The organism is Caballeronia sp. BR00000012568055 (genome assembly GCF_029439455.1).
Taxonomy (GTDB): domain Bacteria; phylum Pseudomonadota; class Gammaproteobacteria; order Burkholderiales; family Burkholderiaceae; genus Caballeronia.
The window spans coordinates 55686-113356 of record NZ_JAQFVG010000357.1; the positions used below are offsets into that span (position 1 = coordinate 55686).

The 57671-nt window shown below is 60.7% G+C and carries 54 protein-coding genes (2 of these 54 cut by a window edge); 23 read left to right on the top strand and 31 right to left on the bottom strand.

The annotated features are described in order from the left end of the window. Both P7F28_RS31180 and P7F28_RS31185 read left to right on the top strand, forming a co-directional pair. On the top strand, positions 1–117 hold the final stretch of the coding sequence (locus tag P7F28_RS31180) for an SDR family NAD(P)-dependent oxidoreductase (RefSeq protein ID WP_277189093.1). It extends 600 nt beyond the left edge of the window; the window shows 117 of its 717 coding nt (coding positions 601–717); its start codon lies off the left edge, out of view; the stop codon is at positions 115–117. An 8-nt stretch (positions 118–125) separates the two neighbouring features. Further along, on the top strand, positions 126–917 hold the full coding sequence (locus tag P7F28_RS31185; protein ID WP_277189095.1) for an IclR family transcriptional regulator: 792 nt from the start codon (positions 126–128) through the stop codon (positions 915–917). 1 nt (position 918) lies between these two features. On the opposite strand, the gene P7F28_RS31190 is transcribed toward P7F28_RS31185, so the two are convergent. Next, positions 919–2349 (bottom strand): AarF/UbiB family protein, encoded by a 1431-nt coding sequence (locus tag P7F28_RS31190; protein ID WP_277189097.1) that lies wholly within the window; start codon positions 2347–2349, stop codon positions 919–921. 218 nt (positions 2350–2567) lie between these two features. Between P7F28_RS31190 and P7F28_RS31195 the strand changes: the two genes are divergently transcribed. The 3 genes from P7F28_RS31195 (at position 2568) to P7F28_RS31205 (ending at position 3959) form a co-directional block, all read left to right on the top strand. Further along, complete coding sequence (locus tag P7F28_RS31195) at positions 2568–2924, top strand: hypothetical protein (protein WP_277189099.1); 357 nt, start codon at positions 2568–2570, stop codon at positions 2922–2924. A gap of 167 nt (positions 2925–3091) precedes the next feature. Beyond that, positions 3092–3502: a hypothetical protein gene (locus tag P7F28_RS31200; RefSeq protein ID WP_277189101.1), complete on the top strand. Its 411-nt coding sequence runs from the start codon at positions 3092–3094 to the stop codon at positions 3500–3502. 58 nt (positions 3503–3560) lie between these two features. Next, positions 3561–3959, top strand: a complete 399-nt coding sequence (locus tag P7F28_RS31205; protein WP_277189103.1) for a hypothetical protein — start codon at positions 3561–3563, stop codon at positions 3957–3959. Between the two features lies 1 nt (position 3960). On the opposite strand, the gene P7F28_RS31210 is transcribed toward P7F28_RS31205, so the two are convergent. Then, positions 3961–4410, bottom strand: a complete 450-nt coding sequence (locus tag P7F28_RS31210) for a response regulator (protein WP_277189105.1) — start codon at positions 4408–4410, stop codon at positions 3961–3963. Positions 4411–4614: 204 nt separating this feature from the next. On the opposite strand from P7F28_RS31210, the gene P7F28_RS31215 reads away from it, so the two are divergent. After that, positions 4615–4842, top strand: coding sequence for a hypothetical protein (locus P7F28_RS31215; protein ID WP_277189107.1), 228 nt, complete (start codon positions 4615–4617; stop codon positions 4840–4842). Here the strand turns inward: P7F28_RS31215 and P7F28_RS31220 are convergent. From P7F28_RS31220 to P7F28_RS31240, 5 genes are all read right to left on the bottom strand, one after another. Then, the gene (locus P7F28_RS31220) at positions 4839–6392 is read right to left on the bottom strand and encodes an efflux transporter outer membrane subunit (RefSeq protein ID WP_277189109.1); all 1554 of its coding nucleotides are present in this window, start codon (positions 6390–6392) and stop codon (positions 4839–4841) included. The two genes, P7F28_RS31215 and P7F28_RS31220, sit on opposite strands and share 4 nt — an antisense overlap. Before the next feature lies 1 nt (position 6393). Next, a complete protein-coding gene (locus tag P7F28_RS31225; protein ID WP_277189111.1) occupies positions 6394–7980 on the bottom strand; it encodes a DHA2 family efflux MFS transporter permease subunit in 1587 nt (528 codons plus the stop codon). 4 nt (positions 7981–7984) lie between these two features. Continuing rightward, complete coding sequence (locus P7F28_RS31230) at positions 7985–9160, bottom strand: HlyD family secretion protein (RefSeq protein WP_277189113.1); 1176 nt, start codon at positions 9158–9160, stop codon at positions 7985–7987. Between the two features lie 233 nt (positions 9161–9393). Then, positions 9394–10152: a glycosyltransferase gene (locus P7F28_RS31235; protein ID WP_277189115.1), complete on the bottom strand. Its 759-nt coding sequence runs from the start codon at positions 10150–10152 to the stop codon at positions 9394–9396. A 99-nt stretch (positions 10153–10251) separates the two neighbouring features. Continuing rightward, positions 10252–11004 (bottom strand): IclR family transcriptional regulator, encoded by a 753-nt coding sequence (locus tag P7F28_RS31240; RefSeq protein ID WP_277189117.1) that lies wholly within the window; start codon positions 11002–11004, stop codon positions 10252–10254. A 104-nt stretch (positions 11005–11108) separates the two neighbouring features. On the opposite strand from P7F28_RS31240, the gene P7F28_RS31245 reads away from it, so the two are divergent. Then, on the top strand, positions 11109–12278 hold the full coding sequence (locus P7F28_RS31245) for a fumarylacetoacetate hydrolase family protein (RefSeq protein ID WP_277189119.1): 1170 nt from the start codon (positions 11109–11111) through the stop codon (positions 12276–12278). 4 nt (positions 12279–12282) lie between these two features. Here P7F28_RS31245 and P7F28_RS31250 read toward each other — a convergent pair whose 3' ends face one another. The 5 genes from P7F28_RS31250 to P7F28_RS31270 all read right to left on the bottom strand — a co-directional run bounded on the left by P7F28_RS31250 (position 12283) and on the right by P7F28_RS31270 (position 15118). Next, entirely contained in the window at positions 12283–12603 is a 321-nt protein-coding gene (locus P7F28_RS31250; protein ID WP_277189121.1) for a helix-turn-helix transcriptional regulator, read from the bottom strand. Beyond that, complete coding sequence (locus P7F28_RS31255; RefSeq protein WP_277189123.1) at positions 12600–12971, bottom strand: type II toxin-antitoxin system RelE/ParE family toxin; 372 nt, start codon at positions 12969–12971, stop codon at positions 12600–12602. Before P7F28_RS31255 ends, P7F28_RS31250 begins: the two co-directional genes overlap by 4 nt. A 169-nt stretch (positions 12972–13140) precedes the next feature. After that, positions 13141–14127 carry a substrate-binding domain-containing protein gene (locus P7F28_RS31260; protein ID WP_277189126.1) on the bottom strand — a complete coding sequence of 329 codons (987 nt, stop codon included), beginning with the start codon at positions 14125–14127 and terminating at the stop codon, positions 13141–13143. A gap of 102 nt (positions 14128–14229) precedes the next feature. After that, the gene (locus P7F28_RS31265; RefSeq protein WP_277189128.1) at positions 14230–14619 is read right to left on the bottom strand and encodes a DUF302 domain-containing protein; all 390 of its coding nucleotides are present in this window, start codon (positions 14617–14619) and stop codon (positions 14230–14232) included. Positions 14620–14623: 4 nt separating this feature from the next. Continuing rightward, on the bottom strand, positions 14624–15118 hold the full coding sequence (locus P7F28_RS31270; protein WP_277189129.1) for a GAF domain-containing protein: 495 nt from the start codon (positions 15116–15118) through the stop codon (positions 14624–14626). A gap of 300 nt (positions 15119–15418) precedes the next feature. On the opposite strand from P7F28_RS31270, the gene P7F28_RS31275 reads away from it, so the two are divergent. The 4 genes from P7F28_RS31275 (at position 15419) to P7F28_RS31290 (ending at position 20279) form a co-directional block, all read left to right on the top strand. Beyond that, entirely contained in the window at positions 15419–16663 is a 1245-nt protein-coding gene (locus P7F28_RS31275) for an ROK family transcriptional regulator (protein ID WP_277189131.1), read from the top strand. Continuing rightward, the gene (locus P7F28_RS31280; RefSeq protein WP_277189133.1) at positions 16653–18218 is read left to right on the top strand and encodes a sugar ABC transporter ATP-binding protein; all 1566 of its coding nucleotides are present in this window, start codon (positions 16653–16655) and stop codon (positions 18216–18218) included. Before P7F28_RS31275 ends, P7F28_RS31280 begins: the two co-directional genes overlap by 11 nt. A 27-nt stretch (positions 18219–18245) precedes the next feature. After that, complete coding sequence (locus P7F28_RS31285) at positions 18246–19268, top strand: ribose ABC transporter permease (RefSeq protein WP_277189135.1); 1023 nt, start codon at positions 18246–18248, stop codon at positions 19266–19268. A 63-nt stretch (positions 19269–19331) separates the two neighbouring features. Then, positions 19332–20279: an ABC transporter substrate-binding protein gene (locus P7F28_RS31290; RefSeq protein ID WP_277189137.1), complete on the top strand. Its 948-nt coding sequence runs from the start codon at positions 19332–19334 to the stop codon at positions 20277–20279. Positions 20280–20288: 9 nt separating this feature from the next. On the opposite strand, the gene P7F28_RS31295 is transcribed toward P7F28_RS31290, so the two are convergent. After that, positions 20289–21209 carry a hypothetical protein gene (locus tag P7F28_RS31295; protein WP_277189139.1) on the bottom strand — a complete coding sequence of 307 codons (921 nt, stop codon included), beginning with the start codon at positions 21207–21209 and terminating at the stop codon, positions 20289–20291. Positions 21210–21318: 109 nt separating this feature from the next. Between P7F28_RS31295 and P7F28_RS31300 the strand changes: the two genes are divergently transcribed. The 3 genes from P7F28_RS31300 to P7F28_RS31310 are packed head-to-tail and all read left to right on the top strand — an operon-like array spanning position 21319 to position 22751. Further along, on the top strand, positions 21319–21810 hold the full coding sequence (locus P7F28_RS31300) for a molybdopterin-dependent oxidoreductase (protein WP_277189141.1): 492 nt from the start codon (positions 21319–21321) through the stop codon (positions 21808–21810). Next, positions 21807–22340: a nitrogen fixation protein NifQ gene (locus P7F28_RS31305; protein ID WP_277189143.1), complete on the top strand. Its 534-nt coding sequence runs from the start codon at positions 21807–21809 to the stop codon at positions 22338–22340. The genes P7F28_RS31300 and P7F28_RS31305 overlap by 4 nt, the downstream gene beginning before the upstream one ends. A gap of 27 nt (positions 22341–22367) precedes the next feature. Further along, positions 22368–22751, top strand: a complete 384-nt coding sequence (locus tag P7F28_RS31310; protein WP_277189252.1) for a winged helix-turn-helix domain-containing protein — start codon at positions 22368–22370, stop codon at positions 22749–22751. Here the strand turns inward: P7F28_RS31310 and P7F28_RS31315 are convergent. Beyond that, complete coding sequence (locus tag P7F28_RS31315; protein ID WP_277189145.1) at positions 22748–24055, bottom strand: DUF2325 domain-containing protein; 1308 nt, start codon at positions 24053–24055, stop codon at positions 22748–22750. The genes P7F28_RS31310 and P7F28_RS31315 overlap by 4 nt on opposite strands. A 228-nt stretch (positions 24056–24283) precedes the next feature. Here P7F28_RS31315 and lpdA point away from each other — a divergent pair, with 228 nt between their 5' ends. Beyond that, positions 24284–26032: a dihydrolipoyl dehydrogenase gene (gene lpdA / locus P7F28_RS31320; protein WP_277189147.1), complete on the top strand. Its 1749-nt coding sequence runs from the start codon at positions 24284–24286 to the stop codon at positions 26030–26032. Between the two features lie 7 nt (positions 26033–26039). On the opposite strand, the gene P7F28_RS31325 is transcribed toward lpdA, so the two are convergent. Further along, entirely contained in the window at positions 26040–29474 is a 3435-nt protein-coding gene (locus P7F28_RS31325; protein WP_277189149.1) for a response regulator, read from the bottom strand. A 365-nt stretch (positions 29475–29839) separates the two neighbouring features. Between P7F28_RS31325 and P7F28_RS31330 the strand changes: the two genes are divergently transcribed. After that, complete coding sequence (locus tag P7F28_RS31330) at positions 29840–30145, top strand: DUF4148 domain-containing protein (RefSeq protein WP_277189152.1); 306 nt, start codon at positions 29840–29842, stop codon at positions 30143–30145. Between the two features lie 48 nt (positions 30146–30193). Here the strand turns inward: P7F28_RS31330 and P7F28_RS31335 are convergent, their stop codons facing one another. The 6 genes from P7F28_RS31335 to P7F28_RS31360 form a co-directional block, all read right to left on the bottom strand. Continuing rightward, on the bottom strand, positions 30194–30490 hold the full coding sequence (locus P7F28_RS31335) for a hypothetical protein (RefSeq protein ID WP_277189154.1): 297 nt from the start codon (positions 30488–30490) through the stop codon (positions 30194–30196). Between the two features lie 120 nt (positions 30491–30610). After that, positions 30611–30829, bottom strand: coding sequence for a hypothetical protein (locus P7F28_RS31340; protein WP_277189156.1), 219 nt, complete (start codon positions 30827–30829; stop codon positions 30611–30613). Between the two features lie 74 nt (positions 30830–30903). Continuing rightward, positions 30904–31647, bottom strand: a complete 744-nt coding sequence (gene phbB / locus P7F28_RS31345; protein ID WP_277189158.1) for an acetoacetyl-CoA reductase — start codon at positions 31645–31647, stop codon at positions 30904–30906. 100 nt (positions 31648–31747) lie between these two features. Then, on the bottom strand, positions 31748–32929 hold the full coding sequence (locus P7F28_RS31350) for an acetyl-CoA C-acetyltransferase (protein WP_277189159.1): 1182 nt from the start codon (positions 32927–32929) through the stop codon (positions 31748–31750). A gap of 700 nt (positions 32930–33629) precedes the next feature. After that, complete coding sequence (locus tag P7F28_RS31355) at positions 33630–35906, bottom strand: cytochrome P450/oxidoreductase (RefSeq protein ID WP_277189160.1); 2277 nt, start codon at positions 35904–35906, stop codon at positions 33630–33632. A gap of 75 nt (positions 35907–35981) precedes the next feature. Beyond that, positions 35982–37325: an Nramp family divalent metal transporter gene (locus P7F28_RS31360; RefSeq protein WP_277189162.1), complete on the bottom strand. Its 1344-nt coding sequence runs from the start codon at positions 37323–37325 to the stop codon at positions 35982–35984. A gap of 188 nt (positions 37326–37513) precedes the next feature. Between P7F28_RS31360 and P7F28_RS31365 the strand changes: the two genes are divergently transcribed. The 5 genes from P7F28_RS31365 (at position 37514) to rpoD (ending at position 45600) form a co-directional block, all read left to right on the top strand. Further along, the gene (locus tag P7F28_RS31365; RefSeq protein WP_277189163.1) at positions 37514–39436 is read left to right on the top strand and encodes a phage integrase family protein; all 1923 of its coding nucleotides are present in this window, start codon (positions 37514–37516) and stop codon (positions 39434–39436) included. A 178-nt stretch (positions 39437–39614) separates the two neighbouring features. Next, positions 39615–40793: an AAA family ATPase gene (locus P7F28_RS31370; protein ID WP_306806098.1), complete on the top strand. Its 1179-nt coding sequence runs from the start codon at positions 39615–39617 to the stop codon at positions 40791–40793. Then, positions 40794–41765: a ParB/RepB/Spo0J family partition protein gene (locus P7F28_RS31375; RefSeq protein WP_277189165.1), complete on the top strand. Its 972-nt coding sequence runs from the start codon at positions 40794–40796 to the stop codon at positions 41763–41765. A gap of 288 nt (positions 41766–42053) precedes the next feature. Next, complete coding sequence (locus P7F28_RS31380) at positions 42054–43406, top strand: replication protein O (protein ID WP_277189166.1); 1353 nt, start codon at positions 42054–42056, stop codon at positions 43404–43406. 184 nt (positions 43407–43590) lie between these two features. Next, a complete protein-coding gene (gene rpoD, locus P7F28_RS31385; protein WP_277189167.1) occupies positions 43591–45600 on the top strand; it encodes an RNA polymerase sigma factor RpoD in 2010 nt (669 codons plus the stop codon). A 61-nt stretch (positions 45601–45661) separates the two neighbouring features. Here the strand turns inward: rpoD and P7F28_RS31390 are convergent, their stop codons facing one another. Next, a complete protein-coding gene (locus P7F28_RS31390) occupies positions 45662–45985 on the bottom strand; it encodes a hypothetical protein (RefSeq protein ID WP_277189168.1) in 324 nt (107 codons plus the stop codon). A 261-nt stretch (positions 45986–46246) separates the two neighbouring features. Next, a complete protein-coding gene (locus P7F28_RS31395; protein WP_277189170.1) occupies positions 46247–47128 on the bottom strand; it encodes an NAD(P)H-binding protein in 882 nt (293 codons plus the stop codon). Positions 47129–47314: 186 nt separating this feature from the next. Here P7F28_RS31395 and P7F28_RS31400 point away from each other — a divergent pair, with 186 nt between their 5' ends. Then, on the top strand, positions 47315–47887 hold the full coding sequence (locus tag P7F28_RS31400; RefSeq protein WP_277189171.1) for a TetR/AcrR family transcriptional regulator: 573 nt from the start codon (positions 47315–47317) through the stop codon (positions 47885–47887). A gap of 6 nt (positions 47888–47893) precedes the next feature. Here P7F28_RS31400 and P7F28_RS31405 read toward each other — a convergent pair whose 3' ends face one another. The 7 genes from P7F28_RS31405 to P7F28_RS31435 form a co-directional block, all read right to left on the bottom strand. Further along, complete coding sequence (locus P7F28_RS31405) at positions 47894–48886, bottom strand: helix-turn-helix domain-containing protein (RefSeq protein ID WP_277189172.1); 993 nt, start codon at positions 48884–48886, stop codon at positions 47894–47896. 80 nt (positions 48887–48966) lie between these two features. Further along, positions 48967–49749 (bottom strand): SDR family NAD(P)-dependent oxidoreductase, encoded by a 783-nt coding sequence (locus P7F28_RS31410; protein ID WP_277189173.1) that lies wholly within the window; start codon positions 49747–49749, stop codon positions 48967–48969. Positions 49750–49792: 43 nt separating this feature from the next. Next, the gene (locus P7F28_RS31415; protein ID WP_277189174.1) at positions 49793–51313 is read right to left on the bottom strand and encodes an amino acid permease; all 1521 of its coding nucleotides are present in this window, start codon (positions 51311–51313) and stop codon (positions 49793–49795) included. 95 nt (positions 51314–51408) lie between these two features. After that, positions 51409–52521, bottom strand: a complete 1113-nt coding sequence (locus P7F28_RS31420) for an amidohydrolase (protein WP_277189253.1) — start codon at positions 52519–52521, stop codon at positions 51409–51411. Further along, complete coding sequence (locus P7F28_RS31425; protein ID WP_277189175.1) at positions 52521–53831, bottom strand: MFS transporter; 1311 nt, start codon at positions 53829–53831, stop codon at positions 52521–52523. The genes P7F28_RS31420 and P7F28_RS31425 overlap by 1 nt, the downstream gene beginning before the upstream one ends. A gap of 34 nt (positions 53832–53865) precedes the next feature. Beyond that, the gene (locus tag P7F28_RS31430; RefSeq protein ID WP_277189176.1) at positions 53866–55098 is read right to left on the bottom strand and encodes a CaiB/BaiF CoA-transferase family protein; all 1233 of its coding nucleotides are present in this window, start codon (positions 55096–55098) and stop codon (positions 53866–53868) included. After that, complete coding sequence (locus tag P7F28_RS31435; protein WP_277189177.1) at positions 55095–56081, bottom strand: hydroxymethylglutaryl-CoA lyase; 987 nt, start codon at positions 56079–56081, stop codon at positions 55095–55097. The genes P7F28_RS31430 and P7F28_RS31435 overlap by 4 nt, the downstream gene beginning before the upstream one ends. Positions 56082–56262: 181 nt before the next feature. Here P7F28_RS31435 and P7F28_RS31440 point away from each other — a divergent pair, with 181 nt between their 5' ends. Then, a complete protein-coding gene (locus P7F28_RS31440; protein ID WP_277189178.1) occupies positions 56263–57045 on the top strand; it encodes an IclR family transcriptional regulator in 783 nt (260 codons plus the stop codon). A gap of 3 nt (positions 57046–57048) precedes the next feature. Here the strand turns inward: P7F28_RS31440 and P7F28_RS31445 are convergent, their stop codons facing one another. Beyond that, positions 57049–57671, bottom strand: partial view of a glutathione S-transferase N-terminal domain-containing protein gene (locus P7F28_RS31445; protein ID WP_277189179.1) — the 3' portion only. Its footprint extends 82 nt past the window's final position; the window shows 623 of its 705 coding nt (coding positions 83–705); its start codon lies off the right edge, out of view — the gene reads right to left on this strand; it ends in the stop codon at positions 57049–57051.

Genomic DNA, 57671 nt, shown 5'->3' on the forward strand with positions numbered 1-57671 from the left:
AACCGCTGGGGCTTGCCCGAAGACGTCGCGCGCGTGACGGCGTTTCTGGCGTCGCCGGCGGCGTCGTTCATGACGGGCGCGATCGTGCCCGTCGATGGCGGCTATCTCGTCGCATGAACGTGAGCATGAGCATGAACACGCCCGACAGCAGCAAAGCCACCGGCACCGCCGCGTTCTCGAAATTCATGGCGGTGATGCAGTTGATCGCCGATGCCGATGAACCGCCGACCATCGCGCAACTCGCGCAGTTGTCGAGCTATCCGCGTCCGACGGTGTATCGGATTGTCGGGGCGTTGATGGCGGAAGGGCTGGCGATCGAGCACGCGCGCGGCGGATGTTACGCACTCGGTCCGCGTCTGATGTCGCTGGCGAGCCGCAGTTGGGAGCGCTCGGACCTGCGCATCGCCGCGACCGACGCGTTGCAGACATTGCGCGACGCCACGCAGGAAACCGTGCATCTGGCGGTGCGCAGCGGCGCGGAGATGGTGTATATCGAAAAGCTCGAAAGTCCGCATGCGGTGCGGATGGCGTCGCGGATCGGTACGCGCGTGACGCTGTATTCGAGTTCGGTCGGCAAGGCGTTTTTATCGACACTGCCGCCCGCCGAACGCGATGCCCTGTTGCACGGTCTGACGTTCGAGCGCTTCACGCCGAATACGATCATCGAACGAAGCGCGCTCGATGCCGAACTCGATGCCACGCGCGAACGCGGCTACGCCGAAGACCGCGAGGAAAACGAGGCGCAGATTTTCTGCTACGGCAGCGCGATCATCGGCGCGAACGGCGCAACGCTCGGTTGCGTGAGCGTCAGCATTCCGCTGTTCAGAAAATGCGAAACGCCGATGCAAACCTACGTCGAGCCTTTGAAAGCCGCCTGCCTTGCAATAGCGGAATGCATGAGTCCGGGCACGCGCTAGGTCAGCGCTTGTGTGACGCCGCATCCGCACGACGCGCAATCAGCGAAGGCAAACGCGGTAGCGTATGCGGCCAGTGCGCCGCTTCGTTGACAAGCCGTGCCGCGAAGCCGCGCAAACTGAACTGATCGCGCGCCAGCCGCGCGATGACCTTGCGCGCGATCTTCCATACGTCGATATCCGGCGCGACTTCATGCACCATCCGTTCGATCGATTCCACCGATCGCGACAGCATCACCGCCCGCGACGCAATGCGTCCGTGCTGCGCGCTGAACATATGCTCGACCGGCGCGCGGCCGATGGCATCGAAAAGATGGGAAACGCGGGCGTGCTGCCGCGAACCGTGCGACGCGAAACGCTCCGCCTCGCGCCGGTATGTCGATTCGACGCGCACTTCATGATGCGTGGCGTTGCTCTCCGGCCGGCCGTGTTCGAGATGCGTGCGCGCGGCGGCTTTGTGATCGCCGTCGAGCAGCGCATCGGAGACGCCGACGATGAAATCGCGTTCATGCGCCGCGAAAAACATCGTCGGGTTATCGGCTTCGAGCACGAGTTGGCCGTACGTATCCGGATCGATACTGACGCGCGCGCCCGCCGCATCCAATCCCGCGTGATAAAGCCCCACGCCCAGCGCCATTTCGAAGAACGCCTCGATCAACGTCGCGATGAGATCGGCCTGATCGAGACCGTTAAGCGCGAGCGCCTGCGAATCCGACAACGGCACGGTGCGGATCGCGCGCGTGGTCAGCACGGCGGCGTTGCTGAAGTCCCAGAGCACTTCGGGCACCGCAAGCCGATTGTCCTCGCGCAGCCGGAAACGCAGATAGCTTTGATCGGCGGCGCGCTGGCGCAGGTCGATCATTGCATCGACATTTTCTTTGGTGCGGGCGATCCATTGCGCCGCGTGCATGCCGCGCGCCTTCGCCGAATGACGCTCGGCAAAGCGCGCCGCCGCGAGCGCGAGATCGAGGTCGTCGGAGAGTTCGTCGCGCGCGTCGGGGCGCAACAGCGTAATGCGCACGGGCATCGGTCCGATTCGCGCCGTGTGCGTTTGTTCGGCGATGCCGGAGCGCAACGGCGTCGCGCTTACTTCGGTGACTTCGGTGACTTCGCCAGGCGTCGCGGACAGCGCGGCCGTGCAGACCGCGCGAAAGCGTTCGGCATCGTAAGGTTCGAACAGGCCGTCCATTTCCGTCAATGCGACGCGCACAGCCGTTTCCGCGAGCGCCGGATGACGCGCGAGCGCGTCCGACGCCGACATCAGCACGCGCGGCAATTGCTTGAGCACCGGCACACCCGATGTCAGCGGCGCGGCGCGTGCGCCGTGCGTGGCGAAGAAGCGCGCCACACGCTGCATCGACGCGCCGTCGTCGGTGAGATGGCTCTCGCGCGCAAATGCACGGCCAAGACGCCAGAGAGTCGCGAGTCGTCGCAAGGGATTTGGAAGTGTGTTCGAAAGGTGTGCAACACCGTAGAAAACATGTGTAACACGATTCGTTCCAGCGCGCATCCCGAGTTACGCGAAGGCGCGCACGCGTCGAACCTTGCGACAAACCGTTACCGCGCTGTCGTACGACTCCGATATTTCTTAAGGTATTGCGTAACGCGCTCAGGTTAAATATTGCCCGGACCATCAATTGGATAGGAGTCGATATGAACAAGCTTCAAGTCTCGGTCGATGCACAGGGCAACACCGTCATCGCTCACAACACGCCGATCGTCGAACACTGCCGCAGCCGCGCGCGCTTGCTGAATTCGCTGGTGAATATGGTGTCCGCACCCGGCGCAACCGATAACTTCAACGACACGATGAAGCGCGACATGCTGAATCTTCTGCAATCGGTTGCCGAAGAACAGCTTCCGCTGATCGATGCCCTCGAACATCACACCGCCCATTCGTTTTACGACAAGGGCATGCATGCGGCGCTCGAACATCGCCAGCAGCAAGAACAGATTGCCATCGAGCAGGCACATCAGCATGTGGATTACGCGCAGCAACACGGTCACTGAATCATTCAGGTCGATACAGCAATAAAGGCCTCTGCACAGGTTGCAGGGGCTTTTTTCGTTGCCGCGAACGTAGCATTTTGTCGAAACGCAGTTGGAGATGTTTTCGATACGGTATCTTAATAAAACGAAGTAACAACATATCAATATTGAGAAGAACGAGAGGCGCAATGCTGCAAAGAGACAACCATTCCTTCGCCCGGTCGATGTATCTGCTTGGCCAGATCGGCGCCATCGTGTGCCATGAGCGCGGCCCGAAAGCCGATACATCGATCCTCACGCATATGGCGTCGCATCCCGCCGAGGGTTTCTGGCTCGCCATGTCGGACATCAACGGCGCGCGCACGCCGACACGCGGCGGCGCGCGCGCGTTGTTGCAATGGAAGCGCAAGGAAATCGCGCGGCTGGCGCGCATGCTGCCGCATCCGCTGCCCGAAAGCGCTTCGGCTCAAACGCAAATGCCATTCTGGGCGGGCTATTGCCAGTATTGGGACGATGTCCTCAAGGCGCATGTCGATACCGAACCCGGCCGGTCGGCACGCCAAACCGGCGATCAGCAACCACGCCACGTCAATGCATGACTGACGGCACGCTCCTGTTTGATCGACTTGCAGGACGCGGCTTTACTAAGGATGACCAATGAATGAACTGAAAATCACCATCGGCGATGACGGCCAGACTGTCACCGTCCACTCGGCTTCGATAGAAACGCTCTGCGCCGGCAAAGCGCGCTCCATCCACGCGCTCGCCGATGTGCTGACTGCCGCCGACGGACTGAAGTATCTGGCGAGCTGTTCGGCGCAGAGTCAGGGAGAAGTGTTCAGGCTGTTGCGTTCGCTCACGCAAGAGCAAATGGCGCTGACCGCTGCGCTTGAAGCAAACGCCAATCCGGCCGCGCGCGACGAATCATTCCGCCGCGCCTTCCGCACCGGATACAGCGCGGGCCTGCAGCGCACGTCATCAACGCGCGGGGAAATCGATATGAACGAAGCGGCAATCCGCACGGCCGCGTTTCAGCCAAGTACGATGGAACACTGAATCATCCGCCGCGCGGCTCGCTTTCCGCAAAAAAGTATTGGCGCATCAGGCCGATCATGCTTTCCAGTTCGGTCGGCTTCGTGAAATAGCCGTTGAAGCCCGTGCGTTGCGCGCGCGTCAGGTCTTCCGGATCGGTGCGGCTGGTGTGCGCGAGCAGCAGCATATCGACATCGATCGCGCGAATGGCTTCGGCGGCTTCCCAACCATCGCCGAGCGGCATCATCAGATCGAGCAGCACGACGCCGGGGCGCCATTTGCGTGCAAGCCGCACCGCATCGAGTCCGGTATGCACCGCGCGTACGGTGAAATCGGCGTCTTCGAGCGCGAGGCAGATGGCGCGTGTCGCTTCGTGGTCGTCATCGGCAATAAGCACGCGCGGCTCATCGTGGCGCGTGGCGGGTGCGGGGGTCTGCCAGACGGCCTGATCGGGTAGACGGTGGTGTCGTAGCATCTCGGCTCCGGGGTGAGCGGTTCATCAAGCAACGTTCGTTCCGCTGCGCATACGCTCAGCCTTCGTCAAGGCTGCATGCGGCTCGTCCGCTTTACACTTCGGGAATACCCGCGCCGCGTTGATTCTGCGCCGTGTGCAGCTTTTGCACGGCACCGAGAAACGCGTGCGGACCGAACCAAGCTATCGTCGAAAAAAGGCACAACGATGTTCGTGGTCTACTGGCTGGAAGCGCAGAGAAACGCTCGCTTCGAACGTTTCGAAGCCGATGCGCTCGCTCAGGCGCTGAGTTTCGCGGAGGCGTTGAGAAAGCGTCAGGCCGATGGCGAAGACATCGGCTTTATCACGCTGTGCAGTGAAAATCCGCAGTCGGTTGGCCGCGCGGGCGTCGCCGATCCGCCCGCCGATTACGACTGGAAAAAACGCCGCCCTTAGTTTTTTGCCGTGGCCTGTGTGTTGTCGTCCGGCTGCCATCCGCCGCCGAGCGACTTGTACACGGCGATCAGATTCGTCGTCACATTGACGGTCGATTGCGCCAGTTGCTCGCGCGTCTGTGCAAGCTGACGTTCGGCATCGAGCACGGTCACAAAGGCCGTTATTCCCTTGCGATACGCATCCGTCGCCAATTGCAAGCTAATGCGATTGGCCTCTACCGTGCGCACCAGCGCCGCGCGCCGATCCTGCTCGGTGCGATAGTTCACCAACGCGTTATCGACATCCTGCAAGGCCGTCAGCACCGTCTGCCGATACTGCAACGCCGCCTGCCCCGCTTCCGATTTCGCCACCCGCACATTCGCGCGCAATTGGCCGCCTTCGAAGATCGGCAGCGAAATGCTCGGGCCGACCGACCAGAACAAACTCGACCAGCGCGCCAGATAATCCGCCTTCGATGCGCGCATGCCGACCTGTCCCGTCAGCGAGATATCCGGATACAACTGCGCGACCGCGACGCCTACCTCAGCCGTTGCCGCATGCAGCTGCGCTTCCGCGCGCCGAATGTCCGGCCGACGCCGCGCCAAGGTCGATGGCAAACCAACCGGCACGGTCGGCGGAACGGGCGGCACGACGGCCGTCCCGTTTTGGTCGATGAGTTCGGCATCGAGCGTGCCGGGCGGGCTGCCGGTCAGCACGGAAAGTCCGTTCATGGCCTGCGCGATCTGCGCATCGAGCGAGGGCAACTGCGCCTGCAAGGTGCCGACCTGCGCGCTCGCGCTCTGCACGTCCTGCTGGCTCGTCAGGCCGACGCGCGCCTGTTCGCGCGTGAGATCGAGAATCTGCTGCTCGGCATCGATTTCGGCGAGCGTGATCTGCTTGATCGCCTGCGCGCCGCGCAACTGTGCATACGTTCGTGCGACTTCGGATTCGAGCGATACCAACGCATCGTTGCGGCTTTCCTCCTGCGCCTGAGCCTGCGCATTCGCCGATTCCACCGATCGCCGCACGCGCCCGAACAAATCCAGTTCCCACGATGCGTCGAAGCCGTATTGATAGACCGTGACCGGACCGGTCGCGGAATCAAGAGCCTGGCGGATCTGCCCTACGTTGTTGCCCGCATTGTTTAGTTGGTCATACACGCCTTGCGATTCCAGCAATCCCTTGAGACCGAGCTGCTCACGCGTGACCTTCGCGTTCGCGTTGATCTGCGGCAAACCCGCCGCGCCCGCCGCGATCGATTGCTGGCGCGCTTCTTCGATACGCAGCACGGCAGCCTGCAAATCCAGATTCCCCGCCACCGCGCGATCGATCAGCGAATCGAGCGTGGAATCGTTGAACTGCTTCCACCAACGCGGATCGGGATCGGCGCTCGTCTGCGCGATGGAAGGCGAATCGGCGTGCGGCACGCGCGGATCGTTCGGCGCATTTTGCGCGCGTTGCGTGTCGTTCCAATTATCGGGAACGTCGGCGGTCGGCTGCTTGAAGTCGGGACCGACGGCGCATGCGCTCAGCAAGAGCGCCATCGATAAAACGGTAAGACGCGGTTTCATCTCAATGTCCTCCTGCCTGACCGGCCGCTTTCACCGGCGAGAAGAACAGCGACAACGGAATAAACAGGAACGAGAAAATCGCGCACGCGAGAAACACGTCGAGATACGCGAGGATCGTGGCCTGCGCGACGAAGGTCTTGTACATCTGCCCGGTCGCGGCGGTCATGGCTTGCGACATCGTCTGGCCGGTGTCCATCAGCGTTCGGGCGATGCGCGCGACTGTATCGTTATACGGCTGATTCAGCGGCGTCATATGTTCGACCATGTGCGCCATATTCGCCTGCGTGCGCTCGCGGATCGCCGCCGTCGCCAGCGAAATGCCGATGGAACCGGCCACGTTACGGAACATGGTGAAGAGCGCGGAGGCACCGTCGTTCAGGTTTTTGGGCAGCGAGAGATACGCGAGCGTCGTCACCGGCACGAATAGAAAGCCGATGCCGATGGACTGCGCACTGCGCATCTTCGTCAGCGTCACATAATCGATGTTCGGCACCAGATGATGCGAGTACAACAACGCGCAGCCCATCAGAAAGAAGCCGAACGCGACGAGATAGCGCGTCTGAATCACGTTCATCAGTTTGCTCACGATCGGTATCAGAAACACGATGCAGACTGCGCCGGGCGAAAGCACGAGGCCCGCGAGCGTCGCGGTATAACCGAGTTGTTGCTGCGCGAGTTGAGGTATCAGCACCGCGCTGCCGTACAGCACCGATGCAAAACCGAAGATCGCCGCGCACCCTAAGGCGAAATTGCGGTCGGCAAGCACACGCAAATCGACGACGGGCCTTTTCGCGTACAGCAGCCACACGGTCGCGCCGACAAGACCGATGACCGCGAGCACCGCGAAGGTCGTGATAAAGTTCGAGTGGAACCAGTCGTCGTCTTCGCCGCGATCGAGGAACACTTGCAGGCAGCCCAGACCAATCGCGATCAGGCCGATGCCGATTCCATCGAAACCAATCTTCTTGCGGTCCTGCTTCTGCTGCCACGGCGGATCTTCGACGAATTGCGTCACCGCGAAAGTCGTCAGTACACCGACCGGAACGTTGATAAGAAACACCCAGCGCCACGTGAAGTTGTCGGTGATCCAGCCGCCGAGCGTCGGTCCGAGCACGGGCGCGACGACGATCGCCACAGCGGAAATGGAGAACGCGCGACCGCGTTGTTCGGGCGGGAAGGTATCGAGAATGATGGATTGCTGGCTCGGTTGCAGGCCGCCGCCAAAGAAGCCTTGCAGCAAGCGGAACACGATCAGTTCACCGAGATTCGTTGCGATACCGCACATGAACGAACATACCGTGAACGCGCCGATGCAAATCAAAAAGTAGCGCTTGCGGCCGAGAATCTTCGAGAAGTACGCGGAGATCGGCAGCACGATGCCGTTCGCGACGAGATACGAGGTGAGCGTCCACGTCGCCTCGTCGTAACTCGCCGACATCGTCCCGGCGATATGCGGCAGCGCCACGTTCACGATGGTCGTATCCAGCACTTCCATGAACGCCGCCAGCGTGACGACGACCGCGATCAGCCACGGATTCGAGCGTGGTTTCCAGCCGCTGTGGTCGTGTTCGGCTTGGGTATCGCTCATGGCGTCAGTGCTGAAGCATCACGGTCGGCACGACCGATAAACCGAGCGGCAACGAGGTGCCCGGCTTCATGCCATCGTCGATAACGATTTTTACGGGCACGCGCTGCACGATCTTCACGAAGTTGCCGGTGGCGTTTTCGGCGGGAAACGCGGAGAAACGCGAGCCGCTGCCAAGCTGCACGGAATCGACATGGCCGTGAAGTTTGATGCCCGGATACGCGTCGATATCGATATCCACTTTGTCGCCCGGACGCATGCGGTCGAGTTGCGTTTCCTTGAAATTAGCCGTCACCCACAGGCGCGTGGTCACCAGCGTGAAGATGGATGTGCCCGCTTGCAGGAACGTGCCGTATTGCACGTTGCGTTTGGTGATCCAGCCATCGGCGGGGGCGCGCAGTTCGGTGTAGCCGAGATTCAGTTGCGCGGTTTCCACTTGCGCTTCGGCCTGCCGAACCTGCTGGCGCTTTTCTTCGACATTGGCGATGACGGTGGCAATCTGCTGCGGCACGAGCGCTGCGGTCCGCACCTGTGCGCGCGCCTGCGCGACGTTCGCCGCCGCGCTCTTTTGCTGCGCCGTCGCGGTATCGATGTTCTGCTGCGACGTGGCGCGCACATCGACCGTTTTCTGCCGTTCGTAAGCCGCATTCGCCTGCGTGAGATTCGCGCGCGCGGTCTGTTCCTGCGCCTGCGCCTGAGCGAGCTGCGCGGGATACTGCACGCGCGCCACTTCCAGTTGCGTCTGCGCCGATTGCAGTTGCGCCTGCGCAAGTCCAAGTTGCGCGTTGGCCTGATCGACTTGCGCCTGATAATCGCGCGGATCGATCTTGATCAGCAGATCGCCTTTGTGCACGAACTGGTTATCGTCGATATTCATCGCCACCACGTAGCCCGAGACTTTCGGCGCGATGGTGACGGCATCGCCATCGGTGTAGGCGTCGTCGGTGCTCACCTGATTGCGCGTCATAAACCACCAGATGAATGCGCCGATCGCCAGAATCACCACGATGATGCCGAGGATGATCAGCGGTTTCTTGCCGGGTTTCTTCTTTTCGCCGTTGTCTTCTTTTTTATCGTTCTTGTCTTCGCCATTGCCATTGCCGCCGTTTGGCTTGGCTTTGACTTTCGGCTTGGCACGGGCGTCGTCACGTGCCGATTCGTGGTTGTCGTCTTGGTCTGACATTGCCGCTCTCGGGGTTGAATCCCGGACGATGCGCCGGGCGGAACCACAGGCTGAATTGCGCCGCGAATGCCGCCGGATGGGCGGGCATTCGAGCGCAAAGCCGAAGCAAGCGACATACCTTCACCACGCGTTTGCCTGCAGAGCGAATCTGCGCGCGGGCTGGCACGAAACTGACAATCTGAACTTCTGTTCGACGCGTGGGCGTTTTTTTAATTCTTTGGTAAAACTTTCGGTCAGCCGGGAAAGCCTTCGTAGCCGGGAAAGATGCGCGGCAGCAGAAAAGTCGGCATGGTGAAACGGGAAAAGCTGGAGGCTGTCGAATCCGGATGCACCAAATGCAGGCACGAGGCATTCCGATCATCCACGGCAATGATCTTGCGGCCATCGTCGATAGCTTTGCGGATAAAGGCATCGTCCTCGTACATGCTGACATCGCCGAAAGCCTGGCCTTCCACAATGTCCTTGTCGTACACGCATGAAAAGCCGTAGAGCACCAGCAGATCGATGCCGACCTTCGTGCTTTCGTCGATTTCGAAGCTCGTCACTTTCTCCCACGTCACCAGAAAATGCGATCCGGCCTGCGCATTAAGCTCGGAATAGCCGAGAAAATCGACGTGCGGCGCGTACAGATAAAAGTCCGACAATTTGATCAGATGCGCGCCGTTCTCAGTCTTGAGACGGATCATGTCGGCGAGATAATGCGGCGCGTAGTAATCGTCGTCGTCGAAATGCGCGATGAGCGCGCCGCGCGCCTCGCCGATCAGAAAATTGCGCTTGGAGCCGATCGAGTGCCGCGCGCCATCGTGATGAAAATAGCGCACGCGTGCATCCGTTTGGGCGAGTTCGATCATAAAGCGGCTCGGCTCGGGACCATCGTCATGAACGAGCCATTCCCAGTCGATTTGCTGCTGCAGCACGCATCGCGCAATGGCGGGCAGAAAGCGATGGCGGTTCGCCGTCGGCGTGATGATGGAAACGGCAGGATGTGGCATAGCTGATTCGAACGCTGAAGAGATGCTGAAGAGCATCGATGCTATCAATGCGCGCCGAGCGTTAAGGACTCCCATCTTGAAAACGCGTGCTTCAGAGCGTCAAAGCGCACCGCGCAGCTTCGCCGCAAGCTGGACGATGCCCATCGAAATCTGCTTCTCGCGTTTTGGATCGAGCCGGCCGACCGGCACACTCGTCGATACCGCCACGCGTTTTCCTGCCGGCGTCATGCCGACATAAGCCGCGAAGCACGCGAGTCCTTCAGTCACTTCCTCGCGCTCGATGGCAAGCCCGCTGGTGCGGATCGACGTGAGTTCGCGCAACAGCGCCGCGCGACGCGTGATGGTGCGCGGCGTCACCGCTTCGAGCCGCTCGGGCAGACGTTCGGTGACGGCTGCATCGCTCAATCCGGCCAGCAGCGCCTTGCCGAGCGCGCAGCAATGAGCCGGCAATCGCGAGCCGAGATCCGACACCAGCCGCACCGGCCGATGCGCGTCCTCACGCGCGACGTACACGACCTGTGCGCCATCGAGCACGGCAAGCTGCACGACCTCGTTATGCTTGTTGATAAACGCGCCCGCGCCTTCGCGAAACGCCGCTTGAAGCGCGTCGTGCCTGACGTACGCATTGCCGAGTTCGAACAAGCCGACGCCGATCACATAACCGTCGTCGCGCTTCTCGATCCATTGCATGCGCGCGAGCGTTTCCAGCAGCAGATAAAGCGTGCTGCGCGAAAGTTGCGTGGTTTCCGCCAGCGTCGCCGCGCGCACGGGTTCGCCCGCTGCGGCGAGCGCTTCGAGAATCTGACTGGCGCGGCGCAGCGCGGGCACATCGTAAGTTTTTTCCGTTTCCATGATGCGCGATGTTCCAACAGGTTGGACAAACATGCAACCTGATGGACGCGTGGAAGCGTGCGGGCTAGCATCGTTCACTCTCTTTCTTTGACATGAATGCCGCCATGCCGAACTTTGCCGCGTACCTTCCCGAAGATCTCGCCGATGCCGTGCTGATCGGCCGCGTGTGGCGTCCATCGCCGGTGAATGGGCCGTCGGTGGTCGCCGTGCGCAACGGCGAAGTATTCGATATCACCCGCGCCGCCCCGACCACCGCCGATCTCTTCGATCGCCCCGATGCGGTCGAGATCGCGCGTCATGCGCCGGGCGAGCGCATCGGCACGGTTCAGGAATTGTTGGAACCCGCGCCCAACGGCCCGCGCCTGCTCGCTCCCTGCGATGTGCAGGCGATCAAGGCATGCGGCGTCACGTTCGCGGTGAGCCTGCTGGAACGCGTGATCGAAGAACAGGCGGGCGGCGATGCCAGCCGAGCGCTGGAAGTGCGCGAGACCATCAACAAACTGATCGGCGCGGATTTATCGAAGATCAAGCCGGGTTCGGAAAGCGCGGCGAAGCTGAAAGCCGAACTCGAACGGCGCGGCGCGTGGTCGCAATATATGGAAGTGGGCATCGGGCCGGACGCGGAAGTGTTTTCGAAGTCGCAGCCGATGTCGTCGGTGGGCTTCGGTGCGGACGTCGGTTTGTATCCGACGTCGCAGTGGAACAACCCGGAGCCGGAGATCGTGCTGGCGGTGAATGCGCGCGGCGAGATCGTCGGCGCGACGCTGGGCAACGACGTCAATCTGCGCGATATCGAAGGACGCAGCGCGTTGCTGCTCGGTAAAGCGAAGGACAACAACGGCTCATGCGCGATCGGCCCATTCGTGCGGCTGTTCGATGAGCGCTTCACGCTGGATACGGTGCGTGGCGCGAGTTTGTCGCTGCGTATCGAAGGTGCGGACGATGGCTTCGTGCTCGAAGGCGTGAGTCATATGAGCGAGATCAGCCGCGATCCGGCGGATTTGGTGAAGCAGACGTGCGGCGCACATCATCAGTATCCCGACGGATTCGTGCTGTTTCTCGGCACGATGTTTTCGCCGATCAAGGATCGCGATACGAAGGGCGGCGGCTTCACGCATCATCTCGGCGATGTCGTGACGATTTCCACGCCGACGCTTGGGGCGCTGGTGAATACGGTGAGGTTATCGACGGAGATCGAACCGTGGACGTTTGGGGTGAGGGCGCTGTATCGGAATTTGGGGGAGCGGGGGGTGTTGGGCGCGGGGCCTAATTGATTCATCAAGCAAACACGACTTCAACGCGCCCGGCCTTGGACGAACGCCGGGCTGGGCCAACGACGATTTGCACATTGCGGCCCAAACGCGCCAGCAGTTCAAGCATCTTGGCTTCGCTAATGCCGCGAAATTGGCCACGCATGAGTTGCGACAGTTTCGGTTGGCTGATGCCCAATACCTCAGCGGCACGCTGTTGTGTCCAGCGTCGCGCTTGAATAATTTCGCTGATTTTGCCAGCGAGTTGCGCCTTGACGTACATTTCGTCAGCGTCAGGCAGATCAAGGTCTGCATATATGTTGCCGCTGCTTTTTTCGATCTCGATCACGATGTTTCCTTCGCTGCATGCGCTTGCGCAGCCTTGAGTCGCTCAAGAATGATGTCTATGTCCGGCTTCGACGTCGCGATGCCTCGGGTTGATTTCTTTTGAAAACAGTGCAAAACGTACACGGCACTTTCGAACTTCACCGTGTAAATAGCTCGAAACGCACTCCCTTGCGTCGATTCCACAACTTCGAGCACGCCGGCCGATCCGAAACCCCTGAGCGCTTTCGCCTTCTCATGTTTTCCACCTGCCTGTGCCTGATGTAGCGCGAAGCCAAACGTATCCTGAACGTCAGCCGGCATCGCTTTCAAATCTCTCTTGGAGGATGCAAGCCAGTACAGCGGCCTGATCTCGGACTCTTCAAACCGCATATTATACCAATTTGGGAATATCTGGACTGCGTCAGGTCTTAGCGGGTATTGTTCATGCACGGCCAAGTTCGCCCGAACACGATACGCATTTCGAGTAGATTCCGAAAGGCGAGTATTCCTAACTTATCAGTTCGGATTTAAGCTCCGCGGATGTTTCGCGCCATTTTCACTAATTTCTAAACTTAAACGCCTGCGCCTTCGTCACCACTTCAACCGGCGTTTCCATGAACGGCGACAAATCCCCTTCACGCCGATGCTCGAGAATCGCTTTCACTGCGACATCGACGCCGAACACCGCCTGCCGCGCGCCGAATTGTTCGACGGTTGCAAGCATGCGGCCATCTTGCAACATCGGCTGCACGGCATCGATATTGTTGTAGCCGGTGACCATCACGCGGCCTTGCTTGCCCGCGATACGAATCCCATCGATCGCGCCGATCGCGATGCTGTCGTTCGCGCACAAAAACGCCGATAACGTCGGCCGCGCGTAGAGCATCTGCAAGGCGATCGATTTGCCGCTCGCTTCGCTCCAGTCGCCCGAATCGCTGGCGGCGACGCGCACGCCTGCCGTGTCCATCGCCTGACGGAAACCGAGCGTGCGTTGCCGTGCGTTGTGATCGTTGAGCGGTCCTTCGATGATCCCGACTTCGCTGCCCGCCTTCAGCTTCGTGCCGAGATACGCGCCGACCAGTCGCGCACCGCGCCGGCTGTCCGGACCGACGAAGGGAATCGTCACCTTGGCCGCGTCCTGCGCGGCATCGTCGAATGGATTGTCGATGGCGATCACGATAATGCCCGCCGCCAGCGCTTTCGCCGCCGGCACGAGCAGCGCCTTCGAATCCGCGGGCGCAATCACGATCGCGCCGACCTTCGCATCGATCAGCGATTCGACGATCTTGATCTGCCCCGCGACATCGTTGCCGGTCTGCGTGCCGTAGGTCTGCAAGTCGAGCTGCGCAGCGAAATGGCGCTGATAGTTCTTCGCGCCTTCGATCATCGTTGTGACGAACGGATCGTTCAGCGACTTCATCACCAGCGCAATGACATTGCGATTGTCCGATCTGTCCGATGCCGCGAACACATCGCCCGCGCGCGCAAAGCCGCACGCACTCAGGGCGCAGGCGGTCAGCAATCGGCGTCGGGCAAGGCTCGTCATATTTTTTGAGACGGTCGAAATCGCCTCATTGTAGTCGGACGAAAAGTCAGCCGTGAGAGGGCTTGCCCTTGTATCGTGCCTTTATAGCGCGATGGCTTTTGTTCAGCGTGCGGCGGCTTCGGCAAGCGCCACGACGCCGCTGACGGGCTTCATCAAATCGGCATCGAGTCCGTGCCTTGCCTGCAAATAATCGGTGGCGTTATACGAGAGCCACGCGCGGCCGTCCGCGTCTTCCCAGACCAGAATCTTCAGCGGCAAATCGAGCGCTGAGGTCGGTACGGCTTGCATCAGCGGCGTGCCCGCTTTCGGATTGCCGAAGACGATCAATTGCGATGCAGGCATCGTCAGTCCGGCGCGCGCGGCATCGCCCGCAAAGTCGATGCGCGCGAACAGCATCAGTCCGCGCTCGCGAATCAGCGCTTCGAGTTTATCGGCGGTGATCGCAGCAGACTGCGCCGCCGCGATGGTGACGATGCCGTTATCCGTGGTCATGATGTCAGCGCTTCCACGCGTGTGCGATGAACGCCGCGCATAGTGCTTCCATGCCGGTCGCGTCTTCATCGTCGAATCGGCCCGCAACGGGGCTGTCCACATCCCATACGCCGATGAGCGTGCCATCGCCCGCGATCAACGGCACCACGATCTCCGAACGCGATGCCGAATCGCACGCGATATGTCCGGGGAACGCGTGCACATCCGGCACGACTTGCGTCTTGCGTTCACGCGCCGCCGTGCCGCACACGCCGCGTCCCAGCGCGATACGCACGCACGCGGGTTTGCCCTGAAACGGTCCGACCACGAGTTCGGCGCCATCGAAAAGATAGAAACCGGCCCAGTTCAGATCGGCCAGCGAGTGAAACACGAGCGACGAAAAATTCGCCGCGTTGGCGATGAAGTCGGTTTCATCGGCGATAAGGGAACGCGTCTGCTGCAACAGCGCGTCGTACTGCGCGGTCTTGCTCGCGTGCGACTGCCCGGAGATCGAAAACATGATGGCGTGAGAAGCATAAAAAAGTTGCGCCGACGATAGCACAGCGATCCACAACCCGCTTCGCCGCAGCCAAAGCGTTCTGGCAGTTGAAAGGCGCATCGCCTAGTGTGAAAGCGCGTCGAAACAATCGCCGGGAGTTTTGCGGCTGCTATTCAAAGCACGCTTACTTCAGCCAAATGCACTTATCTCGACGTCTTCGGGATTTCCCTGCTTTACATCGCGCCGCTGCCGTTCTTAAATAAATCAACTTGATTTAATAAATGACCGGGTCGAACGAACGGTCGAAAACGGAGACAGCGCTTGAAACCCGCAAGCGGCAGAGGCAGCAATTCCGCGAACATACGCCGATACAACGAACGCCTGTTGTTGCAGGCGCTGCGCCGCACCGAACCGGCGTCGAAGGCCGATCTCGCGCGTCAGGCGAACCTGACCAGCACGGCGGTCGGCGGCATCGTCGAGTCGCTGGCGCAGGCGGGATTGATCGAATATCTGGGACGCCGGCACGACGGTCAGCGCGGCCAGCCCGCATCGCTGATTCGGCTCGATCCGCGCGGCGCGTTCGGCATCGGCGTGCGGCTGGATCGCACGAGTATCGAAACGGTGCTGGTGAATTTCGCGGGCGATGTGCTGGCGCGCAGCGCCGTGGATAGCGTGCTGCCGCATCCGTCGGTGGCGCTGAAGATCGTGCAGCGCGATGTCGAGAAGATGCTCACGTTGCTGAGCGCATCCGAACGCGAACGGCTGACGGGCGTGGGCGTCGCGCAGCCGTTCAATCTCGGCAGCTGGCTGCGCGAGTTGGGCCTTCCCGCCGATACCTTCCGCGCCTGGGACGAAGCCGATTTCGCCGACGACCTCTCGCGCGCGCTCGCCCTGCCCGTCTACTCCGAAAACGATGGCAACGCCGCCGCGACAGCCGAACTGTTCTACGGCCTCGGCCGCCAGTGCGACGACTTCATCTACCTGTTCATCGGCCCGGCGATCGGCGGCGGCATTGCGATCGACGGCGACTGTCTGCGCGGCGCGTCCGGCAATGCGGGCGATATCGGCGTGATTCCGGTGCCGCCCAGCCGCCTCGCGTCCGCGCCGCAGCCTGCCGGTCAGTGGGACATCTTGTTGTCGCGTGCGTCGCTGAATGCGCTGGCGCGGCATCTGAACTACAGCGGCGCGGCGGCGGATAACCGCATCGACTTGCAGGCGTGTATCGAACGTCGTCTGCCGGCTGTGGATGAATGGATCGACGACTGTATCGAGGCGCTCGCGCCCGCGCTGCGCGCCACGCTCTGCGTGCTCGATGTGCCGATGGTCGTGATCGATGCGGATATCGACGCCGGCCTGCTCGATCCGCTCGTCAAACGTCTCGCGGCGACGATGGCCGCGAACGCGCCCGAAGCGCGCGGCACGCCCGCGCTCGTGCGCGGTTCCTTCGGCCCGGATGCGGGTGCGATCGGCGCCGCCACGTTGCCCATGTTCTTCAACTTTTCGCCGCGCGCGGGATCGCCCCGACGCGCGGGCTTCAAATCGCAAGAGGTGAACCATGCCGCATGACGCTGTATCGACTCAATCGAGTCAATCGAAAAGCGCGCCGATTCTGGAAATGCGCGGGATCAGCAAAACCTTTCCCGGCGTGCGCGCGCTCAACGACGTGCGCCTGTCCGTCTACACCGGCGAAGTGCATTCGCTGATGGGCGAAAACGGCGCGGGCAAATCCACGCTGATGAAGATTCTCTCCGGCGCGTATCAGGCCGATGCAGGCGGACAGATTCTGATCGATGGCAAACCCGTGGTGATCGACGGACCGCTGGCCGCGCGTTCGCTCGGCGTCGCGGTGATCTATCAGGAGTTGAGTCTCGCGCCGAATCTTTCCGTCGCGGAAAACATCTACGCGGGGCGCGAGTTGCGACGCGGCCGGCTGGTGGATCGCGCGGGCATGGAACGCGGTTGCGAGGACGTGCTCAAGCGTCTCGGCGCGGCGTTCAAGCCGCATACGCTGGTCGGCGATCTGTCGATTGCGGAGCGGCAATTGGTGGAAATCGCGCGCGCCGTGCACGCGCATGCGCGCATCCTCGTGATGGACGAGCCGACCACGCCGCTCTCATCGCGCGAAACGGATCGGCTGTTCGAACTCGTGCGACAACTGCGCAGCGAGGGCATCGCGATTATCTACATCAGCCATCGGATGGCGGAGATTTACGAACTGAGCGACCGCGTGTCCGTGCTGCGCGACGGCGCGTATGTCGGCACGCTGATGCGCGACGAACTCTCCGCCGAAAGCCTCGTGAAGATGATGGTCGGACGCGATATCTCCGGCTTTTACAAGAAAGAACACGCCGCCTACGATCCCGGCAACGTCGTGCTCTCCGTACGCGATATCGCCGATAACAATCGCGTGCGCGGATGCAGTCTCGATCTGCACGCAGGCGAAGTGCTCGGCGTCGCCGGACTGGTCGGCGCGGGCCGCACGGAACTGGCGCGGCTGATCTTCGGCGCGGAGCCGGCCACGCGCGGCGAAGTATCGATGCACGGCAAGGTGCTCAAGCTGCGCACGCCGCGCGATGCCATCGATGCCGGTCTCGTCTATCTGACCGAAGACCGCAAGGGACAAGGCCTGTTCCTCGATATGAGCGTGCGCGACAACATCAACATCACGATCGCCGGGCGCGACGCGAAGATGGGCGTGATGGATCTGCCCCGCGGCAACACGCGCGCGAAGGACGCCATCTCCGCGCTGACGATTCGCGTGCCGAATATGCGCGTGAACGTGGGCGCGCTGTCGGGCGGCAATCAGCAGAAGGTGCTGCTGTCGCGGCTACTCGAAACCAAACCCGAAGTGCTGATCCTCGATGAACCGACGCGCGGCGTCGATATCGGGGCGAAGTCGGAGATTTATCGAATCATCAACGATCTGGCCAAGGCGGGCGTGGGCGTGATCGTCATTTCGAGCGAACTGCCGGAAGTGATCGGCGTCGCCGACCGTGTGATCGTGATGCGTGAGGGCGAGATCGCGGGGCAACTCGGCGGCCATTCCGGCAAGCCGATCACGCAGGAAGGGATTATCGAACTGGCGACCGGTTCGAAGGTTTCACTCGGTCAGGCGGCATAAGAGATTAATTGGATTCTGGAGAGAGACATGGCTAATACCACCAAGCAGCACGACAGCGCGCCGGCGGCGAGCGCGAATCAAAGGCAGTCGCGCATTGAACACAAGGAACGCATGCAGGTGTTGATGCGAACCGCCGGCATGTTGCCGGTGCTGATTCTGCTGTGCATCGGCTTCGGCATTGTGACGGACGGATTCTTCAGCTTCCAGAATCTGTCGATCGTCACACAGCAGGCGTCGATCAATATCGTGCTCGCGGCGGGCATGACCTTCGTGATTCTGACGGGCGGGATCGATTTGTCGGTGGGCTCGGTGTTGTCGGCGGCGGCGGTGACGGCGCTGCTGGCATCGAATCTGCCGGGGTTCGGGTGGCTCGGGATTCCGGCGGCGCTGGCGGTCGGTCTCGGCTTCGGCGTGGTCAATGGCTTGCTGATCGCGTTGCTGAAGCTGCCGCCGTTCATCGTCACGTTGGGTTCGCTCACGGCGGTGCGCGGGATCGCGCGCCTGATCGGACACGATACGACCATCTTCAATCCGCAACTCTCGTTCGCGTTTATCGGCAACGATTCGCTTTTCGGGGTGCCGTGGCTCGTGATCATCGCGCTGCTCGTCGTGATCGTGTCGTGGTTCATTCTGCGACGCACGGTGCTGGGCCTGCGCATCTATTCGGTCGGCGGCAATCCGGAAGCGGCGCGTCTGTCCGGTATCAAGGTGTGGGGCATCCAGCTTTTCGTCTACGCGATGTCCGGTTTGCTCGCCGGTCTGGGCGCGGTGATGTCGGCGGCGCGCCTGTATGCCGCGAACGGTCTGCAACTCGGCCAGTCCTATGAACTCGATGCCATCGCCGCGGTGATTCTCGGCGGCACGAGTTTCGTCGGCGGCGTGGGGTCGATCGTCGGGACGCTGGTTGGCGCGCTGATTATCGCGGTGCTGTCGAATGGACTGGTGCTGCTCGGTGTATCGGATATTTGGCAGTACATCATCAAGGGGCTGGTGATTATTGGCGCGGTGGCATTGGATCGCTATCGTCAACGCGGTTCGGCACGGACTTAACTTCGAAACCTGGGCGCATGCAGTTCCGCTTGCGCCCGCTTAACAAGAATGGAGACAACAAACATGCGCAAGAACAAACTCATCGCCAGCGTCGCACTCGCGCTCGGTTTCTGCGCGGCATTACCCGCCGCGAACGCTGCGGACAAGCCGCTGAAGTCGGTCGGGATTACGGTCGGATCGCTCGGGAATCCGTACTTCGTGACGATCTCGCGCGGCGCGGAAGCCAAGGCCAAGCAGATCAATCCGGATGTGAAGGTCACGGCGGTATCGTCGGATTACGACATGAACAAGCAGTTCACGCAGATCGATAACTTCATCTCCGCGCACGTGGACATGATTCTTCTGAACGCCGTCGATCCGAAAGCGATCGAACCGGCCGTGAAGAAGGCGCAGAAAGCGGGCATCGTCGTGGTCGCGGTGGACGTGGCCGCGGCGGGCGCGGACGCCACTGTGCAGACCAACAACGTGCAGGCGGGCGAACTCGCGTGCGACTTTCTTGCCAAGAAACTGAACGGCAAAGGCAACGTCGTGATCGAAAACGGCCCGCAGGTCTCGGCGGTGATCGACCGTGTGAAGGGCTGCAAGTCGGTGATGGCGAAGAATCCGGGCATCAAGGTGTTGTCCGATGATCAGGATGCCAAAGGTTCGCGCGAAGGCGGCATGAACGCGATGCAAGGCTATCTCACGCGCTTTCCGACTTTGAACGGCGTATTCGCCATCAACGATCCGCAAGCCATCGGCAGCGATCTGGCGGCGAAGCAGTTGCATCGGAAAGACATCGTGATTACGTCGGTGGATGGCGCGCCGGATATCGAAAGCGCGCTCAAGACTGACACGATGGTGCAGGCGTCCGCCAGTCAGGATCCGTGGATGATGGCGCAGACGGCGGTCAGCGTCGGCTACGATCTGATGAACGGCAAGAAGCCGAGCAGCACGGTGATTTTGATGCCGTCTACGCTGGTGACGCGTGAGAATGTCGGCAGCTATAAGGGATGGTCGTCGCCGCGTTGATGCGTCCGCTCATCTGATCGGCAACACGCGGAGCGCGCTGGGCTTGTCCCGCGCGCTCGACCTGTCCACCGCGACGAGCCGCTTTCTCGCGCCATCCACGGCGATACCGCGCGGCTCGTCGAAATCGCTTGCGAGCACGGTCGCGCGGCCGCGCTTCGAGAAGCTGCATATCGCGTGGGCGCCGCATTTCGTGTAGAGCGTGCCATCGGACGACGCGGCGAGCAGATCGGGGGAATCGACGGTTGCGAATACATCCGTTGCCTGCACCGGTTCGTTCGATGCCCGCGCCGCCTGCAAATCCACCTTGAAGATGCGATTGGCCGCCTGATCGCTGATAAACAGCGTATCGCCGACGACCACCACGCCGACCGGCTTGCCGAGTCCCGTGACGATATCGCGTTCGGTTACGCTGCCCGGCGTCGCGCCGCGCGTAATCACGCTGACGCCGCCCGTCGCGGGCGCGTTGCCTTCCTTCGTGAACCAGCTCGACAGAAACGTGCCGCCATCCAGCACTTCGATACCCAAACGCCGCCGCGCCGGATTCGTGTCCGATGCGAGCATCGCCTGACGACTCGGCGCGATATCGAATACCGCGCTCGATGTGCCGAAGCCAAAGCGCTCGACCATCAAATGTCCGTTCGGCGCGAAATCAATTTGGCTAAGACTCGTGCGCTCGCCTTCGGCTGCGGGAATGCGCGCAAACAACGCGAAATCCGGCGATGCGTCCGCAATGTTCTCCGTCATGACGATGCCGTTGGTTTTATCGTCGGTGACGAAGACCGCGCCGTCCGAATCGCGGATCGCGATGCCGTTCGGCGTGCCGCTGAACGCGATTTTTTGCGGCGTCGCGGGCGCACCGGCACTGCCGCCACCTGAAGCACACGCCGCCACAACAAAGGAGAACATCAAATACGCGAAGCGCCGAATCATAGGTTTCTCCGTCGATAACGCGTGATCCATGTTCAATATGCCGCCAAAAACATGGCATCGCGCATGAGGTCGTAATATATTCGAAGACATAGCGACCCTTGATGACGCCATGAACCTCGCTCATTCGACCTCTCTTAGCTCCGACGTGCTGGAATCACCGATCATCGAAATCGGCGGCACGGTGGAACGTCCGCTCAGGCTCGATCTTGCCGCATTGCGCGAATTCCCGAGCATCACCATCGCGCCGTTCGATCTGGTGTGCTTTTCCACCGGCCGCTATATCCGTCCGATGGAAAGCTATCGCGGCGTGCCGCTGCGCGTGCTGCTCGATGCAGCGGGCGTGCGCCGTCCCGACAACACCGATTTCAAGCGCACCGTGTTCCTCGCGCACGCGCACGATGGCTACGCGGTGACATTTTCCTGGCACGAACTGTTCAATACGCCCGTCGGCGATCAGGCGATCATCGCGTACGCGCTGGGCGAGCGTGAACTCGATATCGAACACGGTCTGCCGGTTCTGGTTTCCGGCGCGGACAATGTGCGCGCGCCGCGTCATATGAAACGCCTCGTGCGCGTCGATGCCCACGTGCTGCGCGCATGATTCCCCGCCGTCCCGATTCGCCCGATTCCGTGCTATTTGCACGGCTGGTCGATGCGCGCATCGGACAGGGCGATTGGCATTTGCTCGGACTGGATTCGCATGCACTTGGCGCGCTGATCGATCACCATTTCGTCGATGATGCCCCGCTTGAAATGTCTCATGAAATCGCCGCACCGCAACATCCATTCTTCGATGAACTGCACGGCCTGCTCGTCTGGAATGACGTGACCGCGAACGAGCACAAAGAAGACGCGCGCTGTCTGGCATCGATCATTGCGGCGGCTTCTTTGAGGCCGGATCATTTGTGGCGCGATCTCGGCCTGAGCGGCCGCGACGATGTCACCGCCATGCTCGAACGCCACTATCCGCAACTCGTCGCGCGCAACGTCGAAAATTTGCGCTGGAAGAAGTTCCTCGCACAGGAAGTCGCGCACGCGAGAGGCGAAGCGCCGACCTGCGCGCCGGGCTGTCCCGGCTGCGAGGATTTCAGTTTCTGCTATCCCGGCGTTGCACCGCTGCGAAGGAATTGAGCGCGACCGTTCGTGTATTCTCTCGGCATGGCGACCTCCTCCACATCAAACGACAACGCGAACGAACCGCCCGAGGTTCGCTTTCGCATGCGTATCCGCAAAGGCGAACATATCGCGGTCGGGCCGGGCAAGATCGCGCTGCTCGAAGCGGTGCGCGAAAACGGCTCGATATCGGCGGCGGCGCGCAGTCTTGGCATGTCGTATCGGCGTGCGTGGCTGCTGATCGATGAACTGAATCGATCGCTGAAATCGCCCGCGACCATTTCCGAGCAAGGCGGGCAAAGCGGCGGCGGCTGCGTGCTGACGCCAGTCGGTGAGGATATCGTGCGGCTTTATCGCGATGTCGAGCGGATCGCGGACAGCGCGTGCGCTGAGCAAATCGCGGCGCTGACTTCGCTCCTCAAGCCTTAGCCATGCCGTAAGCAGAATGCGGACGGCGGCGGCGTGCTGCGCGCATCGCTCTGAATCGGCGCGAGCCGCGCGATAAATTCGATGAAACTCGCCACGCTCGCCGTGCGCAGCGGCGCGTAGTTCACATCGTGGCGCTCGCAGACGCGCTTGAGCATGCTCATCGAATCATGGTCGATGCAATCGACCGGGAACAACACGAGATCGGCATTCGGCAACGCGGCGGCCAGCAATCCCTTGCGGTCTTCGATACCGCCATCGTGCACGATCAGTTCGCCGCCCGCCGATTCCACCAGCGAGCGCAGCATCGCATTCGAATTCGGCCTGCCGCCGACGTACACGATGCGCCGGCCGCTGACCCAATCCAAAGCGCGTCGGCGCGCATCCGGCTGATCTTCCGATGCGAACGTCGCGCGCTCGAGTTCCGCGCATTCCGCCTGCACCACTTTCAGCAGCGCCTGCACTTCGCCCAGCTTGTTCTGCAAATCGCGCGCGCGGTCTTCTTCCTGCTGCGCGCGCTGTTCGGCGGCTTCGCGACGGCTCGTATGCAGTGCGAGTCGGCGCTCGCCCTCTTCCACTTTTTCCGCCAGCCGCTGCACGTCGGCTTCCAGTTCGGACGCGCTTCGCTCTGCCTTTCGATCGAGTTGCAGCGATTGTTCGTGCAGCTGACGTGCCGATGCATCGCGCTCGCCGCTCAATTCCAGCAAGCGCGCCTGCTGGCGTTCGATCTTGTCCTTCAGTTCGTTGTTCTCTTTTTCCAACGCAACCAGCCGACGAATATCCGCGCGATTCGCCGCGCCGACCAGATGCGACAGCATATGCAGTTCACCAAACGCCGACTGCCGCACTTCGATATTCGCCTGCGAATGCGTCATCACCGCCCAGTACGCGGGCGGGACATCGCTGGCTTTGAGGGCGTCGTTCCAGAGTGCGAGCAGAGCATCGGGCGTGCGCGCGGCATCGAATCGGCGGATTGCGCCGGAATAGCGGTCGTCGAGCGCCTTGTGCAGCGCTTTCGCCGCTGCGCCGCCCGCAATCGCCAGTTCCACGGCGGTGTGGTGAATCTCCAGGTCGCTGGCGTGATAGCGGTCGATATCGGCGAATTTCGGCACGAGCTTGCGCAATTCACCCGTCGAAAGACACGTACCGATGATCGAGCAATGCAGATGCGGATCGAGTTCGTGCAGACGCGCGCGGCGGTTCCCCGTGCGCAAATCGGCTTCGGTCGGCTGGCAGCAGCCGTCCGGATGGCGTGCGGGCTGTGCGTGCGCTGCCGTGCGGGCGAGTTGAAACGGCGGGGTTTGCATCGTCACCTCGGGTTCGATCGGTCGCTCTCTCGCAATATATCACTGGATATAACGATAACCCAAAACCGTCGAATGAAACCGCAAGCTGCAGATTCCCATACGCCATGTGCGACGCCGCCCGCGCACACGGCGTATGCTACGGCTTCGTCGCCCGCTGGATTGCCGCTTGATTGCGCGGAGCGGCATCGGCAGATCAATCGCACTGCATCGCTCAACAGGAGAAACCGCATGGCCAGGGTTGAAGTCAAGGTTCCGCAGCTTTCCGAATCCGTCACCGAGGCGACGCTGTTGCCCTGGAAGAAAAAAGCGGGCGACGCGGTGACGCAAGACGAAATCCTCGTCGAACTCGAAACCGACAAGGTCGTGCTGGAAGTGCCCGCACCGGCCTCCGGCGTGCTCGCGGAAGTCGCGAAGAAGGAAGGCGATATCGTCCATGTGGACGATGTGCTCGCGGCTATCGATACGGAAGCTTCTGTCTCCGCACCAGCTCCTGCTCCCGCTGCCAGCGGTCCAGCACCTGCGCCCGCCCCGACTCCGGCTCCCGCGCCTGCATCAAAAGCCGCCGATTACGACGTCATCGTGATCGGGTCCGGCCCAGGCGGATATATCGCCGCGATCCGCGCCGCGCAGCTCGGCAAGAAAGTGGCCTGCGTCGAAGAGTGGATCAATCACGCGGGCAAACCGAAGCTCGGCGGCACGTGTCTGAATGTCGGCTGCATTCCGTCGAAGGCGCTGCTCGCGTCGTCGGAGAAGTTCGAGAACGCGAAGCTGCATTTTGGCGATCACGGCATCGGCGGGATCGACAATCTGTCGGTCGATATCGGCAAGATGGTCGGGCGCAAGGAAGCGATCGTCGAGAAGATCACCGGCGGCGTGGAATTCCTGTTCCGCAAAAACAAGATCACGTGGATCAAAGGTCACGGCAAGCTCGCGGGCAAGGACGGCGGCAACTTCAAGATTGACGTGAACGGTGACACGCACACCGCACAGCACGTGATTATCGCGACGGGTTCGAAGGCGCGGCATCTGCCGAACGTGCCGGTCGATAACACACTGATCTCCGACAACGAAGGCGCGCTCGCTTTCGATTCCGTGCCGAAGAAGCTCGCCGTGATCGGCGCGGGCGTGATCGGGCTGGAACTCGGCTCGGTGTGGCGTCGGCTGGGCGCGGAAGTGACGATTCTCGAAGCGCTGCCCGAATTCCTCGGCACGACGGATACGGCCTTGCAGAAGGAAGCCGCCAAGCTTTTCAAGAAGCAAGGTCTGACGATCCACCTCGGCGTGAAAATCGACAGCGTGAAGACGACGGATTCGAGCGTGTCGATCGCGTACAAGGACAAGGACGGCAACGCGCAGACGCTGGATGCGGACCGGCTGATCGTATCGATCGGGCGCGTGCCGAACACGGACAATCTCGGGCTGGATTCCATCGGCCTTGCGGCGGACGAGCGCGGCTTCATTCCCGTCGATGATCATTGCGCGACGAAAGTGCCGAACGTCTACGCCATCGGCGATGTCGTGCGCGGCCCGATGCTCGCGCACAAAGCGGAAGACGAAGGCTCGCTGGTGGCGGAAGTCATCGACGGGCAGAAGCCGCATATCGACTACAACTGCATTCCGTGGGTGATTTATACGCACCCGGAAATCGCGTGGGTCGGCAAGACGGAGCAGGCGCTGAAGGCCGAAGGCCGCGCGATCAAGGCCGGTCAGTTCCCGATGCTCGCCAATGGCCGCGCAATGGGTATCGGTGAAACGGACGGGTTTATCAAGGTGATTGCGGACGCCGCCACCGACGAGATTCTCGGCGTGCATATCATCTCGGCGAATGCGTCCGATCTGATCGCGGAAGCGGTGGTGGCGATGGAGTTCAAGGCGGCGTCCGAGGATATCGGACGGATTTGCCATCCGCATCCGTCGCTGTCGGAGGTGATGCGGGAGGCGGCGCTTGCGGTGGACAAGCGCGCCTTGAATATCTAAAACGCATTTAAACGCGTCTGGGCATCCAGACACGCAACAGCGAATACAGCCGGTCGATGTCGATCGGCTTCGCCAGATAATCGCTTGCGCCCGCCGCGAGGCATTGCTCCTGATCGTCCTTCATCGCTTTCGCAGTGATCGCGATGATCGGGAGCTTTCTGAAGCGCGCGTCCTCGCGGATGCGCCGCGTCGCTTCCAGCCCGTCCATGCCGGGCATCATCATGTCCATCAGCACGACATCGATATCCGGATTCTTTTCCAGCGTGTCGATCGCCTCAAACCCGTTGCGGCCGATATCCACGTGCAAGCCCTGATGCTCCAGCGCGCTCGACAGCGAAAAGATATTGCGGATGTCGTCATCGACCAATAGCACGCGGCGGCCGTCCAGCACGCGGTCGCGCGAGCGGGAGACGTGCAGCATGGCCTGCCGGTCGGCCGACAGATCCGTTTCCACTTTATGCAGGAACAGCGTGACTTCATCGAGCAGACGTTCGGGCGAACGCGCGCCCTTGATGATGATCGACTGCGAGTAGCGCATCAGTTCGGCTTCCTCGTCGTGCGTCAGATTGCGGCCCGTGTAGACGATTACCGGCGGAAACGAGTACGAATCCGTCGCGGCCATCTTGCGCAGCAGGTCGCCGCCCTGCATGTCCGGCAGTTTCAGATCGATGATCATGCAATCGAAGATGGTCGTCTTCAGCAGGTCGAGCGCGTCCTGACCGTATTCGACCGGCGTGATTTCCACGTCGGCATCGCTGATTAGTTCGACGATGCTTTGCCGCTGGCGCGCGTCGTCTTCGACCAACAGCACGCGCTTGATCTTCTGGCTGCTCTTTTCTTCGAGGCGCTGGAAAATGCCCATCAACTGATCGCGCGTGGTCGGTTTCATCGCGTAACCAATCGCGCCGAGGTGCAGCGCCGCTTCCGTCTTGTCCGATGCCGACACCACGTGCACCGGAATATGTCGCGTCTTCGGATTCGCCTTCAGTTCTTGCAGCACGGTCAGCCCCGATCGATCCGGCAAGCCGATATCGAGCAGAATCGCGTTCGGCGTGCGTTCGAGCGCGATGCGCAAGGCATCGCCTGCGGTGCCGCTGACGATGCACTGATAGTTCAGTTCGTGCGCGAGATCGAGCAGCACTTGCGCGAATTCCGGCTCGTCTTCGACCACCAGCACCACGCGGCTGCCGGGCGCGGCTTCATCGCGATCATCGTCGATGACGTGGCTGACTTCGACTTCGGCTGTCTCAAGTAAGGGCGCCGGCGTTGCTTCTTCGACGATCGGTTCGGGCGCAGCTACGTCGAACGCCACCGGCAAAATCAGCGTGAACGTACTGCCCTTGCCCAGCGTGCTCTTCAGCGATACCGATCCGCCCAGCAAATGCCCAAGACTGCGCGATATCGACAGCCCGAGCCCCGTGCCGCCGTAATGACGGCTAGTGGTGCCATCGGCTTGCTGGAAGGCTTCGAAAATCGCTTCCTGTTGCTCCGGCGCAATGCCGATCCCCGTATCCGCCACAACGAACTTCACCGCGCGCTCACCCGCTGCGTCCAAGGTCAGCGAGACGCTGCCCGCATCGGTGAATTTGACGGCGTTCGACAGCAGATTCTTCAGTACTTGTTCCAGGCGACGGAAATCGGTCGTAAGTGTCGCGTGCGGCGCGAGTTCGTTCTTCAGTTCGAGCTTCAAATGCTTCTGACGCGCGAGCGGCTCGAACGTGCGCGCGAGCGAATCCATGATCCGCTGCACCGGCACATCTTCGATATGCAGATCGAGCTTGCCCGCTTCCACCTTCGACAAATCGAGAATGTCGTTGATGAGATTGAGCAGATCGTTGCCCGCCGAGTAGATGGTCTGCGCGTACTTGACCTGATCGCCGGTCAGATTGCCGTGCTTGTTCTCCGACAGCAGCTTGGCCAGAATCAGCGAGCTGTTGAGCGGCGTGCGCAGTTCGTGCGACATATTGGCGAGGAACTCGGACTTGTAGCGGCTCGCGCGCTGCAAGGCATCGGCACGTTTTTCGAGTTCGACCTGCGCGACGTTCAGCGCGACATTGCGCTCATCGAGCACGCGCGCATTTTCGGCCAGACGGTCGTTGCTCTGCTCCAGTTCCGCCTTCTGATTGGCCAGATACACCTGCGCCTGCGAGAGCGCGTTGGTCTGCTGTTCCAGCTCTTCATTGCTGGTGCGCAGTTCTTCCTGCTGCGTCTGCAATTCCTCGTTGAGTTGCTGCGTTTCTTCGAGCACTTGCTGAAGCCGTTCGCGATACTGCGCCGCCTCCACGAAATCGCCGATATTCCCCGCCACGAGTTCAAGGAAGCGCTGGTCGCGTTCGCCCAGCGCGTGCATGGCGCCGAGTTCCATCGCGCCGTTCGCGCGTCCTTCATTGTCGATCGGCGTGATGACGACGCTCTTCGGCACGCTTTCGCCCAGCGCCGATGTGACTTTCCAGTAGGTCTCGGGCACGTCGGCAAGATGCGTCAGTTGGCGCGCATGCACGGCCTGACCGACCAGACTGTTCACGCCATCGAGTTTTTCCGCCACCGGCGCGCGCTTCGGATCGAAGCCGAAACTTGCGGTGCGCTTGAGCGTGCCATCGGCTTCGCGCACGTAGAACGCGGCCATCGAAACCTTCAGGTAATCGGCGAGGAAATCGAGAATCGACTGGCAAAGCTGCGCCACTGATTGCCGGCCGATCACGCGTTCGGCGAGTCGCGTCTGTCCGTCGCGCAGCCACGCTTGCTCTTGCAGCGCGCGCGTCTGCTTTTCGTGTTCGGCAATGGCGTTGCCGTACGCGCCCGAAAGCTGCATCAACTCGCGCCGGCCGAACACGGCGAGAATCACCGACAGCGTCAGACTCAGCACCAGAAAAACGATCACGGTGATGGTGGTCAGTTGCGTGGCCGACGCCACACGCTGAATTCGCAGCGTCTGTTCGATATTGAGAAACGCGTCCAGCTCGCGATCGGTTTCCGCGCGCTCCGGCGCACCGCGCCCTTCGCGCACGAGCGTGGCGATATCCGCGCCCTGGCGGCGTGCATCGAGCAAGGCGTCGGCGACTTTGTCCCATTGCGTCTGCAAGGCGCGAATGCGGATCAGCCGATCCACCTGCGGCGTGTTGTCGGCGACGAGATTGGCGAGCGTGTCGATATCCGCGGAGAGTTTGGGTTTCGCGGTTTCGTACGGCGCGAGAAAGGCTTCATCGCCGGTCAGCAGAAAGCCGCGCAGCGCGCTTTCCTTTTCGCCGACCAGCCGGCCGATTTCCTGTGTATTGCCGATCACCCGTTCCGAATGTTCGACCCAGTCGATGCCCGAGAGCAAATACAGCACGAGCGCGACGAACGCCACCGCCGTGACGATGCCCGTCCCCAGCGGCAGCGCGATATTGCGAAAGAGGATGCGACGAAACGTGGCTTCGTCGACGCCGGACCGCAAAGGCATGAATGTGCTCCGAAAGCGTGCGCGTCGCGCGGACACTGCGGCGACGCTCGCGTAGGTAATTTGTCGTTTTGTGTATCAGCCGGAGCGAAATCATAACCGGTCGGAATCATCACGGTGCGGGCGCTGGCCGGTGATTTTTGCGAACTACGGCACGTTCGTTCGAAGAATTTCAAGTTCCTGAACGTTTGCGTCAGGCGTCTTACAATGGCCTCGCGGCAATCATGCCGCCCAAATCGCTGCTTATTTTCTGACGGCGGTTCGGAGATGGATCGGTCTGAGCTTCAAGACTCAAGTCGCACAGCAGTTCAAACAAGTTCGTCGGCCACGTCAGGCCGCGACATTCAACAACGATCTGTGGAGTCAATATGAAAGCAAAGTTTGTCAGTATCGCCCTCTCGCTGAGCGTGGCTGCATTCGGCGTTTCGGTTGCACCTTCGTCGTTCGCGCAGGACAGCGGCGCGGCCGCGACCACCGGTGCGGCGACGGCGGCGTCTTCGACCAAAGCGCAACGCAAGGCCGCGCGCAAGCAAGCGCGCGCCAAGAAGAACGCCGAGCTGAAGAAGCTCGAAGCGGCGGGCTACAACCCCGCCAAGCGTGACGATGCCAACTATCCGCAGGACATCCAGAACGCGCAGAAGAAGGCCGGCATCGGACAAGGCGCCAGCCAGTAATTGATGAAGCACGCCGCGCCTTTTATTCTTTGAAAAAGGCGCGGTGTTTCAGTTGATCGCGTTGGCTTCGGCGCTGGTCGTCTGCGGGACGCAGGTGAAGTTGATGGTTGCCGACTGCTCTTGCATCGAACGAATGCCAGTGGTGGCTTCGGATTTGATCGAGACGCGTTGCGAGCGCTGCTTGCAGTAATCGTTGGCGGCATCCATCGCGTTGCTGCGCGCGGTCACCCACGACATGCGCGTGCCGGTGGCCTTGCCCGTGACCTGATGGACATCGGAATTTGCGTTGGTGGTGACTTCGCTGGTCGTGCCGCAGGCAGCGAGCACGATCGATACGGCGAGCATCGCGAGTATCGATAAGTAAGACGATCTGAAGATATTGCCCATACGCTTGCGAACCTTTTTTGAGACAGGCGTGATGGTACAAGGGACGGCGATTTTCTTCAGGAATCGCAGACGCTGCTTTTAAGAACGTGCGATGCGATCGAGCAACCGTTCCAGACGCATCTGCTGACAGGGCGCGAGACCCGGCGTTTCGAGCGCCTGCACCACGCGGGCGTGCCAATACGTCTTGGAAAACAGCGAGTTCGCGCCTTCCAGATTGAGCACTTGCTCCAGATGTTGAATCGCGGAGTCGAGGTGACTCACGTTGTAAGGGCGCGCGGCCGCGATAAGAGTGTTCATGACATAAAGGGCGAACGCGGTTTCGAATGAACGCGGCGCGCTTCGGAGAAAAACGCAGCGCGCCGCACGATTCATCAGCTCATGTGCTGACCACCGTTGATCGCGATATTCGATCCGGTGATAAAGCTCGCATCGTCCGAGCACAGGAAGGCGACGAGCGCCGCAACTTCTTCGGGCTTGCCGAGACGGCCGGCCGGTATCTGCGGCAGGATCTTCGTGTCGAGGATTTCCTGCGGAATCGCGGTGACCATCTTGGTGGCGAGATAGCCCGGCGAGATGGTGTTGACGGTCACGCCCTTCTTCGCCACTTCGAGCGCGAGCGACTTGGTAAAGCCGTGCATGCCGGCCTTCGCCGCCGCATAGTTGGTCTGGCCGATCTGCCCTTTCGAGCCGTTCACCGACGAGATATTGATAATGCGGCCCCAGCCGCGCGTGACCATTTCTTCGCACACCGGCTTGGTCATATTGAAGACTGAATCGAGGTTGGTGCGCAGCACGGCGTCCCAGTTCACCTTGCTCATCTTCTTGAAGGTGGTGTCCTGCGTGATGCCCGCGTTGTTCACGAGGATATCGACCGGTCCGACTTCGCGCTGAATCTTGGCGATGCAATGCTGCGCGGAATCGTAGTCCGACACGTCAACGCTGTACGCGCGGAAGTTGCGCCCTTGCCGATCCATATTCGCCAGCCATTCCGACGCATTCGCGTTGTTCGGCGAATGCGTCACGACGACGGCAAAGCCCGCGTCGTGCAATTTGATGCTGACCGCTTCGCCCAGTCCGCCCATGCCACCGGTTACCACTGCAATTCGCTTAGTCATCCTGAAGCCCTCTCTCTCAGATTAGTACCACTTCATTTGATAGCCGCGGCGCGCGTTTATAGTTTGTGTCGCGCGCCGCTTCCGTGTTGCCGTGTTTCAGTTACGGACGTTCCAGCGCGAGCGCCACGCCCATGCCGCCGCCGATACACAGCGAGGCCAGGCCCTTCTTCGCATCGCGCTTCTGCATTTCGTGCAGCAGCGTCACCAGAATCCGGCAGCCCGATGCACCGATCGGATGACCGATCGCGATGGCCCCGCCGTTCACGTTGATCTTCGACTGATCCCAGCCCATTTGCTTGTGCACCGCCAGCGCTTGCGCGGCGAACGCTTCGTTGATTTCCATCAGATCGAGGTCGTTGACGCTCCAGCCGGCGCGTTCGAGGCATCGCTTGGAGGCGGGCACCGGACCCATGCCCATGATCTTCGGATCAACGCCGGCGTTCGCGTACGCCTTGATGCGTGCGAGCGGCGTGAGGCCGAGCGCTTCGGCCTTCTTTGCCGACATCACGAGAACTGCGGCGGCGCCATCGTTAATGCCGGAAGCGTTGGCAGCGGTGACCGTGCCTTCTTTCGAGAACGCGGGCTTAAGGCTCGACAGCGCTTCAGGCGTCACGCCGTGGCGTACGAATTCGTCCGTATTGAACAGCAGCGGATCGCCTTTGCGTTGGGGGATCGAAACCGGGACGATTTCATCGTTGAAACGGCCCGACTTCTGCGCGGCTTCGGCCTTGTTCTGCGACAGCGCCGCAAATTTGTCCTGATCTTCACGCGAAATGCCGAACTCGCGCGCGACGTTTTCAGCCGTCGTGCCCATGTGGTAGTTGTTGTAAACGTCCCACAGCCCATCGACGATCATCGAGTCGATCAGCTTGGCGTCGCCCAGGCGGAAGCCATCGCGCGAGCCTGGCAGCACGTGCGGCGCGGCGCTCATGTTTTCCTGACCACCGGCGATCACGATGTCCGCATCGCCCGCGATGATCGCGTTCGCCGCCAGCATCACGGCCTTCAGGCCCGAGCCGCAGACCTTGTTGATCGTCATGCCCGGAACCATATCCGGCAAGCCAGCCTTGATGACCGATTGACGCGCCGGGTTCTGTCCCGAGCCCGCCGTCAACACCTGACCCAGAATCATTTCACTCACCTGATCGGCTTGCACGCCCGCGCGTTCCAGCACTGCCTTGATTACCGTCGCGCCCAATTCAGGCGCCGCGATCTTCGCGAGCGAGCCACCGAACTTGCCAACAGCCGTACGCGCGGCCGATACGATCACTACGTCAGTCATTTTGAGTCCTCTAGACACTTCGAATACACGATAAATGCGTGGGTGCTGCGTTACCGATTTGACGACAAGCAATGAACAACGCCCGCCGCTTTCAATGCGTGCGCGACCGTTTAAACGAGTTGGCGAGAAAGAGGCATTACCGGTTTAGAACATTTGACGTGGCCCATTTATACGGGCCTTCGATCAGACTCTCAGGTTCAACAAACAACGGCCTCTCGCCGCTCGGGCGATCTGGTTTTCGCAAGTTCTCGGAAGTTAATCAGTAAGGTGGCTTGTGCGTCGCACCAATTTGAGACAATTCTAAACGCAAACCCTTCGCAAAAATTTTCATATTTCTAGGTAAAAACCCTAGATGAGGCAAAAAGTGCCGCAACGTAAGTTCGAATTGTTGCTGTTCCGTACGCACGTCCGTTCAAAATCGGTCTATTCCACCGGCGAATATTGCGTCACTAGTCATATTAATAGGCGTTAGTCAGCAATCTGCTATGAACGATCATTCGTATTTTTGGTATACCGGCGGTTATTAACTCTTTTGTTATCTTGACTCAAGACTATTTCAATTCTCAACGGTAATCGACGCGATTCCGTTTTCGAATAACTGATAAAAAACAGCATTGCAAACTGGCGTGACTTCATGATGAAACCGCAATGGGAATATCTATAACTTTATTTCATCGCGGTATAACCGCATGTTGATTTCCTACAGCGCGAGAATCAATTTCTTGCTATGCGCGCGCGAACAACACGCCATCATTCGCTGATTGGACTGGCGTTCGCCTTTAGTCAGCACCACGTCGCGGTGATCGATTTCGCCTTCGAGCACGCGCACTTCGCATGATCCGCACAAGCCTTCTTCACAGTCGCTCTGCACATCGACGTTCGCGCGGCGCAGCGTGGTGAGCAGCGTTTGATCGGCGGGAACATGGAGCGTCAGACCGGAATCGCGCAGTTCGACATCGAATGCGTGTTCGGTGGATGGATCGAGCGTCGCGAGCGTGGATTCGAAGTGTTCGATTTTCAACGCGTCGTCGGGCCAGTAGGCGCTGGCGGCGGTGAGCGCATCGAGCATGCGCGACGGGCCGCAGGCGTAGACGAGCGTGTCGGCGTCGATCGATAGCGCGGCGAAATCGTTGCGCGTGCTCTCGTCGGACACATACGTGCGCAGGCGTTCGCCGTGCAGCGCACGCAGGTCATCGAGCAAGGCCATCGACCCACGTGTGCGACCGCTGTAATGCACTTCATAGTCGATGCCGAGCGCCCGCGCGCGCCGCGCCATCGCGCTGATCGGCGTAATGCCGATGCCGCCCGCGATCAGCACGAGTTTTCGCGCGGTTTCATCGAGCCGGAAATGGTTGCGCGGTCCGCGAATGCGCCAGTGCGCGCCGACGCGCGCGTGCGCGTGAACCCATGCGGAACCGCCGCGGCTCTCGGTTTCAAGCAGCACGGCGATTTCGTAAGCGTATCGATCGTCGGGATCGCCGCAGAGCGAATATTGGCGCGACGCGACACCGTTGCCGCCATCGCCGCAGATCACGTCGATATGCGATCCGGGCGTCCAGCGCGGCAGCGTGCGGGCATCGGCGGAAACGAGTTTTACGCGCGCAACGCGTTCCGCACACGGCGTCACCGATTCCACGATCACCGCACGGCTCACCGCATGCGACGACGGCTCGCCGATGCGCACCACCGCGCGCGCCTCACGCGCAGACGCGTGCGCGCGCTCCGGGTTCATCGCCGGATTCCATTCGACCCACAGATGCTCCGGGCCGCGAAACGACGTATTCGGCACGTAAGTAAACTTCTGCGCGCTCAGGCGCATATGCGGCAGGCGGCGCGTGAGTTCGTCCAGGAAAATCTGCATCTCCATGCGCGCGAGATTCTTGCCCATGCACTGATGCGCGCCGTAGCCGAACGTGAGCTGGTCGCTGGCGTTTTCGCGGCGGATGTCGAAAAAATCGGCATCGGCGAATTGATGCTGATCGTGATTCGCCGATGACGTCACGATCAGCAACTTCGATCCCGCCGGAATGTCGATGCCGCCAATCGTCACGTCTTTCGTCGCGAGCCTGCGCCACGCCGCGATGGAACCGTTGTGCCGCAAGCATTCTTCGACGGCGTTCGGAATCAGACTCGGGTCATCGCAGAGATCGCGCCAGGCGTCGGGATGCTGGAGCAGCAGCTTGAGCGCGTTGGCCGTCGCGTTCGCCGTGGTTTCGTGCGCGGCGACGATACCGGCCATCATCATCGAATGAAGATAGGAATCCGTAACGACTTCGGGCAGTTCCTTTTGTTTGCGGATGCCGTACTGCATCCAGCCGGGACCGGACGGGTCTTCGCGCATCTTGTCGAGTACTTTGCCCGCGTATTGCCAGAAGTTGCCGACCGCGTGCGCCACTTCGACTTGCTGTTCCGGCCTCGGCCGTCCCCACGTGTTGACCGTATGCGCGATCGAATAGCGGCGCAGCGTGTCCATGTCCTCTTCCGGCACGCCGAGGAAATGCAGCGCCACCGTGAGCGGCACTTCCCACAACATTTGATCGACGAGATCCGCACGGCCATCGTCGATAAAACGATCGACGTAGTCGCGGGTAAGGTTACGCACCATCGGCTCGTGATGCGCGAGCGCCTCGGGCGTGAACGGGTCCATCAGCGCGCGGCGGCGCGGCATGTGCGCGGGTTCGTCTTCGTTGACGAGCGTGCGGTTCAGCGCGAATCCGTACGATGCGAGCACGGCGTTGGCCTCGGGACCGGTCGGCGTGATTTTCTCCAGCGCGATCGACGGGCTGAAGGTGAGGTTGTCGCGGAAGATCGCTTTGATATCGTCATAACGCGTGACGACCCAGTAGCCGAGTTTCGGGCTCCAGAACACCGGCTCTTGTTCGCGCGACCATCGGACATATTCGGGCGGGTCTTGCTGATAGCCGTCGCTGAAAGGATCGAATTCGGCGGCCTGATGCGAGATGGGGCAGCGGGTCACTGCGTCTCCTTTTTATGTTTGGCGCGGCGCTAAGGCCATGTTTTTGCGCATGGCTCTAGTATCGACTGATTTTTCTTACGCGCGAAAGGTGTCGAACAAGAGCTTCAGATTCAACACGATGATGACGCCCGCGACCGTCCACGCGAGCGTCGCGGTGACGCGGCCGATGGCGAACACGCCCATCTTGCTGCGATCCGACACGAAGCGCACGAGCGGCACGACGGCGAATGGAAGCTGCATCGACAAAATTACCTGACTGAGCACGAGCAATTGCGCGGTGCCTTTTTCACCGTAAAGCGCGGTGACGACGATCACCGGCACGATGGCGATCGCTCGCGTGATAAGACGGCGCGCCCAGTTCGGAATGCGCAGACGCAGAAAACCTTCCATCACGATCTGGCCGGCGAGCGTCGCGGTCACCGTCGAGTTGAGATCGGAGGCGAGCAGCGCCACCGCGAACAAGGTCGATGCAATGCTCAGCCCCAGCAATGGCGACAGCAAGCGGAAGGCATCGCCGATTTCCGCGACGTCCGCGTGGCCGCTCGCGTGAAACACCGCCGCCGCGACGATCAGGATCGCCGCGTTGATGAACAGCGCGAGCGTCAGCGCTATGGTGCTGTCGATGGTCGCCCAGCGGATCGCGGAGCGGCGCGCGGGAATCGAGTCGCCGTATGCGCGCGTCTGCACGACCGACGAGTGCAGATACAAGTTATGCGGCATCACCGTCGCACCGATGATGCCGATCGCCACATACAACATCTCCCGATTCGTGACGATTTCCGGCGACGGCACGAAGCCGCGCAGTACATCGGCGAGCGGCGGCGCGGCTGCCGCAAGTTGCAAACCGAAGCATCCGGCGATGACGACGAGTAGCGTGATGACGAAGGCTTCGAGCAGGCGAAAGCCCTTGTTCATCAGCAGCAGTAGCAGGAAGGCATCGAACGCAGTCAGCAGCGCGCCCGCGATCAGCGGAAGGCCGAACAATAATTGCAGCGCGATCGCCGTGCCGATCACCTCCGCCAGATCGCACGCGATGATTGCTGCTTCGCACGCCAGCCAGAGCGTGATGTTGACGGGCTTCGAATAATGATCGCGGCACGCCTGCGCAAGATCGCGCTTCGTCACGATTCCTAGCCTGACGGCCAGCGCCTGCAGGAGAATCGCCATCAAATTGGAGATCAGGATGACGGTCAGCAGCGTATAGCCGAAACGCGATCCGCCCGCGATATCGGTCGCCCAGTTGCCGGGATCCATATAGCCGACCGAAATCATGTAGCCCGGACCGGCGAAGGCGAGAAAGCGCCGGATCCACCAACCGCCCGTCGGCACACGTACCGATGCGTACACTTCCGGCAGGCTGGGCCGGAATGTATCGTCCTGTCGCTGCGATTTGACGGCGGTGCGTCGAGGGTCACGCATCGGGCGCGCTGCTCCTGCGAATGCGGGCTATGGGCGTGGTGGCAATATGCGCCGGGCATGCCGAGAACACAAGGCGGGCGCAGAGCACGGTAAAATCTGATAACTACACTTATCAGACGTAGCGATTTACCTTGTCAAATTCGAAGCTGCTTGATAACCTCGCCGCAAATCATTGAAAACAATCAGGAATGGCGCGCACGCTTACTACTTTCGATACGCTGCCGACGGTGCCGGCTGTCTCCCCTGCTCGCCTGACGCGGCAGCATTTCGCGCTGTATCGCGGTTATCTCGATGGCGTATCGGAAGTCCAACTTCACGCGTCCTATGGCGATGCGAGCGCCGATGTTCGCAGTACGCGGCGGCTGATCGCGGTCTTGCGCGATACGCTTTCCGTGTTGGCGCGACGGGCACAGGATATTGAGGCAGCGCATCTGCTTAGGCTTCGGCCGGGAAGTATTCCAGATCTCGTCGCGTCCGCGCAGTCTGTGGCCCCTGCTCTTGAAGAATTCCGGCATCGGGTCGACCCGGACGGTGTATTTGGCGAGTCGGAACTGCTGGATTTGTATCGCGAGGCTTATCCGCTCAAGGCTTCGCCGGCGTCGGATCGGCGTGCAGCGCGCAATGCGCGCCTGCGCAGGCGTCAGGCCGAGGCGCTCGCGAGGATGGAAGCGAGTCTGGTGCAGGACCCGAAACAGGATCATCCCGTCGATGGCTGGTTCGAACCGGCAGTCGCGGCGCGATTATCGGCGGCGGGTTTGGACACGATCGGTGATGTGGTCGCGTTGATCGAAACGAAGCGGCATCGGTGGTACACGCGCGTGCCGCGACTGGGTCCGAAGGGCGCACAACGCGTCATCGACTGGATCAGATTGCATGAAAGCGCGCTCGGACACACGGTATCGCAGCGAGCGCTAGTGCCGCGTCGGCAATGGGCTGAGGGCGCGCCGACGCCGGTCATCGCCGATGAAAACGCGGTCGCGCCGCTTGAACGTTTGCTTGTGCCCGCTCAACTTGATGGTTCAAAAGGGACAAATCGCGCGGCTAAACGCGTTGCGTTCGATACGGACATTCGCGCCATCACCGCCTGGCTTGAAGCGCGTTCGGCCAACGAACATACGCGGCGGGCGTATCGGCGGGAAGCGGAGAGAATGCTGCTTTGGGCCTTGCTGGAAAAGCAAAAGCCGCTTTCTTCGCTCGATCACGACGATTGCGCCAAATACATCACCGTCTTTCTCGCCGATCCGCAACCCGCCGCGCGCTGGATAGCCCCAGGCCGCATCGAACGATGTTTTGCCGCATGGCGACCGTTCGCCGGGCCGCTTTCCGACCGTAGCCGCGAAAGCGCGCGCTCAATCCTGAGCGCGATGTTCGAATGGCTGATTGATGCAGGCTATCTAGCCGAGAATCCGATGCTCGGTCTTGAACGCGCGAGCACACCGCCCGCTATCGATCCACAGGGACGCACACTTGACCTCGCACAGTGGAATTTCGTGCTGGCATCGACCGAGCGCGAGGCTTACACATTGGCGGAAAATCGGGATCGGCTGGCGCTACTGCTCGCCTACTCCACCGGCCTGCGGCGCGCCGAACTCGCAGCGGCAACCACGGACGCGCTTTCCGTCGGTCGATTGGCAGATGTTTCCGGTCCGGTTTGGCGCTTATCCGTCGGCAACGAGCCGCGTTCCGTGCTCCTGGCGCCCGCCGTCATGGAAGCGTTGCACGACAACCTTTCGATGCGCGGTTTGCCCGAGCCGCTTGCCTGTCCTGCGGGTACGCCCATTCTGGCGCAGACGCGCGGTGGCCTCGACATGACGCCAGACAGCGTCGGAAAACTGTTCAAACGAATTTTCACGAATGCAGGCGCGCAGCTTGACGCTATGGCACCGGGCGCAGGCCGAAGCCTTATGCAAGCCAGCACACACTGGCTCCGGCACACACATTCGAATCACGCGTTGGCGCACGGCGCAGCCTTGCAGGAAGTGAGCGAGTCACTAGGACACGCCACCGTTGCAACCACATCTTTGTATCTTCGACACGACGATGCCGGGCGATATCTCGGTATCGAAGGGTTGATCAGGGGTAGTTCTGTTGCGAAAAAGACTGGAAAATAACCTTAAGTTTACCGGGGCAACGGCAGACGGCGTTGTAAAAACGCCCGAACGGCGGAAAACACTCTTCAGAGTTTACTTGAGGTTTACCGGTTAGGCGTTTATTCTTCGGTTTGCAATGTGTTTTCCACAAACCGAAGAATTATTTGCTTACTCAGGCCCGCCAGTGACTGCGAACTCCATGCTAAGCGCTCGGCTTCCCGAAGTCGATCAATCCGTTTCGATCGAAACGCTGTTGGGAGTGGCCGCCCAAGCCACCGACATCCTCAACCAGATCCGCGATGCGATGCTGGAACCGTATCCGCGCAAGAGCGCGCCTACGTTTACCAGCGCTCAGGTTGCGTCGCTGTGCGGAATCGACAAGCAACGGTTTCAGTACCTGACGACCAAAGGCGATTTGCCGGCCGGAACCTCCAAAGGAGCGGGCCGCAGCAAAGAGTTTTCGCTTGAGGAAGCGCTGACGTGGATTCGGGCGACCAAGGAGCGTACACGGCGGCCGGACGGCAAGCGCGGGCGCATCGTGACCATCGCCAATTTCAAGGGCGGCGTAGCCAAGACGACGACCGCGGTTTCGGCTGCGCAGGCGTTGACGCTGCTCGGCAGGAGGGTGCTGGTCATCGACTGTGATCCGCAAGGCACGACTACCCAGCTTTGCGGCTGGGCACCCGACGCCGAGATCTCCGACGACCAGACCTTGCTGCCGCTCGTCTACGGCGATCAGACAACGCTGCATTACGCGGTACAGGAAACTTACTGGCACAACCTCGACCTGATTCCGGCATCGTCGTCCTTGTTCGATGCCGAGTTCGAGATTCCCGCCAAAGTGCTGAATGACAGCACTTTCGAGTTCTGGGAGATCCTCAGAAAGGGCTTGATGCCATTGGCCGAGGAATACGACGCCGTCGTCATCGACACACCGCCCGCACTCAGCTATCTCACCATCAACGCACTGCTGGCATCGGACGCCATTTTGCTCCCCTGCCCGCCCGAAGCGCTCGACTTCGCCAGTTCGACGCAGTTCTGGCACCTCTTCGCGGACATCGCCAAGAAATTGCCCGGCGTGCTCGAGCAAAAGCGATTCGATTTCGTCAACGTGATTATGACCAAGGCCAAGTCCGACGACGTTTCACGCGTCGTTCGCGGCTGGCTGCAGAAGGCCTATGGCGATCGCGTGTTGCCGTTCGAGATTCCGGAGTCGACCGTCCCGAAAGGTGCCTCGGCACAGCTTTCGACGGTCTACGATCTGTCGAAACCGGATGGCAGTACGGCCGCGTACAACCGATTCAAGGAGCCACTAGACCGGCTCGCAGAACATCTCGACGCGCAGTTCGTCCGCGCGTGGAATCAGACGGAGGCTTAAATGGGCATCGGGGACAGATTACTGGCGAAAACGGCCAATGTCGGCAGCAAGCCGTCCGAGCCCGGTACGGCGCGGCCGGTTAATACGGAAGCGCGTACATCGCCGGGGCGCTTGATGGATGCGCAGCATCGCATCAACACGGCACAGGCACGGATCAAGGAACTGGAATCGCAGCTTGAAGAGCGGGCGGCACTTGAGGTGCCGCTCGATGCATTGGTGGAAGTGAACGGACGACGTCGAAAGCTGACGTCGGAGCAGTTTCACGAACTCAAAAGCAACCTCGCTCAGCATGCGCTCGCAACGCCGATTTTGGTCCGTGCGTTGACCGAGGGAAAGTTCGAAATCGTGGCGGGACACAATCGCGTTGCGGCGTATCGCGAGTTGGGTCGAACCACGATTCGAGCGAACGTCGCGTCGATAGACGAAGGTGAGATTGAGTTCGCGGCGTTTTTCTCGAATCTGCTCTCTCCATCACTTACCGACTTCGAAAAGTATTGGAATTTCAAACGTCTTCAGGAATTGAGCGGGCTGTCGCGCGCAGAGATCTCAGAAAGCGCGGGGCTTAGCAAAAGTCACGTCACGCGGATTTTCTCATTCGACGCACTTCCCGAGGCGGCGAAAGCGGCACTCGCGGAAAAGCCGGAGAGGTTAGGCAGTAATGCGGCGCAGAAGTTGGCTGCATTGACTGAAGCTGGGAAGGCAGAAAAAGTCGTTGAAGCGATACGTCGGTTGATTGACGACGACAATTTTACGCAGGATAAAGCGGTTGCCTTGGCGACCGAAAAGCCGAAAGTGACGGCACCGAGTGCAACCGTAGTGCGCTCCGGCCGGAAGAAAGTTTGCGAAGTCTCCACGAGAAACGGCGTGGTAGGCATTCGCTTCTTTGAGAAAGAGGCGTCGGATGCTGAGCAGTGGAGCCAAAGAATCGTTGAATTCATCAACAAGACGCTAAGCGAAACGGAAGATAACTAAGACCTACTAGGTTTTCTTTTCAAATCAATAGTTTAGCAACGCAACGATTCTTGTCCTAGTAGAGACTTCCATATAATCAACAACTTAGCAATTAACACTATGAGCCGATCATGTAAAGCTGATCTCTAGAAAGACAAAAGCCTTCGGCGCCAACCGAAGGCTTTTGAATATCGGGCTTTACTGCTGTTCGCCCGGTCCGCTTCCCGACGCCAATCGGGTCACGAGTCGACACCTCGAAGTTTAGCGGAACGCGATCGGCAGTCAAGCGTTTGTCCTCCATTTTTCGAAATGGACGCATTCGACATGCTTATCGCGCAACTTTCCGTTGCAGGCGAGGTACATACTCGTCCTGCTTTCCTCGATCGCTCCGCCAAGAGCGAAGACCAAGAAGCACTTGATGAATTCGCTTGCGATCGTTCCAATCTTCCGTGGGTGATCTTTCGCGCGGCTCATCGCGCGGCTCATATCTCCGCCTTGCCGGCCCGAGCGCGTTCGTTACTCGCCGCCCTCGCCCGTACCGCCGATGCGTCACGACCGTATGCGGCGATCTTCGCGCGCCGAGAGCTTTTGACGGGTCGCGCCTTGCAATCAATGCGCACGTTCTATCGAAGCCTCGATGATCTGGAGACGGCTGGCTTTATTTCCCGTCCGCCGCAGACACGTTACGGTGCGGCCGGCCTCTTCGGTCGCGCGTACTTACACCTCACGCCGAAAGTCGCCGCTATTCTCGGCCTCGTGGAGGCGCATCAACAACGAGAAGGCGCAGCCGCCATTGGCACGACTGAGGAGCAGCTGGCAGGAGCCAACGCGGATCCTTTATTGAACCATCGGTCTGCCACGCTGGCACACCGTGCTATATATAAGGATCTAAACCCTATCAATCAAAATAGACAACCAGGACGCCTCCCCGCAGACCTGATCCGCCTGCGACGATTGGGATTTCGTGAGTTTTTGATTTTCAAACTCATGCGTGAAGCCTCATCACTGGGCAAACGACTCTCCGACGTCGTCGAGGCCACGTGGGCCCACCTGGAAAAAGCTCGGCACCCGATCAGCTATCTGCGGACCTTGCTGCGCTCGCCCGTGGACTTCGCGTACCGCCTGCGGGCCATGCGCGGAGAAGTTATCGCTGAAGCGGCCAAGCGGGGCGAGCAGATCGAGAGCGCGGAGGCCGCCAAGGAACTAGGCGGCCGAACTTTCACGAGCACTGACAGTGAGCGCCGATACGTCGTCTCCGACGACGCCACGTCCGTCACCCTCCATCGATTGGGCGGCGAACGTCCGCGCGTAATGGTCGGACAGTGGATTCCGGCGTTCTTGCGCGCGCTACGATCAGGACAATTGATTCCGGCTGCGACAAACCAAGTCGAAGCATCACCCGTTTCGAACGGAACGAATCGTCGGCCAATACTCGGCGCAGACAAGCGCACCGACATAAGCCGAGCGCACATGACAGCGCTTAAAGCCTTCCTGAAAGTTCGCGCGACGGAAACGCACATACCGCATCTCGATCCAGCTGCCGGTGATGCGAAATCGCCTCTTCACGGCGGACCCACTCTTCATACGAAACGGTTCAACGGAACCGGGGAAACGCTCACTCAAAAAACCTGCTGCCCCGCAACAAACGCTGATATACTCTAAGGTTGCGCCTTTTGGGGTGATTGAAAAAACCATTCCGCGACCCATATGCGGGATGTGTTGTTTTGCTCGATGCGATTCTCAGCAAGCCGTCCGTGGTCGAAGTAGTTGATGTCGATATCATGCGGGCCGATACGCTCGCTACCGGGGACCTGTCATCGCCGAGCAAACCTGTCGAGGAGAAAGTATGGCAAGTTTTGATCGGGAAGATTCGGATCTGGATATCGTCGCACCGGCACGCAAGTCGCCGGGCCGGCGCGCGGGCAAGGCCAAGAGCCAGGCCGGCACGATACAGCCCGACGCCACGTTGACCGCTGAGCAGAATGAAGAACGTCAGCGCCAGATGCGCGCGCTGATTCAGTTGGGACGCGAGCGCGGGTATCTCACGCACGCCGAAATCAACGACCACCTGCCGGACAATTTCGCTGAAACCGCCGCGATGGAAACCATCATCGCGACGTTCAACGATATGGGCGTGGCCGTGTACGAGCAGGCGCCCGACGCCGAAACGCTGCTGCTGAGCGAAAACACGCCCGCGGTGGTCACGGACGAGCAATCGGACGAGGAAGCGGAAAACGCGCTGTCAACCGTCGATTCGGAATTCGGCCGCACGACCGATCCGGTGCGTATGTACATGCGCGAAATGGGCGCGACCGAGCTGCTCACGCGCGCAGGCGAAATCGCGATCGCGAAGCGCATCGAAGACGGTCTGCACGAAATGATTCAGGCGATCGCAGCGGGCCCGTCCACGGTCGCGACCATTCTCGCGGACGCGGCGCTGGTCGAATCCGGTGAGCTGAAAATCGATGAACTCGTCGATGGCCTGAAGGAAGAAGACGAAGCCGACGCGGATATGTCGGCATCGTCTTCTGACACGGCCGAAGCATCCGAAGTCGATTCGGACTCCGATGATTCGGACAGCGACGAAGACGACGACAGCGATCTCGAAGGCGCTGACGCGGGTGCATCGAATGAAGCGCGTTTGAAGCAATTGAAGGCCGATTGCCTCGAAATCTTCGCCCGCGTGCGCGAGCTTGCCGAACAAGCAAGCAATCCTAAGGGATCGGGCGCGGTGGCGACCAAGGCCGTCGAAAAGGCGCGTGCTGAAATCCAGCGCGAACTCGGTTCGATTCGCTTTACCGCGAAGACCATCGATCGCCTGTGCGTCGATGTGCAGAATCAGGTTGCGCAAGTGCGTGAAATCGAGCGCCGTGTGTTGCAGATCGCGGTCGATCGTTGCGGCATGCCGCGTGAAAAGTTTGTCGAATCTTTCGTCGGTCATGAAACCGATCTCGAATGGACGACGCGCGCTGCAGCCGGTTCGAAGCAATACGGTGCATCGCTGGAGCGCAGCTTGCCGGCCATTCAGGCCGAACAGCAAAAGCTGATCGACATGGAAGCGCTGGTTGCATTGCCGCTCGCGCAACTCAAGAAGATCAATCGTCAGATGACGGCCGCTGAGCTGAAGATGCGTCAAGCGAAGCGCGAAATGATCGAGGCGAATCTGCGTCTGGTCATTTCGATCGCGAAGAAGTACGTCAATCGCGGCATGCAGTTCCTCGACCTGATTCAGGAAGGCAACATCGGCCTGATGAAGGCGGTGGACAAGTTCGAATATCGCCGTGGCTGGAAGTTTTCGACGTACGCAACGTGGTGGGTGCGTCAGGCTGTGACGCGTTCGCTCGCTGATCAGGCGCGCACAATCCGCGTGCCGGTGCATATGATCGAAACGATCAACAAGCTGAACCGCATCTCGCGCGAAATTCTGCAACAAACGGGGCAGGAAGCGCATCCGTCGGTGCTAGCCGAGCGCATGGAAATGCCGGAAGAGAAGATCCGCGGCATTCTGAAGATTGCGAAGCAGCCGGTATCGCTGGAAACGCCGGTTGGTGAGGATGCCGATGCAACCCTCGGCGACATGATCGAAGATCAGGGTGCTGCATCGCCGGCCGATGCAGCGGTGCACGCGAACATGCGCGCCGCGATCGACGATGCGCTCAACGCACTGTCGCCCCGCGAAGCAAAGGTGCTGCGCATGCGCTTCGGTATCGATACGGCATCGGACTACACGCTCGAGGAGTTGGGCAAGCAGTTCGACGTGACGCGCGAGCGTATCCGCCAGATCGAAAGCAAGGCCATGCGCAAGCTGATGCATCCGAGCCGCGCCGACAAACTGCGTCCGTTCCTGGATCACTGATCCACGTTCGTTCCGGTAGTCGATAAAACGCGTGTCGCCAATCAGGCGGCACGCGTTTTTTTTATCCGCGTTTCGTCGCCGAACACGTCTGCAACGCGACGATCGCTTTATGCGCGAGCGTCAGCGTTTCTTCGCACGCGTGCTGGTCGGAGAAGATCGAACAGCCGCCGCCCGCATCTATTTTCGATACCGCGTTTTGCACGCGTCTCAGCGCCAATTGTGGCGAACCCGCATCGTGAACGATGGCCGCGAGATTGAACGCACTGCCGCCATCCGTTTCGACGTAGCCGGGGCAGGGCGTTTCGGCGTAAGCCGCGACGCAGAGCATCGCGGAGAATGCGATCAGCGCGGCGGCGAAGATAGAGAAAGGCGAGTGGACAATCATGGCGTCACCGCGTCGAGGCATTGCATCGAAGTAAACTTGCGCGCGTCGGAAACGCTTAGACGGATATCGAATTGTCCACAGATTCCCTGGACAAGCATGTGGATATCCTGAGCACGGCGGTGCCAAAGCATTGATGCGTCACGCTTTTTTCCCGGCGTGCGAAATTCGCGCGGACTAGCGGACATTGTGAACCTGTCGCGCGGATTGCAAAAATCATTCAAAAATCGCCGGGTTGCCAGTCCGGCGATCAGCCTGAAAAACTCAAGCTTTGTACACGTCGCGGTTCGCGCTCACAAATTCGGCAACGCTCTGCGGCGCTGTGCCTGTCACCTGCTGAATGATGCGATCTTCGCCTTCGAACACGCCATTCTGATAGTCAACGGCGACTTCGATGAAGTGCTGAATCATGAATTCAGGCAAGCCATAATTCCCCAAGTGCTCCCGATACGCGTCCAGCGTCGCCGGCTTATACACAATTTTTCGATCCAGCACTTCACTCATCACACCCGCGATTTCCGTGTGATTCATTTGCGTCGGACCGCAAAGCTCGTACGACTGGCCGATATGCGCATCGGGTTTGGCAAGCACGGCCGCGATAAAACGCGCCTGATCTTCCGCTGTAATCGGCGCGTGCCGACCATTGCCGAACGGCAGCGCGATTTCGCCATCGCGCACGATCGTGTCGCGAACCCACGGGAACACCAACCATTCTGCAAAGAACGTCGGACGAATATGCACGGTCGGCACGCCCGACCAATCGAGCACGCGCTCCGCGATCCAGTGATCGCGCGCGGCGTGACTCTTTGCGTTTTCGCGCGCCGAAATCTGCGACATGTTCACGACCACGTCGAGATTGGCACGACGCGCGGCATCGGCGAAATAGGCGGTGGCCTGGATGAAGCCGGGGCGCACGGGATAGCAAAGGTAGGCGGCATCGACGCCGTCGGTGGCGCGGATGGCGTCGTCGTGAGAGAGCAGGTCGCCGCTCATGATTTCCGCGCCTGCTGTACGCAGCGCTTCGCTACGATCGTCTTCCTTGCGAACGAACGCGCGCACGGCGTGCCCGTTGTCCAGCAGGTTTTGCACGGTGTGAACGCCCGTCTTGCCGGCTGCTGCAGTAACCAGAATCTTGCGTTGCGACATGATGTTTCTCCTGTGGTGTATATGCACATTTTGCGGCGTGCGAAACTCATTGATGTGGATGCTAAACGACATCCTGTTTATCTTCAATAAACGTCCAGACAACTGAAAAATGTCGTAATAACAAGAATTCAAGCGTAAATCAGGATTACATTGCTATACCAGAACGAATGCCGGAGCCGTAACAGAATGGGTCACTCGCAAGCCGCCAAACTGGCAACGCACGAACGCATCGTCGATATTGCGGCGAAGCGCTTTCGCGAACATGGAATCGATGGCGTGAGCATCGCCGATCTGATGAACGAAGCCGGACTGACCGCAGGCGGCTTCTACAAGCATTTCGAATCGCGCGATCAGCTCGTGAAGGAAGCCTTCGAACGCGCGTTACGCGATATCGAAACATGGGAAAACTCGATTCCCACCGCGCCGCGCCACGCGATGCGCGTCTACGTGTCCGCGTCGCATCGCGATAACGTCGAACGCGGCTGTCCGATCTCCGCGCTCGTCAACGACATGAGCCGCGCCACGGACGATACGCGCGCCATCTACACCGAACACGTGCGCAAAATCGTCGAACAGATCGCGAAAGTGTCGCCGGCGGAGGACAACGCGAGCAAACGCGCGGAGGCTTTGCACATTTTGAGTGCGTGCGTCGGCGCGGTCACGTTGTCGCGCGCGGTATCGGACGAACAACTTTCCGCCCAATTACTCGATGGCGCGTTGAACGGCGTGCTGGAATTGCTATCGTCGAAAAGGAAGTGAGCGCGATCAGTCGTGTTTCGATGCATATCGCCGCGCCGTCACCGATGGCAACTCGCCGAACATGCGCCGATAGTCGCTGGCAAAACTGCCGAAATGCAGAAAGCCCCACGTGGTCGCGGCGCTGGTGACGGATTGCCCGGAGCGCAACGCGCGTCGCGCATGGTTCAATCGCACGGCGCGCAAATACGCGACCGGATTCAGATTGAGCGCCTGATGAAACGCGTATTGCACGGTGCGTCGGCTCAGGCCGAGATCCACGCATAACTCCGCGATGGAAAGCGGGCACGTCGATGGTTCCCGCAATTTTTCATTGACCGTATTGACCAGATTCCAATGCCGGCCGTGCGTGCGCTTGCTGTCGGAATCGGGCGCATTCGATAACGCTTCGGACACCGCATACATCACCGTGCGTTCGAGCACGCGTTCCCGATCGGACTCGTTTTCCGCAGTCAACGCCGATGCCGCGAGCGCATGCTGAAGCAGCAGCCGAAGATGATCGGCGGTATCGGACGCCATCGGAATGATCGGCGCGAGACTGCGCGCCCGCAGCGATTCAGCCAGCGCGCGCATCCGCGAAGACGAAAGCAACTGATCCTGAATCTCCACATTCACCAGCATATGGCGATCCGGCGAATAAAACTCAAAGCGCGGCAGGCTGGAAAACACGTGCAGACTATCGCGCCCGCTTTTTTCGCCGCACAGCCGCGCGTGGCCTTCGAGTTCGAGCGGAACCGCAATCACCAGCCGATCCGATGCAATCGCGCCTTGCTGGAAAATCACCTTGTCGAGTCCTTCGACCAGCAAGCGCACACCGCCCAGCGATACGGTAGACAAGGAACCATGAAACGTGCCGCCGGAAATCTGCGTGTACTGTGCGTCCCAGCCATCGAACGCGCTCGCTTGTTCATCGACACTCGTGTAGGCGCTGAACGACACTCCCTGCGCAAAAGAGGGAAGGCCACGGACATCGCGAGTGCTCGACGGTGGATGCGCGGACATGGGACGCCGAAAGTGACGGTCGATCGGCCGATTCTACACAGACAATCTCGCCAAAAAAATATTGCGCGTGGGCTACAAAATCACGCCGCCGAAAAGCAGTTATCGACAAACAAATGCGTGCCGTTGACGAAGCTCGATCCATCCGATGCCAGAAACAGCGCCGCCGATGCCACTTCCGACGGTTCGCACAGCCGACCTTGCTGAAGCGCGATGGCTTCTTCGGTGGCATCGACGCCCATTGCCTGAAGGTCTTTCAGTTCGCGCATGCCGTGCGGTGTCCTGATGAATCCGGGCGCAATCGCGTTGCAGCGAATGCCGCGATCGCGATATTCGACGGCGATCGCGCGCGCGAACATATGGCACGCGCCTTTGGTGGCGTCGTAGAGCACTTCGCCGGGCGTCGCCAAAACCGCCGAGATCGATGATGTGCAGATGATGCTGCCTTTGCCCTTGGCAAGCATTTGCGGCAGCACGGCCTGCGTCATCAAATACATGCTTTTGACGTTCACGCTCATCAGCCAGTCCCATTCCGTTTCTTCGATTTCCAGAAACGGCTTCACGATCAGCGTGCCCGCGTGATTGAACAGTATGTCGGCGTTGCCGTAGGCGCTTTTCGCGGCTTCGACCGCATCCAGCACCTGCGTTTTCTGCGATACATCCGCGCCCAGTCCAATCGCCTCGCCACCGGCTTCGCGCAGCACGGCGGCGAGCGTTTCGGCCGCATCGCGATCCCGATCGATGATCGCCACGCGCGCGCCGTGTTCCGCGAACAAAGTCGAAGCCGCCGCGCCGCATCCACCCGCACCGCCGCTCACGATGGCGACTTTTCCTGCCAATCGGTTGTCACGTTTTGCCTGCGTCATCCGTCATCTCCTCCATGTTCCTAAGCAAATGTCCTGAGCACATTCACGCTTTCGCTTCGATTTCCTTGATCCGCTCGGCGTTGTCCTCCGACTTCAGCACCGGCGGACCCTTGAACGACTTACGCACACCGAACCTGTACCAGATGATGAACAGCGCCACCAGAAATCCGATCAGCACATACAGCACCTTTTCGTTCGGCGGCTGGATGCCCACATACGCCAGCACGCACGCGCCGATCAGCGCGAGCAGGGCGCACGGCTTCGACCACACGCCGAGCTGGAACGGGCCTTTCTCGTGCCAGGTGCGGCCTTCGGCGAGCATGCCGGAGCCAACGGGCATCGCGTACGAGATATAGAGGAATACGGCGCTGCCTGCGCTGAGCACCGAGAAAGCATCGCCGTAGAGCGTGACGAGGATCGCGAGGATCGCGCACGTCCAGATGGCCGGGCCGGGCGTCTTGTGCTCGTGACTGACTTTGCGAAGAATCCGCGAGCCGGGCAGACCGCCATCGCGTGCGAAGGCGTAGACCATGCGTGAAGTGGACATGATCGCGGCCAGTCCGCATACGTAATTGATGAAGAACATCACCAGTTCGAGCCCGACGCGCAGGCCGTGCGGAATCGGCGCGAGGATCGCTTCGAAAAAGCCCGTGCCCTGCTTCATCGCGGCGGTGAGATCGGGCATGACGAGCACGAAGGCGCAGACCATCACGTAGCCGAACACCGCCGACCAGAACACCGAGCCGATGATCCCGCGCGGCACGTTGCGCGCGGCGTCGTGCGTTTCTTCGGACGTGTGCGCGGAGGCATCAAAACCGGTGATGGTGTAGGTGACGAGCAGCAGGCCGGACATGAAGGCGAGCGGCGTGGTCTGCTTCGGCCAGGCGCTGCCGTCCGCGCCGGTGAAGTTGGTGAACGTGGTCAGGCGATGCAGATCGAGCGGCACCGGCGAGTAGTAAAGCAGCGCCACGACCAGCACGATCGTCACCACGAAAATCAGGTAACCCGACAAATCCGTGATCTTGCTGGCGATCTTGATGCCGCGCGCATTGAGAAACGCCTGCGACAACGTAAGCAGCGAAAGGAACGCCGTCTGATGCCACCAGTTGAGACTATCCGGATTGATACCGAACATCGGCGCGATCAGCGTTTTGAAGAACGGATCCCACGTGCCGAAATTGATCGCCGCGATCACGAAGATCAGCCCGATCAGGTTGATCCACGCGCACAACCAGCCCCAGCGCTTGCCGCCGAGAATCGATCCCCAGTGATACAGTCCGCCCGCAGTCGGAAACGCGGACGCAATCTGCGACATCGAAATCGCGACGATCAGCGCGAACAGCGCGCCGAGCGGCCAGCCCAGCCCGACCGATGCACCGCCCGCCGCCGAAAACGCCATCTGAAACGCGGTGATGCCGCCCGACAGAATGCAGATCACCGAAAACGACACCGCGAAATTCGAAAAACCGTTCATGCGACGCGACAGTTCCTGCGCGTAGCCCATCTTGTGCAGCAGGCCGACGTCGCTGTCGGTGCCTGCTTCCGGCTGAAGTTTCGGGTCCATGTTCGCTCCTTGACGGGGTTGCGTCGATGAGCAAACTTAAAAGGCCAAATTTCGCGGGACTATCGGATTTCGGCAACATCGTCATTCAGCCGAATTCACGCCAGCCGATACACCTTCGCCGCCGTGCCGCCGAACAGTGCGCGCCGGTCGTCGGCGCTCGCCTGCGCGGTGAGCCGTTTGAACGCGTTCCAGCCGTTGTTGAACGGATACGAGCCTTTATCGACCGGGAAATTGCTTTCGAACATGCAGCGGTTCGCGCCGAACGCCTCGATACAGGTGAGCATCCACGGTTCCCACGCTTCGGCCAGTTCGACGGACGAGGGCGGGCGCGCGCCTTTCTCGAACTCGAAGCCGTTGATCCGCATGCCCAGACCGCCGACTTTCACGTACACATTCGGCAATTGCGCCAATTCGCGCATGGAGCGCGACCAGCGATCGAGTACTTCTTTGCGTTGGTCCGCGTAGCTGGCAATGCGCACCACGCCGCCGCAATGATTGATGATGATCGGCGTGTCCGGATTCGCCTTCGCCAGATCGAACAATTCGGGCAACTGCGGAAAGAACAGCCACGCATCGTAGGTGAGGCCGAGCGGCGCAAGTTGTGCAACGCCCGCGCGATAGTTGGGATCGAGCAGCAATCCGCGCGGCGCGGCGGTCAGCGGATTGGCGAGCGAGGTATCCGCGTCCCAGGTGACGAGATGGCGCACGCCGCGAAACCGGCCATCGCCGGCTTGCAGTTCGGCTTCGAGCACATCGCGCACGGCCGCGCCGTTCCGCAGATCCGCGTAGCCGATCATGCCCTTGGCCACCTGCGGCTTGCCGTGTTGCAGCGGCGCGGTTGTATTAGCGACGAATTCGATTTCGCCGACCGGCTTCAGCGCCTCCGGTCCCGTTTGCCGATAGCGCGTCAGCGCCTGCATGAACACGGACGCCGTGATGTTGTGGCCGGACTTCGCGTCTTCGAGGTATTCATCGAGCAGATAGGTCCAGCCGGGACGCTCGTAGAAATGATGATGCGCGTCGATGATCGGCATATCTGGTTCGAGCGCGGCTTCGGTGCCGGAAGCGAGCCAGTCCGCGCGAACGGGAAGGTAATTGCTCATGGTCTCTTTTGCGAAGCTCGTACGGTTGGCAAACGCGGGAATCAGCATCGATGCAGCCGCCGCGCCGAGCAAACGGCGGCGACGTTCGGAGTAAGGGCGCGGCATCATTGTTCCTCGCGGCTGAAGGCGAACAGCGACAAGGTCAGCAAGGTCGTGATGCCCAGCACGATCGCCAGACCGATCATGCCCGACGAAAACGTGCCGAAGCTGTCCTTCAGATACCCGACCAGATACGGTCCCGCGAAGCCGCCCAACGCACCGATCGAGTTGATGAGCGCAAGTCCGCCGGCAGCGGCCTGGCCGGAGAGAAATCGTGCGGGCAGCGTGTAGAAGATCGTGCGGCCGGCAATCGTGCCGATTAGCGCGAGCGTGATGCCGACCATCGCCGGAAGCAATTGATGCGAATACGTCGATACCCCCAGCGCCACTGCACCGATAAACAGCCCCGCCGCGAGATTGGCGATATGCCCGCCGCGCCGGTCCACGCGTCGTGCCCACCACAGCAGTGCAATGGTCGCGAAGAAATACGGAATCGCGGAAATCCAGCCGGTCTGCGTGACGCTCATGCCGTGCACCTTGAGCATCTGCGGCAGCCAGATGCCGATGCCATACGAGCCCATCGTGAAGCCGAAGGAAATCAGCGCGAGGATATACATGCGCACATCCTTCAGCGCCGCGCCGAAGTGCTTCTTCTTCTGGCTGGACCCGCCTTCGCGATCGAACGCGCTTTGCAGCGCCTGACGTTCTTCGGGCGAAAGCCAGGTGGCATCGGCGGGTTTATCGGCGAGCAGCTTCAGCACGAGGAAACCGAGCACGCACGCCGGAAGACCTTCGACGATAAACATCCACTTCCAGCCCGCGAGGCCGAGCACGCCGTCCATCTTGAGCAGCCACGTCGAAAGCGGCCCGCCGACCAGCGAAGAGAGCGGTGTCGATACCGTGAACCACGCGAGTACACGCGTGCGGTAATGCGCCGGGAACCAGACCGCGAGAAAGAAGATCACGCCCGGAAAGAACCCCGCCTCGCCGATGCCGAGCAGCAGGCGAATCGCGTAGAAGCTGGTCGGCCCGACCGCGAGCGCCGTGGCCGCCGCAAAGAATCCCCACGTGATCATGATGCGCGCGAGCCATCGCCGCGCGCCGAAGCGATACAGCGCCAGATTGCTCGGCACTTCGCAGATGCAGTAGCCCGCGAACATGATGCCCGCGCCCCAGCCGAACTGCGTGGCCGTGAGGCCCAGGTCGCGGTTCATCGTGAGTGCGGCGAAGCCTACGCTGGTGCGATCGAGATAGTTGAAGAAGTAGGCTAACGCGAGCAGCGGAATAAAGCGCCACGCGGCTTTCTTCACCGCCTGCTGTTCGAGCGATGATTCGGCGGCCGTGTCGGGTGTCATATCCCGAGAGATGGATGCCATCGTTGTCTCCAGAATCGTTCTGTTTGATGCGGCTTCAGGCGCTGGCGAGTTCGTTTTCCGTGCATCGCACGATGCCGGCGCGGGTCAACTGCCTGACGTCCTCGGTCGAGTAGCCGAGTTGCGCGAGCAGCGCCTGCGTGTCCTGACCGAGCGCAGGCGGCGCGGCGCGCAAGCGAAGACGTTCGCCGTCGAGCGTGAGCGGAAGGAGCGCGGTGCGCGTCGTGACGGGTTTGCCGGCACCGCTTGCATCGGCGGGAAGCGTGACGTCGGCGAGTCCGCCGGTGGCGAGCAGATGCGGATCGTCGAACAGATCTTGCGGGCGCGTGATCGGCGCATACGGCAAACCGATGCGCTCGAAAATCGCGCTGATTTCCGTCGCGCTGAACGCGGCCATATGCTCGCGCAGCAGCGGCATCAGCCAGTCGCGCGCCTGCACGCGCTGATTGTTGGTGGCGATGCGCGCGTCCGCTTTCAGATCGACGAAACCGAAGGCATCGCAGAACAGCGACCATTGCGTGTCCGATACCACCGCGAGAAAAATTTGTTCGCCATCCTTCACAGTGAAAACGTCGTACACGGCCCACGCGGAAATGCGGCTCGGCATCGGCGCGGCGGCGTTGCCGGTGACGGCGAACTGCATCATGTGCTGTGCGACCAGAAACACGTTGTTTTCGAACAGCGCGCTCTGCACTTCCTGACCTTTGCCCGTGCGTTCACGCTGCGCAAGCGCCGCCATCGCGCCGATCGCACCGAACATGCCGCCCATGATGTCGTTGACGCTCGTACCCGCGCGCAACGGACGGCCTTCCGGTCCGGTCATGTAGGCGAGGCCGCCCATCATCTGCACGACTTCGTCGAGCGCGGTGCGGTGATCGTACGGTCCCGGCAGAAAGCCCTTGTGCGAGACATAGACGAGACGCGGATTGAGCTTCGACAAGTGCGCGTAGCCGAGACCGAGCTTCTCCATCGTTCCGCTCTTGAAGTTCTCGCTGAACACATCCGCCTGGCCGAGCAGCTTGTGGACGATTTCCTTGCCGCGCGCATCTTTCACATCGACGGCGAGGCTTTTCTTGTTGCGATTGAAGGTGCTGAAAAAGCCCGCGCCCGAACCGCGCAACGCACGCGTGCTATCGCCGTTGATCGGTTCGATCTTGATGACTTCCGCGCCCAGATCGGCGAGCACCATGCCGCAGGTCGGACCCATCACCATGTGCGTCATTTCGACGACGCGCAGGCCGTCGTAGGGAAGCGATTGAGCAGTCGTCATTGCGGCACTCCAAGCAGGCAGCCTTCGGGTTGCGGCGCGCTCGGGGCGCGGCCATCGGCGTAAGTGAAGCCTTTCGGCAGGCCGGCGTCCTGAACGTGGTCGTAGAGCGATTCGCCGGGCAGGGCGTCGGCGAGAATCGAGCGAGCAGCGATCAGTGCGTCGATATCGATGCCCGTGTCGTAGCCCATCGCTTCGAGCAGGAACGCCAAGTCTTCCGTGACGATATTGCCCGTCGCGCCCGGCGCGTACGGACAGCCGCCGAGACCGGCCTGACTCGAATCGATGGTCGTCACGCCGACATCGAGCGCCGCGACCACGTTCGCGAGTCCCTGTCCGCGCGTGTTGTGAAAGTGCGCGCCACCGGCCTTGTCGCCGAACTCCGTTTGCAGGCGACGAAACATGCGCCGCACCTGCGCCGGATTCGCATAGCCGCTGGTATCCGACAAACCGATTTCATCGACACCGCATTCCGCCATTGCGTGGCACATGCGCATGGTTTTGTCGTCGCTGACCGCGCCCGCGATCGTGCAGCCGAACGCCACCGACACGCCCGCTTCGATCTCCACGCCCGGAAACTGCGCGTCCCGCAACGCGACGATCTCGCGCACTTCATCGATCAGCTGCGCGGTGGTCTTGCGGATGTTCGCCATCGCGTGTTCATCGGTGACGGAGACGGGGAGCGTGATCTTGTGCACGCCCGCTTCGAACGCGTGCTGCGATCCGCGCAGATTCGGCGCGAGCACGGCCACGCGCAGACCCGGAATCGACAACGCATGCGCGACGACTTCGCGGATATCGGCCATTTGCGGCAGCAGCTTCGGCGGCACGAACGAGCCGACCTCGATTTCCTTCAATCCCGCCGATGCCAGCGCGGAGATCCAGCGCAATTTGGCGGCGGTCGGCATGACGCTTTTGATGCTCTGAAGGCCGTCACGAGGACCGACCTCGCTGATCAGCACGAATGGACGAGACGCGTTGCTCACGGGTGAACTCCTTAACGTGTTCTATCTGACAGAGTGATGTTCTGTTAGATAGAACTATAGGAGTCAAATTAATGCGTTTTAAGACGAGTTAACCCGTGAAATCGCAAATTTCAGAACTTGTGTTCTGTCAGGCAGAACGATAAAGTGATGCAAACGTGTTTTGCAGAGAAGGAGTGCATCCGTGGCAACAGAGGAATTGGAAGCATCATCGGCGTCGGATTTGAATTCGAGCGGCGTCGCCGTGCTCGATCGCGCTTTCGCGATCCTCAACGCTTTCGGTCCGAGCGACGACCGTCTGTCGCTCGCGGAAATCTCGCGTCGCACCGATCTGTACAAGAGCACGCTGCTGCGTCTGCTGGGCGCGCTGGAGCACGGCGGATTCGTGCGCAAACTTGCCGATGGGCAATACGCCATTGGTCCGCAGCCGCTGAAGCTCGCCGCGCTCTATCAGCGCTCGTTTCAGGTCGGGCCGGTGATCGAGCCGATGCTTCAGGAGTTGAGTCACGCCATCGGCGAAACCGCATCGTTCTATGTGCGGCAGGGCGAGCATCGGCTGGTGCTCTATCGCGTGGAACCGTCGCGATCGGTGCGCGTGGCGATTCGCGTCGGCGAGGAGTTTGCAATCGAGAAGGGCGCGTCGGGAAAGGTGCTGCTCGCCTTCACCGAAACGCACGATCCGCGCTGGAACGAGATACGCGAACAGTTGTGGGCGGTATCGCGCGGGGAGCGCGACCCGGAAACGGCGTCGCTTTCGGTGGCCGTGTTCGGGGCAACGGGGGAAATCGTCGGCGCGCTGACGATGTCAGGGCCGAAGGCGCGCTTCGCCGTGCCGGAGATTCTGACGACTGCGTTGCGCGCCTTGCTCGATCACGCCAAACGCGCGACCGCGCAATTAGGCGGCGCGAGCGCGCGGTTCGACGCGATTATCGAACGTGTGGCTCGCGAAGATTTTCTGGTGCCCTGAACTTTAAGCGCGCTTCGGAATTTCCAATCCGCGCTGAACTGCAGGACGCGCAACGAACGCATCGAGTGCGCGCTGCACGTGCTTGTATTCATCGAAGCCGACGAGTTCGCGCGCTTCGTAGAACCCGACCAGATTGCGCACCCACGGGAAGGTCGCGATATCCGCGACGCCGTATTCATCGCCCATGATCCATTCGCGCGTGGCAAGCCGCTGATCCAGCACGCCGAGCAGACGCTTCGCTTCCGCGACGTATCGATCGCGCGGACGCTTGTCTTCGTATGCCTTGCCCGCGAACTTGTGGAAGAAGCCGACCTGCCCGAACATCGGTCCGATACCGCCCATCTGGAACATCAGCCATTGCAGCGCTTCGTAGCGCAGCGCGATATCTTCCGGCATAAAGCGGCCGCTTTTTGCCGCGAGATAAATCAGAATCGCGCCGGATTCGAATAGCGCGAGCGGCTCGCCATTCGGGCCGTCCGGATCGATCATCGCGGGAATCTTGTTATTTGGGTTGAGCGAGAGAAACTCGGGCGAGAGCTGATCGTCGTTATCGAAACGAACGAGATGCGGCTCGTAGGCGAGGCCGGTTTCTTCGAGCATGATCGATACTTTCACGCCATTCGGCG

Excerpts from the sequence above, each read along its gene's own strand:
- P7F28_RS31400 (WP_277189171.1), top strand. The coding sequence starts at position 47,315 with ATGGGTCACTCGCAAGCCGCCAAACTGGCAACGCACGAACGCATCGTC.
- phbB (WP_277189158.1), bottom strand. The coding sequence starts at position 31,647 with ATGACTAAGCGAATTGCAGTGGTAACCGGTGGCATGGGCGGACTGGGC.
- P7F28_RS31370 (WP_306806098.1), top strand. The coding sequence starts at position 39,615 with ATGCTAAGCGCTCGGCTTCCCGAAGTCGATCAATCCGTTTCGATCGAA.
- P7F28_RS31260 (WP_277189126.1), bottom strand. The coding sequence starts at position 14,127 with ATGACGAGCCTTGCCCGACGCCGATTGCTGACCGCCTGCGCCCTGAGT.
- P7F28_RS31305 (WP_277189143.1), top strand. The coding sequence starts at position 21,807 with ATGATTCCCCGCCGTCCCGATTCGCCCGATTCCGTGCTATTTGCACGG.
- P7F28_RS31325 (WP_277189149.1), bottom strand. The coding sequence starts at position 29,474 with ATGCCTTTGCGGTCCGGCGTCGACGAAGCCACGTTTCGTCGCATCCTC.
- P7F28_RS31350 (WP_277189159.1), bottom strand. The coding sequence starts at position 32,929 with ATGACTGACGTAGTGATCGTATCGGCCGCGCGTACGGCTGTTGGCAAG.
- P7F28_RS31290 (WP_277189137.1), top strand. The coding sequence starts at position 19,332 with ATGCGCAAGAACAAACTCATCGCCAGCGTCGCACTCGCGCTCGGTTTC.
- P7F28_RS31380 (WP_277189166.1), top strand. The coding sequence starts at position 42,054 with ATGGACGCATTCGACATGCTTATCGCGCAACTTTCCGTTGCAGGCGAG.
- P7F28_RS31240 (WP_277189117.1), bottom strand. The coding sequence starts at position 11,004 with ATGGAAACGGAAAAAACTTACGATGTGCCCGCGCTGCGCCGCGCCAGT.
- P7F28_RS31330 (WP_277189152.1), top strand. The coding sequence starts at position 29,840 with ATGAAAGCAAAGTTTGTCAGTATCGCCCTCTCGCTGAGCGTGGCTGCA.
- P7F28_RS31340 (WP_277189156.1), bottom strand. The coding sequence starts at position 30,829 with ATGAACACTCTTATCGCGGCCGCGCGCCCTTACAACGTGAGTCACCTC.
- P7F28_RS31415 (WP_277189174.1), bottom strand. The coding sequence starts at position 51,313 with ATGGACCCGAAACTTCAGCCGGAAGCAGGCACCGACAGCGACGTCGGC.
- P7F28_RS31410 (WP_277189173.1), bottom strand. The coding sequence starts at position 49,749 with ATGACGCAGGCAAAACGTGACAACCGATTGGCAGGAAAAGTCGCCATC.
- P7F28_RS31255 (WP_277189123.1), bottom strand. The coding sequence starts at position 12,971 with ATGCGGTTTGAAGAGTCCGAGATCAGGCCGCTGTACTGGCTTGCATCC.
- P7F28_RS31315 (WP_277189145.1), bottom strand. The coding sequence starts at position 24,055 with ATGCAAACCCCGCCGTTTCAACTCGCCCGCACGGCAGCGCACGCACAG.
- P7F28_RS31295 (WP_277189139.1), bottom strand. The coding sequence starts at position 21,209 with ATGATTCGGCGCTTCGCGTATTTGATGTTCTCCTTTGTTGTGGCGGCG.
- P7F28_RS31220 (WP_277189109.1), bottom strand. The coding sequence starts at position 6,392 with ATGAAACCGCGTCTTACCGTTTTATCGATGGCGCTCTTGCTGAGCGCA.
- P7F28_RS31215 (WP_277189107.1), top strand. The coding sequence starts at position 4,615 with ATGTTCGTGGTCTACTGGCTGGAAGCGCAGAGAAACGCTCGCTTCGAA.
- P7F28_RS31395 (WP_277189170.1), bottom strand. The coding sequence starts at position 47,128 with ATGTCGCAACGCAAGATTCTGGTTACTGCAGCAGCCGGCAAGACGGGC.
- P7F28_RS31375 (WP_277189165.1), top strand. The coding sequence starts at position 40,794 with ATGGGCATCGGGGACAGATTACTGGCGAAAACGGCCAATGTCGGCAGC.
- P7F28_RS31245 (WP_277189119.1), top strand. The coding sequence starts at position 11,109 with ATGCCGAACTTTGCCGCGTACCTTCCCGAAGATCTCGCCGATGCCGTG.
- P7F28_RS31225 (WP_277189111.1), bottom strand. The coding sequence starts at position 7,980 with ATGAGCGATACCCAAGCCGAACACGACCACAGCGGCTGGAAACCACGC.
- P7F28_RS31185 (WP_277189095.1), top strand. The coding sequence starts at position 126 with ATGAGCATGAACACGCCCGACAGCAGCAAAGCCACCGGCACCGCCGCG.
- P7F28_RS31360 (WP_277189162.1), bottom strand. The coding sequence starts at position 37,325 with ATGCGTGACCCTCGACGCACCGCCGTCAAATCGCAGCGACAGGACGAT.
- P7F28_RS31405 (WP_277189172.1), bottom strand. The coding sequence starts at position 48,886 with ATGTCCGCGCATCCACCGTCGAGCACTCGCGATGTCCGTGGCCTTCCC.
- P7F28_RS31205 (WP_277189103.1), top strand. The coding sequence starts at position 3,561 with ATGAATGAACTGAAAATCACCATCGGCGATGACGGCCAGACTGTCACC.
- P7F28_RS31420 (WP_277189253.1), bottom strand. The coding sequence starts at position 52,521 with ATGCCGCGCCCTTACTCCGAACGTCGCCGCCGTTTGCTCGGCGCGGCG.
- rpoD (WP_277189167.1), top strand. The coding sequence starts at position 43,591 with ATGGCAAGTTTTGATCGGGAAGATTCGGATCTGGATATCGTCGCACCG.
- P7F28_RS31300 (WP_277189141.1), top strand. The coding sequence starts at position 21,319 with ATGAACCTCGCTCATTCGACCTCTCTTAGCTCCGACGTGCTGGAATCA.
- P7F28_RS31230 (WP_277189113.1), bottom strand. The coding sequence starts at position 9,160 with ATGTCAGACCAAGACGACAACCACGAATCGGCACGTGACGACGCCCGT.
- P7F28_RS31210 (WP_277189105.1), bottom strand. The coding sequence starts at position 4,410 with ATGCTACGACACCACCGTCTACCCGATCAGGCCGTCTGGCAGACCCCC.
- P7F28_RS31310 (WP_277189252.1), top strand. The coding sequence starts at position 22,368 with ATGGCGACCTCCTCCACATCAAACGACAACGCGAACGAACCGCCCGAG.
- P7F28_RS31430 (WP_277189176.1), bottom strand. The coding sequence starts at position 55,098 with ATGACGACTGCTCAATCGCTTCCCTACGACGGCCTGCGCGTCGTCGAA.
- P7F28_RS31195 (WP_277189099.1), top strand. The coding sequence starts at position 2,568 with ATGAACAAGCTTCAAGTCTCGGTCGATGCACAGGGCAACACCGTCATC.
- P7F28_RS31285 (WP_277189135.1), top strand. The coding sequence starts at position 18,246 with ATGGCTAATACCACCAAGCAGCACGACAGCGCGCCGGCGGCGAGCGCG.
- P7F28_RS31265 (WP_277189128.1), bottom strand. The coding sequence starts at position 14,619 with ATGACCACGGATAACGGCATCGTCACCATCGCGGCGGCGCAGTCTGCT.
- P7F28_RS31335 (WP_277189154.1), bottom strand. The coding sequence starts at position 30,490 with ATGCTCGCCGTATCGATCGTGCTCGCTGCCTGCGGCACGACCAGCGAA.
- P7F28_RS31390 (WP_277189168.1), bottom strand. The coding sequence starts at position 45,985 with ATGATTGTCCACTCGCCTTTCTCTATCTTCGCCGCCGCGCTGATCGCA.
- P7F28_RS31270 (WP_277189129.1), bottom strand. The coding sequence starts at position 15,118 with ATGTTTTCGATCTCCGGGCAGTCGCACGCGAGCAAGACCGCGCAGTAC.
- P7F28_RS31280 (WP_277189133.1), top strand. The coding sequence starts at position 16,653 with ATGCCGCATGACGCTGTATCGACTCAATCGAGTCAATCGAAAAGCGCG.
- lpdA (WP_277189147.1), top strand. The coding sequence starts at position 24,284 with ATGGCCAGGGTTGAAGTCAAGGTTCCGCAGCTTTCCGAATCCGTCACC.
- P7F28_RS31235 (WP_277189115.1), bottom strand. The coding sequence starts at position 10,152 with ATGCCACATCCTGCCGTTTCCATCATCACGCCGACGGCGAACCGCCAT.
- P7F28_RS31425 (WP_277189175.1), bottom strand. The coding sequence starts at position 53,831 with ATGGCATCCATCTCTCGGGATATGACACCCGACACGGCCGCCGAATCA.
- P7F28_RS31200 (WP_277189101.1), top strand. The coding sequence starts at position 3,092 with ATGCTGCAAAGAGACAACCATTCCTTCGCCCGGTCGATGTATCTGCTT.
- P7F28_RS31365 (WP_277189163.1), top strand. The coding sequence starts at position 37,514 with ATGGCGCGCACGCTTACTACTTTCGATACGCTGCCGACGGTGCCGGCT.